Origin of the sequence: Helicobacter bilis ATCC 51630, assembly GCF_000686565.1 — a bacterium.
Lineage (GTDB): Bacteria > Campylobacterota > Campylobacteria > Campylobacterales > Helicobacteraceae > Helicobacter_A > Helicobacter_A bilis.
On record NZ_JMKW01000007.1, the window covers coordinates 1 to 57,671 of the forward strand.

Annotated in this window: 52 protein-coding genes and 1 pseudogene (1 of these 53 running past the window's edge); 23 read left to right on the forward strand and 30 right to left on the reverse strand. The window is 35.9% G+C overall.

The features are described 5' to 3' along the window. The 6 genes and pseudogenes from T368_RS13005 to T368_RS0102075 all read left to right on the forward strand — a co-directional run. Nucleotides 1–310: DegT/DnrJ/EryC1/StrS family aminotransferase (locus tag T368_RS13005; protein WP_211248554.1), on the forward strand; the 310-nt coding region annotated here is incomplete at its 5' end. A gap of 151 nt (nucleotides 311–461) precedes the next feature. Next, complete coding sequence (locus T368_RS0102055) at nucleotides 462–857, forward strand: sugar 3,4-ketoisomerase (RefSeq protein WP_004087212.1); 396 nt, start codon at nucleotides 462–464, stop codon at nucleotides 855–857. 2 nt (nucleotides 858–859) lie between these two features. Further along, a complete protein-coding gene (locus tag T368_RS0102060) occupies nucleotides 860–1,648 on the forward strand; it encodes a class I SAM-dependent methyltransferase (protein ID WP_004087210.1) in 789 nt (262 codons plus the stop codon). Next, complete coding sequence (locus tag T368_RS0102065) at nucleotides 1,645–2,604, forward strand: GNAT family N-acetyltransferase (RefSeq protein ID WP_027338262.1); 960 nt, start codon at nucleotides 1,645–1,647, stop codon at nucleotides 2,602–2,604. The genes T368_RS0102060 and T368_RS0102065 overlap by 4 nt, the downstream gene beginning before the upstream one ends. A gap of 114 nt (nucleotides 2,605–2,718) precedes the next feature. Next, nucleotides 2,719–3,129 (forward strand): annotated as a pseudogene (locus T368_RS13010) (acyltransferase); the annotation flags it as partial. Nucleotides 3,130–3,257: 128 nt separating this feature from the next. Further along, nucleotides 3,258–4,046 (forward strand): formyltransferase family protein, encoded by a 789-nt coding sequence (locus T368_RS0102075; protein WP_004087204.1) that lies wholly within the window; start codon nucleotides 3,258–3,260, stop codon nucleotides 4,044–4,046. Between the two features lie 158 nt (nucleotides 4,047–4,204). Here the strand turns inward: T368_RS0102075 and leuD are convergent, their stop codons facing one another. Beyond that, nucleotides 4,205–4,696, reverse strand: coding sequence for a 3-isopropylmalate dehydratase small subunit (gene leuD / locus T368_RS0102080; RefSeq protein WP_004087202.1), 492 nt, complete (start codon nucleotides 4,694–4,696; stop codon nucleotides 4,205–4,207). A gap of 231 nt (nucleotides 4,697–4,927) precedes the next feature. Here leuD and T368_RS0102085 point away from each other — a divergent pair, with 231 nt between their 5' ends. Together T368_RS0102085 and T368_RS0102090 are read left to right on the forward strand one after the other, a co-directional pair. Then, a complete protein-coding gene (locus tag T368_RS0102085; protein WP_004087200.1) occupies nucleotides 4,928–5,251 on the forward strand; it encodes an ATP-dependent Clp protease adaptor ClpS in 324 nt (107 codons plus the stop codon). 8 nt (nucleotides 5,252–5,259) lie between these two features. Next, nucleotides 5,260–7,551 (forward strand): AAA family ATPase, encoded by a 2,292-nt coding sequence (locus T368_RS0102090; RefSeq protein WP_004087198.1) that lies wholly within the window; start codon nucleotides 5,260–5,262, stop codon nucleotides 7,549–7,551. Nucleotides 7,552–7,777: 226 nt separating this feature from the next. On the opposite strand, the gene T368_RS0102095 is transcribed toward T368_RS0102090, so the two are convergent. Both T368_RS0102095 and T368_RS0102100 read right to left on the reverse strand, forming a co-directional pair. Continuing rightward, complete coding sequence (locus tag T368_RS0102095) at nucleotides 7,778–8,674, reverse strand: hypothetical protein (RefSeq protein ID WP_004087197.1); 897 nt, start codon at nucleotides 8,672–8,674, stop codon at nucleotides 7,778–7,780. Nucleotides 8,675–8,685: 11 nt separating this feature from the next. Next, on the reverse strand, nucleotides 8,686–10,581 hold the full coding sequence (locus tag T368_RS0102100) for an extracellular solute-binding protein (protein ID WP_004087196.1): 1,896 nt from the start codon (nucleotides 10,579–10,581) through the stop codon (nucleotides 8,686–8,688). A 205-nt stretch (nucleotides 10,582–10,786) separates the two neighbouring features. Here T368_RS0102100 and T368_RS0102105 point away from each other — a divergent pair, with 205 nt between their 5' ends. Together T368_RS0102105 and argJ are read left to right on the forward strand one after the other, a co-directional pair. Further along, on the forward strand, nucleotides 10,787–11,860 hold the full coding sequence (locus T368_RS0102105) for a glycosyl transferase family 90 (protein ID WP_004087195.1): 1,074 nt from the start codon (nucleotides 10,787–10,789) through the stop codon (nucleotides 11,858–11,860). Between the two features lie 133 nt (nucleotides 11,861–11,993). Further along, on the forward strand, nucleotides 11,994–13,430 hold the full coding sequence (gene argJ, locus T368_RS0102110; RefSeq protein WP_004087194.1) for a bifunctional ornithine acetyltransferase/N-acetylglutamate synthase: 1,437 nt from the start codon (nucleotides 11,994–11,996) through the stop codon (nucleotides 13,428–13,430). 183 nt (nucleotides 13,431–13,613) lie between these two features. On the opposite strand, the gene T368_RS0102115 is transcribed toward argJ, so the two are convergent. From T368_RS0102115 to dnaX, 4 genes are all read right to left on the reverse strand, one after another. Continuing rightward, the gene (locus tag T368_RS0102115; protein WP_004087193.1) at nucleotides 13,614–14,378 is read right to left on the reverse strand and encodes a hypothetical protein; all 765 of its coding nucleotides are present in this window, start codon (nucleotides 14,376–14,378) and stop codon (nucleotides 13,614–13,616) included. Nucleotides 14,379–14,496: 118 nt separating this feature from the next. Then, the gene (locus T368_RS0102120; RefSeq protein WP_004087192.1) at nucleotides 14,497–14,916 is read right to left on the reverse strand and encodes an RrF2 family transcriptional regulator; all 420 of its coding nucleotides are present in this window, start codon (nucleotides 14,914–14,916) and stop codon (nucleotides 14,497–14,499) included. A 279-nt stretch (nucleotides 14,917–15,195) separates the two neighbouring features. Next, entirely contained in the window at nucleotides 15,196–15,408 is a 213-nt protein-coding gene (locus T368_RS0102125) for a hypothetical protein (RefSeq protein ID WP_004087189.1), read from the reverse strand. A 42-nt stretch (nucleotides 15,409–15,450) separates the two neighbouring features. After that, the gene (dnaX, locus tag T368_RS14430) at nucleotides 15,451–18,129 is read right to left on the reverse strand and encodes a DNA polymerase III subunit gamma/tau (RefSeq protein ID WP_004087187.1); all 2,679 of its coding nucleotides are present in this window, start codon (nucleotides 18,127–18,129) and stop codon (nucleotides 15,451–15,453) included. A gap of 151 nt (nucleotides 18,130–18,280) precedes the next feature. Here dnaX and dapF point away from each other — a divergent pair, with 151 nt between their 5' ends. The 6 genes from dapF (at nucleotide 18,281) to acpS (ending at nucleotide 22,394) form a co-directional block, all read left to right on the forward strand. Continuing rightward, nucleotides 18,281–19,063: a diaminopimelate epimerase gene (dapF, locus tag T368_RS0102135; protein ID WP_020995706.1), complete on the forward strand. Its 783-nt coding sequence runs from the start codon at nucleotides 18,281–18,283 to the stop codon at nucleotides 19,061–19,063. A gap of 21 nt (nucleotides 19,064–19,084) precedes the next feature. Continuing rightward, complete coding sequence (locus T368_RS0102140) at nucleotides 19,085–19,771, forward strand: hypothetical protein (RefSeq protein ID WP_004087184.1); 687 nt, start codon at nucleotides 19,085–19,087, stop codon at nucleotides 19,769–19,771. A 308-nt stretch (nucleotides 19,772–20,079) separates the two neighbouring features. Further along, the gene (locus T368_RS0102145) at nucleotides 20,080–20,808 is read left to right on the forward strand and encodes an RsmD family RNA methyltransferase (RefSeq protein ID WP_004087178.1); all 729 of its coding nucleotides are present in this window, start codon (nucleotides 20,080–20,082) and stop codon (nucleotides 20,806–20,808) included. Between the two features lie 114 nt (nucleotides 20,809–20,922). Beyond that, on the forward strand, nucleotides 20,923–21,372 hold the full coding sequence (locus T368_RS13020) for a flagellar basal body-associated FliL family protein (RefSeq protein WP_237022132.1): 450 nt from the start codon (nucleotides 20,923–20,925) through the stop codon (nucleotides 21,370–21,372). Between the two features lie 62 nt (nucleotides 21,373–21,434). Beyond that, a complete protein-coding gene (locus tag T368_RS0102155) occupies nucleotides 21,435–21,848 on the forward strand; it encodes a flagellar basal body-associated FliL family protein (protein ID WP_004087175.1) in 414 nt (137 codons plus the stop codon). 12 nt (nucleotides 21,849–21,860) lie between these two features. Next, complete coding sequence (acpS, locus tag T368_RS13025; protein ID WP_004087171.1) at nucleotides 21,861–22,394, forward strand: holo-ACP synthase; 534 nt, start codon at nucleotides 21,861–21,863, stop codon at nucleotides 22,392–22,394. A gap of 245 nt (nucleotides 22,395–22,639) precedes the next feature. Here acpS and T368_RS0102165 read toward each other — a convergent pair whose 3' ends face one another. The 4 genes from T368_RS0102165 to T368_RS0102180 form a co-directional block, all read right to left on the reverse strand. Next, entirely contained in the window at nucleotides 22,640–23,659 is a 1,020-nt protein-coding gene (locus T368_RS0102165; protein ID WP_004087169.1) for an LLM class flavin-dependent oxidoreductase, read from the reverse strand. Then, on the reverse strand, nucleotides 23,656–24,744 hold the full coding sequence (locus tag T368_RS0102170) for an ATP-grasp domain-containing protein (RefSeq protein ID WP_004087163.1): 1,089 nt from the start codon (nucleotides 24,742–24,744) through the stop codon (nucleotides 23,656–23,658). The genes T368_RS0102165 and T368_RS0102170 overlap by 4 nt, the downstream gene beginning before the upstream one ends. 37 nt (nucleotides 24,745–24,781) lie before the next feature. After that, nucleotides 24,782–26,065, reverse strand: a complete 1,284-nt coding sequence (locus tag T368_RS0102175) for an MFS transporter (RefSeq protein ID WP_004087162.1) — start codon at nucleotides 26,063–26,065, stop codon at nucleotides 24,782–24,784. 147 nt (nucleotides 26,066–26,212) lie between these two features. Then, a complete protein-coding gene (locus T368_RS0102180; protein WP_004087161.1) occupies nucleotides 26,213–27,661 on the reverse strand; it encodes an LLM class flavin-dependent oxidoreductase in 1,449 nt (482 codons plus the stop codon). A gap of 342 nt (nucleotides 27,662–28,003) precedes the next feature. Here T368_RS0102180 and T368_RS0102185 point away from each other — a divergent pair, with 342 nt between their 5' ends. Then, on the forward strand, nucleotides 28,004–29,026 hold the full coding sequence (locus tag T368_RS0102185; RefSeq protein ID WP_004087160.1) for a glycosyltransferase family 9 protein: 1,023 nt from the start codon (nucleotides 28,004–28,006) through the stop codon (nucleotides 29,024–29,026). 267 nt (nucleotides 29,027–29,293) lie between these two features. On the opposite strand, the gene glmS is transcribed toward T368_RS0102185, so the two are convergent. The 4 genes from glmS to T368_RS0102205 all read right to left on the reverse strand — a co-directional run bounded on the left by glmS (nucleotide 29,294) and on the right by T368_RS0102205 (nucleotide 33,177). Then, nucleotides 29,294–31,090: a glutamine--fructose-6-phosphate transaminase (isomerizing) gene (gene glmS, locus T368_RS0102190; RefSeq protein WP_004087159.1), complete on the reverse strand. Its 1,797-nt coding sequence runs from the start codon at nucleotides 31,088–31,090 to the stop codon at nucleotides 29,294–29,296. A gap of 349 nt (nucleotides 31,091–31,439) precedes the next feature. Then, nucleotides 31,440–31,892, reverse strand: coding sequence for a hypothetical protein (locus tag T368_RS13030; protein WP_004087158.1), 453 nt, complete (start codon nucleotides 31,890–31,892; stop codon nucleotides 31,440–31,442). Next, the gene (locus T368_RS0102200; RefSeq protein ID WP_027338265.1) at nucleotides 31,874–32,119 is read right to left on the reverse strand and encodes a hypothetical protein; all 246 of its coding nucleotides are present in this window, start codon (nucleotides 32,117–32,119) and stop codon (nucleotides 31,874–31,876) included. The genes T368_RS13030 and T368_RS0102200 overlap by 19 nt, the downstream gene beginning before the upstream one ends. A 44-nt stretch (nucleotides 32,120–32,163) precedes the next feature. Further along, a complete protein-coding gene (locus T368_RS0102205) occupies nucleotides 32,164–33,177 on the reverse strand; it encodes a flagellar basal body P-ring protein FlgI (RefSeq protein ID WP_372446116.1) in 1,014 nt (337 codons plus the stop codon). Between the two features lie 192 nt (nucleotides 33,178–33,369). On the opposite strand from T368_RS0102205, the gene alaS reads away from it, so the two are divergent. Both alaS and T368_RS0102215 read left to right on the forward strand, forming a co-directional pair. Next, nucleotides 33,370–36,438: an alanine--tRNA ligase gene (gene alaS, locus T368_RS16485; protein ID WP_004087153.1), complete on the forward strand. Its 3,069-nt coding sequence runs from the start codon at nucleotides 33,370–33,372 to the stop codon at nucleotides 36,436–36,438. Nucleotides 36,439–36,472: 34 nt separating this feature from the next. After that, on the forward strand, nucleotides 36,473–36,727 hold the full coding sequence (locus T368_RS0102215) for a hypothetical protein (protein ID WP_004087151.1): 255 nt from the start codon (nucleotides 36,473–36,475) through the stop codon (nucleotides 36,725–36,727). 351 nt (nucleotides 36,728–37,078) lie between these two features. Here the strand turns inward: T368_RS0102215 and T368_RS0102225 are convergent, their stop codons facing one another. Beyond that, a complete protein-coding gene (locus tag T368_RS0102225) occupies nucleotides 37,079–37,948 on the reverse strand; it encodes a DUF268 domain-containing protein (protein ID WP_004087149.1) in 870 nt (289 codons plus the stop codon). A gap of 206 nt (nucleotides 37,949–38,154) precedes the next feature. On the opposite strand from T368_RS0102225, the gene T368_RS0102230 reads away from it, so the two are divergent. Next, the gene (locus T368_RS0102230; protein ID WP_004087146.1) at nucleotides 38,155–38,430 is read left to right on the forward strand and encodes a hypothetical protein; all 276 of its coding nucleotides are present in this window, start codon (nucleotides 38,155–38,157) and stop codon (nucleotides 38,428–38,430) included. A gap of 556 nt (nucleotides 38,431–38,986) precedes the next feature. On the opposite strand, the gene T368_RS0102235 is transcribed toward T368_RS0102230, so the two are convergent. The 7 genes from T368_RS0102235 to T368_RS0102265 all read right to left on the reverse strand — a co-directional run bounded on the left by T368_RS0102235 (nucleotide 38,987) and on the right by T368_RS0102265 (nucleotide 45,437). Further along, nucleotides 38,987–39,526, reverse strand: a complete 540-nt coding sequence (locus T368_RS0102235; RefSeq protein WP_004087144.1) for a HyaD/HybD family hydrogenase maturation endopeptidase — start codon at nucleotides 39,524–39,526, stop codon at nucleotides 38,987–38,989. 15 nt (nucleotides 39,527–39,541) lie between these two features. Then, a complete protein-coding gene (cybH, locus tag T368_RS0102240; RefSeq protein ID WP_004087142.1) occupies nucleotides 39,542–40,249 on the reverse strand; it encodes a Ni/Fe-hydrogenase, b-type cytochrome subunit in 708 nt (235 codons plus the stop codon). A gap of 27 nt (nucleotides 40,250–40,276) precedes the next feature. Next, nucleotides 40,277–42,040 (reverse strand): nickel-dependent hydrogenase large subunit, encoded by a 1,764-nt coding sequence (locus tag T368_RS0102245; protein WP_004087140.1) that lies wholly within the window; start codon nucleotides 42,038–42,040, stop codon nucleotides 40,277–40,279. A gap of 49 nt (nucleotides 42,041–42,089) precedes the next feature. Beyond that, on the reverse strand, nucleotides 42,090–43,367 hold the full coding sequence (locus T368_RS0102250) for a hydrogenase small subunit (protein WP_004087138.1): 1,278 nt from the start codon (nucleotides 43,365–43,367) through the stop codon (nucleotides 42,090–42,092). A gap of 188 nt (nucleotides 43,368–43,555) precedes the next feature. Next, entirely contained in the window at nucleotides 43,556–44,326 is a 771-nt protein-coding gene (locus T368_RS0102255) for a tetratricopeptide repeat protein (protein ID WP_004087136.1), read from the reverse strand. Continuing rightward, nucleotides 44,289–44,486, reverse strand: coding sequence for a hypothetical protein (locus T368_RS13035; protein ID WP_004087134.1), 198 nt, complete (start codon nucleotides 44,484–44,486; stop codon nucleotides 44,289–44,291). Before T368_RS13035 ends, T368_RS0102255 begins: the two co-directional genes overlap by 38 nt. A gap of 18 nt (nucleotides 44,487–44,504) precedes the next feature. Continuing rightward, the gene (locus tag T368_RS0102265; protein ID WP_004087132.1) at nucleotides 44,505–45,437 is read right to left on the reverse strand and encodes a hypothetical protein; all 933 of its coding nucleotides are present in this window, start codon (nucleotides 45,435–45,437) and stop codon (nucleotides 44,505–44,507) included. Nucleotides 45,438–45,548: 111 nt separating this feature from the next. Here T368_RS0102265 and T368_RS0102270 point away from each other — a divergent pair, with 111 nt between their 5' ends. Beyond that, nucleotides 45,549–46,049, forward strand: coding sequence for a peptidylprolyl isomerase (locus T368_RS0102270; RefSeq protein WP_004087131.1), 501 nt, complete (start codon nucleotides 45,549–45,551; stop codon nucleotides 46,047–46,049). A 72-nt stretch (nucleotides 46,050–46,121) separates the two neighbouring features. Here the strand turns inward: T368_RS0102270 and T368_RS0102275 are convergent, their stop codons facing one another. From T368_RS0102275 to serS, 4 genes are all read right to left on the reverse strand, one after another. After that, nucleotides 46,122–46,940: a hypothetical protein gene (locus tag T368_RS0102275; protein WP_004087130.1), complete on the reverse strand. Its 819-nt coding sequence runs from the start codon at nucleotides 46,938–46,940 to the stop codon at nucleotides 46,122–46,124. Between the two features lie 259 nt (nucleotides 46,941–47,199). After that, nucleotides 47,200–47,565, reverse strand: a complete 366-nt coding sequence (locus T368_RS0102280) for a methionine-R-sulfoxide reductase (RefSeq protein WP_004087129.1) — start codon at nucleotides 47,563–47,565, stop codon at nucleotides 47,200–47,202. A gap of 10 nt (nucleotides 47,566–47,575) precedes the next feature. Beyond that, entirely contained in the window at nucleotides 47,576–50,131 is a 2,556-nt protein-coding gene (locus T368_RS0102285; RefSeq protein WP_004087128.1) for a tetratricopeptide repeat protein, read from the reverse strand. 28 nt (nucleotides 50,132–50,159) lie between these two features. Further along, the gene (gene serS / locus T368_RS0102290; protein WP_004087126.1) at nucleotides 50,160–51,455 is read right to left on the reverse strand and encodes a serine--tRNA ligase; all 1,296 of its coding nucleotides are present in this window, start codon (nucleotides 51,453–51,455) and stop codon (nucleotides 50,160–50,162) included. Between the two features lie 138 nt (nucleotides 51,456–51,593). Between serS and T368_RS0102295 the strand changes: the two genes are divergently transcribed. Together T368_RS0102295 and T368_RS0102300 are read left to right on the forward strand one after the other, a co-directional pair. Further along, nucleotides 51,594–52,547: a chemotaxis protein gene (locus T368_RS0102295; protein ID WP_004087124.1), complete on the forward strand. Its 954-nt coding sequence runs from the start codon at nucleotides 51,594–51,596 to the stop codon at nucleotides 52,545–52,547. Between the two features lie 295 nt (nucleotides 52,548–52,842). Beyond that, entirely contained in the window at nucleotides 52,843–53,628 is a 786-nt protein-coding gene (locus tag T368_RS0102300; RefSeq protein WP_248646228.1) for a MotE family protein, read from the forward strand. Between the two features lie 474 nt (nucleotides 53,629–54,102). On the opposite strand, the gene T368_RS0102305 is transcribed toward T368_RS0102300, so the two are convergent. The 3 genes from T368_RS0102305 to T368_RS0102315 form a co-directional block, all read right to left on the reverse strand. Continuing rightward, the gene (locus T368_RS0102305) at nucleotides 54,103–54,573 is read right to left on the reverse strand and encodes a hypothetical protein (RefSeq protein ID WP_138160782.1); all 471 of its coding nucleotides are present in this window, start codon (nucleotides 54,571–54,573) and stop codon (nucleotides 54,103–54,105) included. 506 nt (nucleotides 54,574–55,079) lie between these two features. Then, nucleotides 55,080–55,841, reverse strand: coding sequence for a TSUP family transporter (locus T368_RS0102310; RefSeq protein WP_004087118.1), 762 nt, complete (start codon nucleotides 55,839–55,841; stop codon nucleotides 55,080–55,082). Between the two features lie 106 nt (nucleotides 55,842–55,947). Further along, on the reverse strand, nucleotides 55,948–57,671 hold the 3' portion of the coding sequence (locus T368_RS0102315) for a DEAD/DEAH box helicase family protein (RefSeq protein ID WP_004087116.1). Its footprint extends 823 nt past the window's final position; the window shows 1,724 of its 2,547 coding nt (coding positions 824–2,547); the start codon falls outside the window, past its right edge — the gene reads right to left on this strand; the stop codon is at nucleotides 55,948–55,950.

Below are 57,671 nucleotides of genomic sequence, written 5' to 3' on the forward strand. Positions count from 1 at the left end.
GTCTTTCTTGCCATCTGACATGGTAGCCGCATTTTTGTATTCTCAACTAGAGAATACAGACAAAATTAATGCTAAAAGATTAGATATTTGGAATCAGTATAATGACTTTTTTCGTGTGTTTAAAAGTGTAAAAACGCCGTATATCCCAGCAGAGTGCAAACATAATGCACATATGTATTATGTGTTATTTGAGAACTTACAGCAAAGAAGCGATTTTATAGAGTTTATGAAGCAGAATGAAATTTTTCCAGTATTTCATTATGTTCCTTTGCATTCGTCGCCTGCTGGACAAAAATTTGGACATACTTAGGGGGGGGGGGGGGAATGAAAGTAACTAATAAAGTTTCTAGAACCCTTGTTAGAATGCCCCTATATTTTGGAATAACACAAGAAGAAATGTGTAGAATTTTTGAGATTGCAGGTCAGTATATAAAGAGTTAGATAGGGAATATATAGTTAAAATGCATAACATTGTGAAATTAAAAGTTATGGGTGATGAGAGAGGGAAACTCATCGCTTTAGAATCTAATAAAAATCTCCCTTTTGCGATTAAAAGGGTGTATTACATTTATGATACATTGCCTGATGAAGAGAGGGGATTCCACGCGCATAAGCAGTTGGAGCAGCTTGTAGTGGCAATGGATGGTGCGTGTGAGTTTGTCCTAGATGATGGGCAAAAGCGAGAGTCTATATGGCTTAATCGTCCTGATGTGGGCTTATATATTGGCAAAAATATGTGGCGGGAAATGCGGAATTTCTCATATGGTTGTAAGCTAATGATTCTAGCTAGTGATTACTATGATGAAAGTGAGTATATCCGTGATTATGATGAATTTTTAAAAGCAGTCAAAGGGTAAAAATGCAACGAGATATAGATAAATATACGCAAGATTATCTAGCGAGTTCTTATGACTTTGAAAGCATTATGGTGTCTTTTCGCCGTAAAAAAGTCTTAGAGTTTTTAGAATCTTATAATGCTAAACATGTACTAGAAATTGGTTGTGGTAGTGATTCTATAGTAAATCATTATAAAGATTTTGAAACTTTTTGTATTGTTGAGCCTTCCAAAGTCTTTGCAGAGAAAACACAAAAAGATTCTAAAGGCAATAAAAACATTCAAGTGATAAATGACTTTGTAGAATCTAAACTTATAGAGTTAAAAACACAAAAATTTGATTTCATTATCCTTAGCTCTCTTTTGCACGAAGTGATAAATCCAGAATCTTTTTTAAGAGATATATTTAGCTTGTGTGATAGCGATACTTTACTTCATATTAATGTGCCTAATGCGTATTCATTCCATTTATTATGGGCGTATCAAAGTGGGCTTATTGAGACACTTGGCGGTTTAACACATACTGCTAAAAATCTCCAGCAACACACAACTTTTAGCCTTGCAAGTCTTATAGACTTTGTAAATAAAACTAATGGGGGGGGGGGGGTAAGCATTATGGATAAAGGCTCATATTTTATTAAACCCTTTAATCACAAGAAAATGCAAGAGTGTATGCAAAATGGAATTATTGATGAGAATCTGTTATTAGGACTAGATAAAATGACTGAATATCTACCAGAGTTTGGTGCAGAAATATTTCTAAATTGCAAAGTGAGTGCGTGTAAGGCAAGTATAGGCAAGGTGGATATATGAGAATCTGTCGATACGAGATGAAGCATTGTGCCGAATGGAATGCTTTCAATAAAGATTCTAAAAATGGAATCTTTATGTTTGATAGAAATTATATGGACTATCACGCCGATAGATTTATGGATCATTCATTAATGTTTTATGAAGATTCTAAGCTTATCGCCCTTTTGCCTTTAAATATCAAAGATTGCGTATTGTATTCTCATCAGGGGCTAACTTTTGGTGGATTTATTGTTGATTATTCTATGCGACAGCAAAAAATGCTTGAGTGTTTTTGCAAATTGCAAGAGTATATGCGAGAGATTAAATCTAATCGCTTGATTTATAAAAGCATACCGCATATATACCACAAGGTATCAGCTGAGGAAGATTTGTATGCGTTGTTTAGAAGTGGAGCTAAGATAATGCGGATAGATTGTTCCGCTACGATTTATTTACAAAATCCCATTAGATTCAGTGAGTTAAGAAAAAGGGGTGTAAAAAAGGCATTAAAAAATGAAGTGCAAATAGAATCTTCCACCAACTTCCCCGCTTTTATAACGCTATTAAATGAAGTCTTGCAAACAAAGCATAATACACAAGCCGTGCATTCAGCCAAAGAGTTAGAATTACTTCATAATAGATTTAAAGAAAATATTACTCTCTATATCGCAAAACAAAATAATGAGATTCTAGCAGCTACCCTGCTTTTTATCTATCCAAATCTCGTGCATACACAATATTTAGCAGCAAGTGAAAAGGGCAGGGCGATAGGTGCGCTAGATTTACTTATAAAAACATTGATAGATAAATATGCTACAACAAAACAATACTTTGACTTTGGAATCTCCACAGAGAATAATGGCTTATTCTTAAACGAAGGACTTATCTCACAAAAAGAGGGGTTTGGTGCAAGGACTATCGTGCATAGTTTTTATGAGCTGAATATTAACGGGGGGGGGGGGGGTAATAACCCTTAAGTGTTTTGCAACTAAAAGCCCTATATCTTGGCATACTCAATACAAAAGATTCAAATACTACTCTAGCACACCTATTACACATCGTGCTTTAAACCCCATTATAAAGGGGGCGGCGTGATACACCCACTCTCTGATGTGCAAAGCCAAAATATTGGCAAAGGGACTAGAATCTGGCAGTTTTGCGTGGTGCTACCCAATGCGATTATAGGGGAGAATTGCAATATTTGCTCTCACTGCTTCATTGAAAATGATGTTGTAATCGGCAATAATGTAACGATAAAATGTGGGGTGCAGGTGTGGGATGGATTAAGGATTGAAGATAATGTATTTATCGGTCCTAATGTGAGTTTTACTAATGATAAATATCCAAGATCAAAGCGATATCCTAGCGAATTTCTAAGAACAACGATTAAAAAAGGGGCTTCTATTGGAGCGGGTGCTGTGATTTTACCCGGGATTACTATCGGTGAAAATGCGCTTATTGGAGCAGGCAGCGTTGTAACAAAAGATGTTTGTGATAACGCTAAAGTAATAGGCAATAAAGTTATTATACGGGGGGGGGGGGTAACTAATCCCTATTTTACTGCTTTTTCTATCCTTTTAGATTCTGTGCTTCACTCTCTTATTTTAGCTACACATATAAGGCTGTATCGATGAAAATCTGTATAGCTGGAAAGAATAATATTGCAGTGTGGGCGTTAAGGTATTTATTACACATTGGGATTTGCAGGCAGGATATTTTCATTTTACCGAATGCAAGTGATTGTGGGTATGATACTTGGCAATATTCGCTTTTAAAATGTGCTAAAGATGAGAATCTTAAGGTTGTAACATTGCAAGACATATATGCAATGAGTGATTTATTGTTTATTTCATTAGAGTTTGACAAACTTATTGATATAGAAAAGTTTGCAAGTAAGAATCTTTTTAATATTCATTTCTCTAATCTTCCAAAATACAAGGGTGCTTATACCTCCATAATGCCGCTTTTATATGGGGAAAGTGAGGCTGGAGTTACGCTGCATAAAATAGATTCTGGTGTTGATACGGGTGATATTGTCGATCAAATGACTTTTGCTATTGGGCTTCAAGATAGTGCTAGAATGCTGTATGATAGCTATAACAAATACGCGTTTTTGCTCTTTAAACAGAATCTTTTTCATTTATTAAATGGCACTTATTCTGTAAAAAAGCAAGGCTATATGGGTGGGAGCTATTTTTCTAGAAAAGAGATTGATTTTAATAATATTGTAATAAATCTCAAAAAAACAAGCTTTGAGATACATAATCAACTGCGTGCTTTTATCTTTAGAGAATATCAACTACCCAGTATTTGTGGTGTAAGGATTATGGAATCTGTTTTAACACAGGAGTTTATAGGAAGCAATGTTTTAATTGATAGTAATGAGTATTTTATAATTTCTGGTGTTGATGGAATTTAGATTCTTGTCATTTTTGCAAGTGTGGGCAAAAGCTTGTTTCGTGCGAGCCATAGGCAAAAAATCTTTTTTAGATTCTAAAGTTTTAGATATTTCGCTACGCTCAATATGACAATTTGTTTGCAGAAACTAGATTCTAATTTACCCACAAAACCCAAACCCTACTCCTTATTTTTCGCTATCCAGTTCAAATACCCATTTGCATTGATAATCTCTTGTATAAAAGGCGGAAAGGGCGTTGTGCTAAAGCTTTTAGCACTTTTAGATTCTATAATCTCACCTTTATCAAAGTCAATGCTTACCTCATCGCCATCTTGTAAAAAGTCTGCTATCTCTTCAGATTCAATAATCGCTAAGCCGATATTAATCGCATTGCGATAAAAGATTCTAGCAAAGCTTTTTGCGATAATACAGCTTATCCCACTTGCTTTAATGGCAATAGGTGCGTGTTCTCGGCTACTTCCACAGCCAAAGTTCCACCCGCCAACCATAATATCGCCACTCTTTACCTTTTTCACAAAATCCTTATCAATATCTTCCATACAATGACTTGCAAGCTCCCTATGATCTGCGGTGTTTAGATACCTTGCGGGAATAATCACATCAGTATCTACATTATCGCCATATTTATGGATAAATCCCTGTGCCTTCATCGCTTTTCCTTTTAATGTGCGTATGTTTCATGTTTTATATTCTTTACATTTCTAACATTTTATCCTAAAATTTCAAAAAAGCATAAATTTATGTTTTACAATGTTATATAACTAGCATTTAATATCGCAATTTAAGTTCAATATAATCGTCTAAAATATAAAAATAATTGCAAAAACTAAGTGAATTTTTGATAAAATAAAGCTTTGTTGAATCAACAATTGGAGTTTATAATGCCAGATAATAAATATGAATATTCAGATTCTGCTAATTTTGAAACATTGCATGAGGTAGAGATAGCCCAGCCTAGAATGCAAGAGATTATCCTGCTGAATGATGATTATACAAGCGTTGATTTTGTTATTACCTTGCTTATGCGTGTGTTTAACAAAAGTATGCTTGATGCACAGACTATTACGCAGTTTGTGCATAACACAGGCGAGGGGAGTTGTGGCGTATATCCCTATGATATTGCGGAGCTAAAGTTTAGCATGGCGACAAATTTTATACGAGATAGCGGTATGCCATTGCGACTTGTTTTGCGTGATGTTATGTAGGGGTTAAAATGGGTGAGCTAAATTCGACTTTATCAAATATTTTTCAAAAAACACTTCATTTTGTAGAAGATATGCGACATAATGTCTTAACGATTGAGCATGCTTTTTATGTCATGCTTGAGAATCCTTTAGGTAGAGAACTCGTTGAAGCAACTGGGGCAAATACAAAGATTTTAATGGATTCTCTTAGTGCGTATTTAGAAAAACATATACCAAAGGGAAGAGCCCTAAAAGAATTAGAAGCACCACACCAAACACCAGCCTTTATGCGTGTATTTGATCACATGATTTCACATGCAAAAAACGCACAAAAGGCTAGTGTTGGAATTGGTGATTTTTTTGTGGCCCTTATGCAAGAAGAAGATTGCTATTGTGCAAGATTATTAAAAGCACAAGGCATTCAAATAGAAGATGTAATGCGTATTGTGGTAGATTTTGATGAGCATGTCTCTAGGGAAAAAACAAAAGATTCTCAAAGTCAGCTTGAAAAATACGCAAAAAATCTTAATCAATTAGCCATTGAGGGAAAAATTGACCCTCTTATAGGTAGAGATTTAGAAATCAATCAAATCGCACAAGTGCTATGTCGCCGCAAGAAAAATAATCCTATGTTAATAGGTGAGGCTGGAGTTGGCAAAAGTGCCATTGTAGAGGGCTTAGCACTGCGTATCGTAGAGGGAAGTGTGCCTGCAAAATTGCTTAACAATGTAATCTATGCGGTTGATGTAAGCTCTGTTGTGGCGGGGACAAAGTATCGCGGCGAGTTTGAAACGCGTATTAAAAAGATTCTAGCTGAAGTGGAGAAAGATAAAAATATCATTATTTTCTTTGATGAGATTCACATGATTGTTGGAGCGGGTCAGTCAAATAGCGGTGGCATGGATTTTTCAAATCTTTTAAAGCCTATGCTTGCTAGTGGGAGACTGCGTTGCATTGGTGCGACTACAAGTCATGATTATAAAAACTCATTTGATAAGGATAAGGCATTAGCACGCCGTTTTACGCAGATAAAAGTCGAAGAGCCAAGTGAGGAAGAATGCCTATTAATCCTTGAGAAAATCGCACCGCTTTATGAAAAGTTTCATAATGTAACCTATGAAAATGAAGCGATAAAAGCCTGTGTGAGCCTGTCAAGCAAGTATATCACAGAGAGACATTTGCCCGATAAAGCCATAGATTTAATGGATGAGGCTGGAGCAAAGGCACAATTAAATGAATTTTTATGCAATGATGAGAGAAAAAATGAGACTTTAGAGAAGCTAACAAAGACAAGGAAAACAAAAAAAGATTCTAAAACACAGCATAAGATCATCACCAAAGAGCATATTGAATCGCTTATGGCTTCAATTACAAACATTCCAAAATCAACGATTAATGCCGATGAAAGTATGCTATTAAAGAATCTAGAATCAAAGCTTAAAAAACGCATTTTTTCTCAAGATAAAGCAATTGAGAAAATCGTAGAAAAGATAAAAATTAATAAGGCTGGTTTGGGTGAATTGCACCGCCCAATTGCAAGTTTTCTCTTCACTGGTCCATCTGGTGTTGGCAAGACTGAGTTAAGCAAGGAATTAGCAAAAATACTTGGCATTAAGTTTGAGCGAATCGATATGAGTGAATATGCAGAATCTCATAGCATTAGTAAGCTGATTGGCTCTCCTGCTGGATATGTAGGCTATGAAGAAGGCGGGCTTTTAATCAATAAAATACGCATAAATCCGCATTGCGTGTTGCTACTTGATGAGATTGAAAAGGCACATAGCGATGTGTATAATATTTTGTTGCAAATCATGGATTCTGCGACATTAACGGATAATCAAAACAATAAAGCTGACTTTAAAAATGTGATTTTGATTATGACGAGTAATGCAGGGAGTAAAGAGGGCAACTCTGTGGGATTCCTTGATACAAGTGAGCATCGAGTTGGCATGGCGATTAAGGATACTTTTAGCCCAGAGTTTCGCAGTAGGCTTGATGCGATTATCCCCTTTATGCCACTTGGTGTGAATGAACTGCAAAAAATCGCACAAAAATATATCACTGATTTAAACGAAACACTGAAAGAAAAGCATATTATGCTAAAGCTTAGCACAAAATCCGCACAATTTATAGCGCAACAATCTATTGATAAAGCACTTGGGGCAAGGGAGATTAAAAAAACTATAGATTCTGCTATTAAGTTGCCTTTAAGCAATGCTATGCTGTTTGGAGAACTGCGTAAAGGCGGAGTAGCCCATATTAATGTAAAAAATAATACTCTTGTGTTTGATATACAAAAACAAAGGCAAGAGATTATCTAAAAAAGATTCTTAACATGCATTAAATAGTTTGTGTAGAGAAGCTAACTTATGGCTGTGTAATGCTAGAAAGTGGGAATATAACTTTGGATTTCGGCTCATTTTGGTGGGTCGGGGTTCAATATAAAAAGATATTCTGCGCTTACGCACTCAATATGACAAGATTTTAGAATCTACGCCTTTATGGGTGGTGCAGGGTTTAGGGTGCATTTTGGCAAGTTTTTAAAACTTAGAATCTATAAGTCGTGCCAACATAACCCCCAGCATTTAAGGCATGATAGCTTGAAGTATAAGTAACCAAAGCCATAGCATTAAAGCTTAAATGCTGTGTTGCAAAGTAGTCAATACTAGCATTTACATTAAATCTCAAAGCATTCGCACCCAAAAAAAGTGGTGTAGATTGTGGTAAGAGAGTAAAGACCCCAGCATTATTTTTTGAAAAAAGATTTGATAAAGCTATATTAATAGAGCCTAGCATATAATCCCCCCTATAAAAAGTCTTTAAGCCAATATCAACAAGCCCTGCGACACTCATTTCATACACACTGCTAAAAGGCGTAATAAGAGAAAAGCTAATAAATGGGCGAAATACATATTGATCATAGAAAAAATCAATGCCTAAAAAGCCTTGAAATAGCATGTTATTTACTTGACTACTTAAAGCCCCAAAGCCTATATCAATGCCAAATACCCCATGTGCTACGACATTTTGTATAGGCAAAGGCACAGAGGCATTAGCCCCAAGATTTGAGCCAAAAAAGAAAGAGCTAGTTTGTGTGGCTTGTGTCGTAAGCAAGGCATTCCCAAAAGCAATATTAGCAAACGAATCTAGCTGAATCTTTTTCCATACAAAAGGATGTCGATACTGCGTATTTAAGCCATTATACATTAAAGTTTGTGTATCGCTTAAGCCAAGTGTGCCTGTGTAGGCTAGACTAGCTTTTTTATATGTATTTGTAAAAAGCGGATTATGCTCCTTATACACATCTTCTTTAAAAATATGCGTTTGTTTAGAATCTTTATCTGCCTCTTCATTTGATTCTTCCTTATAGATTCCTTGTATATTTGCGGCAAATACTGATTGCATACATATACATAAACATGCACTTATAAACTTTAATCTCATATTACCCTCCATTACTCTATCCACCAATAATGATATATGCTAAAAGGTGAAGCATAAGGTGGAAAAATATCTGGCATTTGTATATCATGCCTTAAAGCGATACGAAAGCTAGGACTATAATAATGTGGCACAACATAGAATCCCCATAGTAAGATTCTATCCATCACATGTAAAATCGCTATGCGTTTATTATAGTCTGTCGTTTGATTAAGCAAAATAATAAGCTTATCAATCGCCCTATTTTTCACACCGGAAAAATTCCTTGAGCCTTCCATATCCGCACTCATTGATGAAAAGAAAAAGTCTTGTTCATTTCCCGGAAAAAGGCTTTGTGGTATCAAGCCCACAATTATATCATAATCAAATTGTTTTACTCTATTTTCATATTGTGCTGAGTCTATTAATCGTATATCAAGGCTAATGCCAAGTATTGCTAGATTTTTCTTAAAAGGCAGCACCATGCGTTCAAATAAAGGTGAGTTGAGTAAAAGTGTGAGTTTCACTGGCTTATTATTAGAATCTAGCAGCCTATTTTCTACTACTTTATATCCTGCTTCTTTTAAAAGCTTTTGTGCGTATATGAGATTTGCTCTTTTTGAATGTGGTGCTTTTGTGCTTGGATTCTTATAGACTTCATGTAGTAAGCGAGGATTTATAGAATCTTTATAATCTTTTGTTATTTCAAACTCTCTTGTGCTTTTATCATAGTTTAAGATTCCAAGTGATTGTAATATCTCTATTTCATCTTTAGAATCTTTTAAGAGACCGCTTGACGCATATATTGAGTTTTCATAATAGCTTTGTGTGCGTTTATATTGTGAGTAGAAAAGATATTCATTACTCCATTCAAAATCAAAGCATTGAAGTATCGCTTCCCTTACTCTTATATCATTTAAATGCGTCTTTCTTGCGTTAAGATAAAAGCCCTGCATACCCGCTGGTAAGCCATGCGTTAAAGTGATCTTTTTAAATCTTCCTGCATTAAGGCTACTTCCCTCATAGTCATTTGCCCATGCTTTTGCCTGTGGCTCAAAGCGATAGTCATAATTCCCCGCTAGAAATGCACGCAAAGCGACATTTGCGTCTTTGTAATATTCAATTGTGATTCTATCAAAGTTATATGCCCCAACATTTATCATTAAATCTTTCGCCCAATAATTCTTATTTCGTTTATAAGTAATGTATTTATTTATCTCAAAAGATTCTATTATGTAGGGACCACTGCCAAGCGGTATGCGTAAGGGCTTTTTACCATATAGATTCTCATTATTTTGTAAATAAAAGTGTTTTGGGATAATGTGTAGTTGTGTAAGAATAAAGGGTAATTCTTTATTTTCATTATGTTTAAAGATAAATTCAATAATATTCTCACTCACCACAACCGCTTCTTTCACATCAGCATAATAGCGAGATTGAGTTGGATCGCCCTTTTGCATAAGCATATCAAAGCTAAATTTTACATCACTAGCACTCACCTTGCTATTATCACTGAATCTTGCCTTTGGATTTATCATAAATCTCACACCGCTATTATCATTTGCAATGCTTACTTTTTCTGCTATAAGCGGATATATCGCATAAGGCTCATCATAGCTTTGTGCCATCAAAGTATCATATACTAAATCAAGCGAATCTGCCTTACTCCCCTTTAGCACAAATAAATCGAGACTATCAAAGCCACCAAGCCCCATAGTCTTAAAATCCCCACCCTTTTTTGCCTTTGGATTCGCATAGGGTAAAAATTTCGCATTTTCATGCTTTGGTGTCATATCCATAGCAATAGCACTATGCCATGTGGTATAAAGATTAGAGTGACTTTTCGCATAAACGCATACACTAAAAAGCATAATAAAAGAGAGAATAAATACAAAGAATCTAGCATATCGTATAAAAATATTTTGTAGCATTTTTTACCTAATAGTTTTTTTGTTTTGAATGTAAGTGTTTATTATAATGTTTTTCTGTGTATAACTTTATATATGAGAGTAAATAATATGATTGTAGTATGGAATCTTTTGCCTATAATTTTGTATTTGGCAATATGGCATATCATCTTCATAACTTTTCTATATAATACTCCGCTAGTTTTAAAAGCAAATGAAAGGGTATTTATTGCAGACAAGGGGTTCGCGTTTTATCTATAATCTCAAAGGTATTATACGCATGATAATACCACGCATAATAACGCAAAAGCAGCTTGAGACAAAGATACAAAAATTACTAAGAATCTATGAGAAAAACCTAGAAGACATAAGTAATCGCATAAATTATTACAATAAACTAAATAAGCCCTTTCATATCCCATTAACAAAAGATAAATTACCGCAAATAAGCCCACTAGACCTAGATTTACCCCCTTATCCTAGTCGATTAGCAAACTTGCAGCAACTTGTGCCAAATATAGATTTTTTGAAACATAATACTTATAAAGCCGGATCGGTGTATTATTATGATTCGTATGAATGGACGAGATATTTTAAGGATAATTTAGTCTGGGCGTATATGTTTTATGATGTGAGTGAGCTTTTAAGCTTTCCTGCGATTTGCAAGTCTCGTCCAATTATTGCTTGTAATAACAATTCAGTATTAATGCAGCTTGATAAATATCGTCATTTTCATTTCATAAACGACCCAATAAGATTTGAGGATAAAAAGGATATATTGCTATTTCGCGGTGCGGTATATCAAGACCATAGAATCCGCTTTTTTGAAAAGCATTTTAATAATCCAAATTGCGATATAGGACATGTTGGAAGAGCGGATTCTAATCCAGAATGGCTAAAAGATAAACTCTCAATACAAGAGCATTTGCCCTATAAATTTCTACTAAGCCTTGAGGGCTATGATGTAGCAAGCAATCTCAAATGGGTGCTAAGCTCAAACTCACTCTGCATTATGCCAGAGCCAGAGATAGAAACATGGTTTATGGAAGATAAGCTAGAAAAAGGTGTGCATTTTGCAGCTATTAAGCGTGATTATAGTGATGTAGATTCCGTGCTTGAATACTACAAAACACACACAAATGAAGCAAAGGAAATCATACAAAACGCACATGAATTTTGTGCTAGATTCTATGATAAAAGGCTTCAGGGCTTACTTAATCTCTTGGTATTACGCAAATATTTCTATCTCTCAGGACAGATTGATATAAGCCCATTAGAACAAACATTATTTAAACTTGATTAGATATTATGGTAAAAAATCGCTAAGTGTGAAGTTTTTACACATAGATTCTATAACATAGGTGCGAGTGTTAGAAATATGGAATCTTTATGTGTTTTTTCGCTAAAATCATTGCAGATTCTAAAAAAGGGATAGCATGGCGACACAAATAAAACTTAAGGCAAAAAGAAGCACAAAACTTCCAAAAGGATTCAAACTCTCTGGCGTAAAGGCAAATATAAAGTATAAAAATAGGCTAGACCTAGCCCTTATCTACTCACAAGAGCCTTGCCAAAGTGCTGGTGTATGGACGAAAAATAGCGTGCAGGCGGCTTGTATCACTCACAATAAAGCAAAGATACAAAATCATATCCATGCTGTTATGATAAATTCTGGTTGTGCGAATGCTTGCACAGGAAAGCAAGGTGAAGAAAATTGCGATAAAAGTGCGGAAGCCCTAGCAAAAGTGTTGCGTATAGATTCTAAGCATATTTTACTTGCTTCCACAGGCGTTATTGGAGCGCAATTGCCCATGCCTAGAATCTTGAAAGCTATCCCAAAGTTAGTAGCACAAAAAAATAGCAATAAAGATTCTATAAAATTAGCAAGTAAAGCCATTATGACAACAGATACTTTCCCAAAGACTTTTGGCATAACTTGTAAGTTACAAAGTCCAAATGATTTAGATTCTAAAAATACAGAATCTGGCAAAGAAAAAGCCGCTCGCAATGAAAAAACTAGCGATTCTAAAAATATTGTCATTAACACAGAATCTAAAGAAAATGCTAAAGATTCTATAAGCATAGAAAATAAGTTAGATTCTAAAACACAAGAAAAAGAAACATGCAATGAAAAGGCAAAAACAGAAAAGAAAAACAATAAATTTAGAATCTTTGGCATGGCAAAAGGTTCTGGCATGATTCACCCAAATATGGCGACCATGCTAGGCTTTATTTTGACTGATATAGCAATATCTAAAGAGTTATTGCAAGAAGCATTAAGTGAGATTAATACACAAACTTTCAATCAAATAAGCGTTGATGGCGACACTTCAACGAATGATATGGTTGTTGTTTTAGCAAATGGTGCGGCAAAAAATGAGATTATTTCAAGTAAAAGCACAGACTATGAGATATTCAAAAAAGCGTTAAAAAAAGTATGCGTCAATCTTGCCAAACAAATCGCTAAAGATGGCGAGGGTGCTACGCATTTGCTTGAAGTATCCATTAAAAACGCACAAAGTCTGCAACAAGCCCAAACCCTAAGCAAGGCTATCATTGGCTCAAATCTTGTAAAAACCGCAATCTTTGGTAAAGATGCAAACTGGGGACGAATTATATGTGCTATGGGGTATAGCAATGCGAGTTTTGACGCGAGTAAATTTAATCTTATTTTTGCAAGTAAAAAAGGGAAAATTATAATCGTGAAAGATGGCGTAGGAACAGCATTTAATGAAAATAAAGCAAAAAGTATTTTGAGTGCAGATGTCGTGCGTATTTTAATTGATTTGCAAGATGGCACACATAGTGCAAAAGCTTGGGGTTGTGACTTAAGTTATGATTATATAAAGATTAATGCAGATTATCGCTCATAGATTTCTAGATTGTATCATGGGATTTAGCTTTGTTTTCATCTCTTAAAACTTTAAAAATTTGTGTAGAAAGCTATACTGCTAAATTTTAGCATACAAAGCTTGGGATACAGCAATAAAAAGGTGTGTCTAAACATGCACTGAAACAATATGCTAATTAGCTTGATAAGATTTCAAAAATAGAATCTAACCCCTAAGATTAAGAATATATGAAGGCTCAAAAGATTCTAAATCCCATAAAGGTTCATTTTGACCCACATCAATTTGTATCTCATCAAACCCTTGCAAATCATTTAGCCTATTTTCAAGAATCTTTTTCACTTTTTCACTCATCACACAAAGCCGCAAACATACATTATTTTCATCATTTAGCGATACAATGCCGCTTATCTCACCCAAATGATGAAAAATGCTATAAAATTCTAAAAATTCCACTTGTTTTTTAAGCTGCACTAAACTTTCTTTGCCATTATCCTCTTTTATCACCATGCTAAATACGCCATTTTGCAAAGCAATAAGCAAGTTTGATAACTCTAAAAACTCCTGCTTACTTGTCGCAAGGGGCAATCTCTCTAGTAAAAACTCTTTAAAAACAGATTCTAGTGTGCTACCGCCCTTATGTGTTTCACTCAATAATTCTTTTAAGTCATTTGAGCTTAATTTAAGTTTTGCATGTGCTAGATTCTCCAGCATTTTTGGCTGCTTAATAAGATCTGAAATGAGTAAGCCATCTTTGCCTTGCTTGACATTTGCCCAATAATTTGTGCCAACTTGAAGTTCTTTGTTACTTTGTGTTTCAATGATGAGTTTTCCAAGCTGCACGAGATATTTATCAGCACCTTTCTTATCAAGTATGCGTAAAAGCATAGGCAAAGTAGCATTTATCTCTTTATTGCCTGTGGTTGTTGCCATTTGATTTAATAGGCTTTGAATGTGTGTTGGCTGTATCATACCTACCCTTTTTCACTGATAGTAACATATCGGCATACGCTTGTGGTTTGTAAAATGAAAGTAATGCTAGATAAGTCTCGCATTAAGTTGCTGTTTTAATAATTTTTATAAAATATAGTTACATATATTCATCTGTCTGCAATAAATCTTGTAAGCTATATTTTTGAAACTCTTGCATGAAGGCATCTTTTGCCTTATGAATGATTGATTTGAGATTGCAATTGATTTGATAGGGGCATTCCGTGTGTTTAGAATTATGCTTCAAACACTCAACAAAATCAGTATTTATCTCTGTATAAAGCAACACATCGGCTAACCCAATATCCTTTGGCTTTTTAGCAAGTTTTATGCCGCCTTCCCGCCCCCTAAAAGTCTTTATAAACTGACCTTTTGATAGTTTGTGGATAATTTTTTTGAGATGATTCTGTGAGATTTTAAGATCACTTGCCATATTTTCTATGGTGTTTAATGTGTTATTGTGCTGTGCGAGATAGATTAATGCCCGAAATGAATAATCGCTAAACTTTGATAACTGCATATTGCTTCCTTGTATGTATTTTGGTGTGTTGTTTAAGTATGAAATATTATCGTTTTATTTTGTGATTTTCAAACTTTAATAACGCTGTGTTATTATGCAGCATGAATTTTTTACATATATTTACATAATTTTATAGAATTAAAGATCTGTAATTTTGCCCTTGTGCTTAGAATAATAATCGTGGTATAAGAATAACAGGCATCACACATGCAATCTAAAAAAATGATAGTCTTTTTGCTTAATTTCTATTTTTTAAATTCTTTGAATTTTAATTCACCCTTATAATTTTGGCAGAATAAAGTTTATAAAAATACCCAATATAATTAGAAAAATCATCAACTTAAGGCTGATTTTTTTATCTTTTTTCTCTTTCCATAAATCTAGCCATTGTCCAATTGTCAAGTCATAATACAGCCATTTGATGACAAAAAATGCTACCACAACCACCAACAACAAAGCAGGGATAAAAAGTATTTGCATTAAAGATTCCATAATTTTATATCCATAGGTATAATGTGTTTAAAACTGCATTACTTATTGCAGTGTTGTTGATACAGGCAATGATATGACTTTCATATCTTTTATGCCGAGTTCATTTTGCATACTTTTTAGCATATCGCTATTTTGCGCGATAAACTGCATGGCGGGGTCTGTGCTCATTGCTTGATTATTATTTGTTTCTGTGTTTGGATTCTGCGATTCTGCTTGTTGTGTATGAGTGGGGTTATTATCTGTTGTTTCGTTTAGATTCTGTTTAGTTTGTGGTTTGTTATGTGTTATTTGAGTGGCTCTTGTGGTTGTGCTTTGCATAAGTTTTGTTAAGTCTTGTGGGCTTTGCTTTGCAACCTGCATTTTTATAGAATCTCCATAGACTTCTTTCATAACCTGCATAATACCGCTGTATGCCTGTCTCAATGTGCCTGTCTCTTCCTCTGTGGTGTAAAAGATAAGATGCAATACATTGTCTGTGAGTTTGTCAAATGCGATTTTATTCTCAAAGAGACTGCCTATATTATAATCCCTTTCATAAAGCTTTGTTATAAGCGTTGTAAAAAGTGGGTCATTTTTTGTAAGGCTAAAGGGTTGTTTGTTTGCTTCTTGCTGTGTGTTTATAGAATCTATTTGGCTTTGCTGTGTGAGGTTAGATTCTATTGAGTTATTAGATTCTGTTAGATTATTAGAATTTTGTGAAATATTAGAATCCAGTTTAGATTCTGTTTGAATGTTAGAATCTTGTGCGGTGTTAATATGTGTTGTAGAATCGTTATTGCTAGATTCTATTGTGAAATTAGGATTTACACTCGTTTGCGCTTGTGGCATGGAATCTTTATTTATAGAATCTTGTGTTATAGAATCTTTTATTAACTCTGCTTGTGTGCTGTTTTCTTGTATTGTATGTATGGTTTCATTTTGTAGGGTTTTTATATTAGATTCTATTGCGTTATTATATGTTTGCTGGTTGATATGGGCTTTGCTAGATTCTATCAAGCTATTAGAATCTATTGATAGATTAGAATTATTTAAAGTATTAGAATGCACTAGGTTATGAGTATTTAAAGAGAGATTAGAATCTTGTATAGAATCTTTATTGCTGGATTCTTGTGTATTGGTTTTAGATTCTATAAAAGCATTAGAATCTTGTGTTAGATTCTGTGTGCTTTGTTGAATTTGTGTAGTTTGTAGATTCTGTGTTGTTTGGTTGGATACTTCGGTTTGGGTTGTATTTGTAGTTATGGAATCTGTTATGGAATCTTTAGATTCTCTCGCTTCTATAGGTTGTGTAGAATCCAAAGAAGTAGAATTTGGGGAATTAGAATTTACATGATTTATAGAATCCACCTGCATGGCATTCTTAGATTCCATACTATTTTGTGTGGCTGTATAGTCGTTTGATAATTGCGTGATTTGTGCGTTTTGGGCTGGGGTCTGCATGCTTTCTAGCTGTTTTAGTGCGTTTGCTACCTCTCGTATTTTTTGGGCTTCAAGCATTTTTAGAATGGTTAATAATAAACAAAAATCACTATCGCAATCAAGCTGTAACATAGCCTTAGAATCATTAATAATATTTGCATAACGCATACCTAAAACAGGTGGGATTTGTGGTATCTCTTCTAGCATTTTATTCTTAATATAAAGGCTTAACTCATCTAATATCATCTCAATCTCATAGCCTTCCAGCGATTTAGCAAACTTTATACACTCTTGCATATCCTTTCGTAAAAGGGCTTGAAAAAGCGTGTCAAAGGCACTTGGGTCTAGTGCGCCTAGCATATCTGCTAACTTTTGCGTATTAAGGCTATTTTGACAAAAGACAATGGCTTGGTCTAGCAAGGTTAGGGTATCTCTAAGGCTTCCATGTCCATTTCGTATAAGCATATCTAAGCTTGCTTCATCACTACTTACATTTTCTTTTTGCAGGATATGTGCTAGGTGATTTTTTAATGCTGTTGTTGGAATCTTTTTAAAGCGAAAATGTTGTGTGCGACTTAGTATTGTCGCTGGGACTTTTAGCGGGTCTGTGGTCGCTAGGATAAATTTCACATAGTTTGGTGGCTCTTCTAGCGTTTTTAAAAGTGAGTTAAACGCCTCTTTTGTTAGCATATGGACTTCATCTATGATAAAGATTTTAAATCGTCCCATTGTAGGCTTGTATTTGGTCTGCTCGATTAAATCTCTCATATCATCAATCTTTCTATTACTTGCACCATCAAGCTCTGTAATGTCTAAATGTGCGCCTTTTAACGCAGCGATACAATTCGCACAAGTCCCGCAAGGACTGGAGGTAATGCCCCTTTCACACTGCAGGGATCTAGCTAAGATTCTAGCTGATGAGGTCTTACCACTCCCTCTTAAGCCGCTAAATAGATACGCATTAGCTATTTTTTTACTATCTAGGGCTAGGCACAATGTCCTTGCGACACTTTCCTGCCCCACGAGTTCAGCAAAGGTTTTTGGTCTGTATTTTAGGGCAAGGGCTATTGCCTCTATGCTTTCAATCGGTGTTTCTTTGGTTTTTGGTGTGTTGTCAGAATCTTGTTTTATTGGGGTTTGTGCAGGTTGCTTTATTGTAGGCTTTGTTTCACTTGAAGTCATTGAGAAAATATCAAGCGGCTTTGTAAATACAAGTTTATGGTCAATGGGATTTGGTGAGACTCTGTTTATATCCCATGGCGGCATATTTTCATCAGTTGTATGTGTAGTTGTATTATCCATTAAAAATCCCCTATTTATTCTACAAGTTAAAGAGTGAAATTATAACAAAATAGCTTAATATTGCGATAAAGCCTTACACTTTATTACAAAAGTTAAGGATTTTGGGTATAATAGGCGGGTTTCTTGTGGTTTGTGGCTTAAAGGATTAGATATGATTATAAGCAAATATTGTGCGAGTGGTAATGACTTTTTGATATTTCATAGCTTTTTAGAGCAAAATCGTGCGAAAATGGCAGTGGAGCTTTGCAATAGATTCTATGGGATTGGGGCTGATGGCATGGTTGTAGTTTTGCCTTATGAGAGTAAAGATTCTAATATCGCATATAAATGGGAGTTTTACAATGCTGATGGTAGTTTTGCTGGTATGTGTGGAAATGCAAGTAGAGCTGTAAGCCTATATGCTTTTCATAATAAACTTGCTACGCAAAATCATAGTTTTCTAAGTGGAGCGGGGATCATTGATACAAGCATTAAAGAAATTATAGATTCTAAACATGCTTATGTGCAAAGCAATCTTGGCGAATATGTCCTGCAAGGCAATATCGTTGAGAATAAAAAGGGGAGTGTCTATGAGTTTGAGCATATTATCATGCGTATCCCGCATTTAGTGTATTTTGCTACTTCTATGAAAGAGTTTAATTTGCTTAGCAATGATTTAGAGTTTCTCTCGCATTTAAGACATAAGTATGATGCAAATGTAAATATTGCTATAAGAGAGAATGATAAAATCTATTATGTAACCTTTGAAAGGGGAGTAGAAAATATCACACAAGCCTGTGGCACAGGTGCATGTGCGGTATATGTCAGCCTAAGAGATTTTAGCAAAACCTATACGCTTATACCACCAAGCAAAGAGAAACTGCAAGTATCTTATAATAACGGCTTAATCTATTTTTCTGGACTTGTAACAAAAGTATGCGATTGTGTTTTGTAATTTGTGTCAAAGGAATTATTAATGAAAGAGAATGTAAATAGTGAAGATACTAGTGTTTTTGCTGATATTTATGAAGATAAGCGAGTGTTTAATAAGGATTCCGAAACAGCATGTTTCACTGAGCAAGGCGGTATGTCGAAAGTAGATTCTAGCCCTTGTCATATTGAGCGTAGCGAAATATCCAGTATAGAATCTATGTTACATTTAAATAAACATAAAGCTTTATCCACAAAGCTATGGAATCTAGACTTTAAAATAGATTCTAGGCGGGATTTTTTATCTCATGCTGCAAATAAAGTTATTTTAGAAAATATCAACAAAAAGCCCCTTTATTCTCACAAAAAGCAAGGTAAAATACCTAAGAAGCTACACTTAATCTATTTATTTATAAATACTGATTTTAAAGCAACACCGTCTCTACACTATCTCTATAAATCTATATATAGAATCTTATCTATATTTTTATTTAGCCTTATATGCAGTATATATACAGCAAATGCCAACACAATCAAGGATAATAAAACCCACACAAACCCCACACAAAATAAAACAATACAATCACAAAAAGTGCAAATAAAAGGCGATACCCTAGTCATACAAGATGCCTCATGCCAATCGGGCAATAAATCGCTGCTTAAATCACTACAAACAAAAGATTCCAAAAACACAACGACATTACAAGAATGCGATGATATAAATCATAAATAGTTATGTCATATTAATATAAAGTCTCTCATAGTAACTAAGACTGAGTGAAATGTTACTAAAAAGCAGGGTTAAAGATTTGGGGTTTTGAGCATGTAAGTGGAGTGAATATTGTATTGTTTGCATGATTACTGATTTTTATATCCACAACTTGGATAGACAATGTTGTTTTAATGCCAAATATAACAATAGGCAATCTAATTATAGAATTGGTTGTTATGTGTCAATATCGGCTAAAATCTAAATTATGCTAAGATTACAAATTAAAATTCCATAAAAACCCCCCAAAACAAGTTACTACAAGGAAAAATATGCGTAAGCAAAACAAAGCAAAGCAAAATCGCACACAAAATAAAAAAGAAAAATTTATGATTAATAGGGGAAAATACAAAGGTTTAGGGCTTTTTTTAGAATCTAATAGCACGACACGACCTACAAAAGCCCTTGTGAAAAAGTCCTTTTTTGACACTATGCAACATAACCTTTATAATAAAGTCTTTGTTGAGTGTTTTGCAGGGAGTGGTCAAATGGGCTTTGAAGCCTTATCTCTTGGGGCTAGTTCGGCTGTATTTTTTGAGAAAAGTGCGGGGGCTTTTAAGAATCTATGTGAAAATATCAATCTATTTTGGCAGAAACATAAGAGCTATCATAGAGACACAAACGATTCTATAACCACGCCTTTTAGCATAAACGCACACTATAAAGATTGTCTGCAATCACAGGATTCTATAATGAATTTTGCAAAAAACACAGATTTTCAAGTAAAAAATGATATAATTCCAGCTTTAAATTCCACAATGCAAACAAATCAATTTGTATTATATATGGACCCACCCTTTGCATGTCGAGAAGGTTTTAGCGATATTTATACAAAGATTTGGCATTTTATAGAATCTTTTGATGAAAATTTTACGCAAAAAGTCGATATGATAGTCATTGAAAGTATGAGTAATATCCAGCTTGATACGCAAATAGGGATATTTCAGCTTGTGAAAAAAAGTAAGTTTGGACAGACGACTTTGATGTATTTTACAAAATAAAGGAGCAAACATGGCAGAAGAAGAAAAACCAGCCGCAGAAGAAAAAAAGGCAAAGGACTTATTTTTATCATTGTAGGTGTTGTTGTTGCGGTGCTTATACTTGTTGGTGTAGTTGTGTTTCTGTTTATGGGTGGCGATGAAGAGGGCGATCATGGTGGGGGCAATGCAGCTCCACCACCACAAATCGCAAATCTAACGCCAGAGCAGCAAGCATTACTGCAAAATGAAGCGTATAAAAATCCTGTTGCTATCATGCCTTTAGAGAAAGACTTTATCATTAATCTGAAGTCGCCAGATCCAGAAAATATGCGTGTTGCAGGCTTTGCTAAGTTTAGGGCTACACTTTTACTTGCGGATAAAAATGCGGTCAAAGAAGTCGATGCAAAGCTTGATATTGTAAGAGGTGTTATCGCTGATGCTACGAGTGCTTATCTTGCTACTGAATTACAAGGATCACAAGGTAGGCAAAAACTTGCTAATGCGATTGTAGTAAGCCTTAACTCTGTGCTTACAGATGGTAAGGTAGCAGCAGTTGTATTCCCAGACTTTATTATACAGCCTTAAGATTTCAAGGCTTTAATGCTAGATTATAAAGATTCTTAGAATCTTATAGTATAAGGAAAATTATGAAACACATATTATTGATATTATTGTGTATGTTTGGTTTTAGTGTTGTGCATGCTGATGAAAATGCCTATTATGGCGTATATCGCAATGCAAAGGATTTATATCCAATTGAAAAAGAGTTTGTCATGATGCTAAAACCATCAAATCCAGATGATTTACGCACTGCTGGCTATGCCAAGTTTAATGCGACAATTATTATGAGTGATAAGGCAGCAGCTAAAGAGCTTGATGCAAAGATTGATATTGTGCGTTCCGTTGTCGTTGATACTGTGAGTGGCTTTATGAAAACAGATTTGCAAGGCGCACAAGGCAAACAAAAACTTGCTGCAACACTTACTGCGAGTGTGAATGCAGTTTTGACAGATAGCAGTATAGTAGGCTTTGTCTTCCCAGACTTTGTAATCCAGCCTTAATATAGCTTCATTATGAATCTTGAAATTGGCACAGATATTATTGCCACATCACGCATAAAAAATGCCATTGCAAAGTTTGGCTTGGGCTTTTTAGAGCGTTTTTTACTACCAAGTGAGATATTACTTGCTTATAAAAATAAAGAGAAACTATTGCTATATAATAAAGATTCTAAAAGCTTGTCTCATGAATTTATATCCACTAAAACACATTTTTTCACACAAGAAAACCTAGATTTATATACCACGCAAATGCAGGATATTTTCAATGATTTACAAGCAAATTTCACAATAGAATCATATAAGATTGACACAATAGCAGGATTTTGGGCGATAAAAGAGGCATGTTCTAAAGCGCTTGGTGTTGGCATTGGTAAAGAGCTTGGATTTCATGATATATGTATATATAAGGATATGTATGGAAAGCCGCACTTAGCCCTACATGAAAATAAATATAATAATTTTAGAATACAAAAAATTGCAATTAGCATGAGTCATGACTGCTTAAATGCCATTGCTGTGTGTGTTATTACTTTTAATGAAGCATGATTTTTATAATTAAAAAGGATGCTTTAGGTGTTTTCCATATTTGTGAGTTTGCCAAGCCTTAGCTTTTTAGAATCTGTATTCTAACTTTTACAACCCAGATTTTAAAACAATACTTCAAGTGATTAGTAGCATTGATATACTTTAAAAAACACAGATACATAATAAGTCATAGCAAGAGAATCTAATCCTTTGCAGCGACTAAAGTGGTGATCATTCACGCATTTTCTATCAATATGCTTCCACTCTCACACAAGCGGCATAACCTTTTTAGCGATATATTCTAGCTCTTCTTGCATATTAGCACATTGGATTATAAGCAAATCTAGCCCTGCTTCTTTATAGGCTCTAATCTTTTGTGCCACGCTTGTCGGTGTGCCAACTAGATTTGGTCGCAAACCGCGATTAGACACGCTGTATTCCTGCTTACTAATCTCCACATCAAGCTGTGAATTGCCTGTGAAATTCTTATACGAGTTTTCATAATCGGCGTAATTTTTAATGGTAGTAATCCGCTTTAGCTCATTTTTCGCTTCTTCTTCGCTATCACGCACAATCATATACACCGCCATACCAAAGCCCTTAAATGGCGGCAATCCTGCCCTTTTCTTTCGCTCTTTCATATCAGTAATTTTTGCTCTCACTTCTTCAAGTGTGCCGCCGTGCAAGAGATAAAAATCTGCAAATTGTGTAATGGCATTCCTGCCTATTTCACTCTCTCCCCCGGCATACACAAGCGGAATCTTGGGCGGTTTAGGCTCGTTATAGGAATTTTCAAAGCTAAAATACTTACCGCTATGATGAAATGGACTTTTACTCCAAAATCCCCGCAAAACATCGGTGTATTCGTGTGTGAGCGTATATCTATCATCGTGTGCGTCAAAGTTTATGCCATACTGCCTAGCCTCCTCTTCCCACCACGCTGATACCATATTGATAGAAAATCGCCCATTACAAATCTGTGAAATGGTAGCAATCTGCTTGGCAGTGAGTGCTACTTGATGATACTGCGGACGCAAAGCGGCTAGAATCTCAATCTTTTTGGTAACCGCTGCCAAGCCATTAGCAATAGCCCACGCATCAAGGGCAGGGGCTTTCTCACCTTTAATGTCATTCAAATACAGCTCTGGCACAAGGGTGAGTGTATAGCCTAGATTCTCCGCTTTTACCGCTAAATCGCGGATATACTCCCAAGAACACTGCGTGCTATCATCATCTACATTCCTAAGCCAACTGCCAAATACCGGACTCCAATATCCAAATTTCATTTTCGCTCCTTTATTGCCCTAAATTGCTCACTTAAAAAGCTAACTAACCTATCCGCTGCTGCCACGCCGCCACTCTCTCTAATCTTAGATTCTAGTGTGGAGTTGTAGTTTGTGTTTGTGTTTATATCATAGACCACAATATCCCCACTCACACTCTCAATAAACTCAATCCCTGCCACAGCGATATTATGCAGTGCTAAAAACTGCTCTAAACATCGCACGATAGGACTTGTAGAATCTATCTCTTTGCGCAAACTAAACTTATCCCCAGCTCCCACTTCACACGCCGCCCCAGCAAGAGCAGGTCGCTTTGTAGATTCTGCTTTAGAATCTCCGCTAGAATCCACTTTAGAATCCACCAACTTAGAATCTAGAGAATCTATTTGACACGCATCAGCAGGGCATAGCTCAAACGCCCCATTACTCGTATCCACTCGCACCGCATAATGAAACTTCCCGCCGATAAACTCACACCGCGTGATAAACGCTTCCCTAGATTCTACATACTCTTGCAAAAGCGTAATGCCATCAATGGGTAGCTCAAATTCGCTAGATTCTACATAGCCCCTAAACTCATCTATATTTTCAAAAAACCGCACACCCAAGCCCTTGCCACCTTGATTATGCTTTGTGATAAAGGGCTTGTTACCTAGATTCTTAGCAAAGCTCCTTGCCGCATTGATTAAATCAGTTTTCCCAAATACCGCAAGTGTTTTTGGTGTTTTAAAATCCACGCCTTGAGACTTAAAAAAAGATTCTAAAAGCAAAGCCTGTTTAACCTTGCTGACTTCAAGCTCTAGCACAGAGCTGCCATTTATCACGCAACGCCCATAGCTTTCTAGCCACGCTAACAACGCACGACCATATTCCTTAGAAAAGGCATTATCACGCGTATGACTTGAGGCACTAAGCCTACTCCAAAACACACCGTTTGGCGGGATAGAATCTAGACTGATTCCTCCTTGAGTCAAAAAAATCTCACGAAATTCTACCCCAGCCCTATCAAATGCTTCTTTAAAAGGTGGTATCCACTCATTATTTTCATGGATAATATAAATTCCATCCTGTAGCGTGTTATATAACATAATATGTCTCCTTTTAGTTTGATTGGTTGCAACAGAGTTAATCTAGATTTCTATTTTTTGGAATCAAAATAACACATACGGTTGCTATGACCATTAACATGCCAAGATAAATAAAAAAACCTTGTTCAACTCCGTATTCCTTAAATTGTAAAGCTACATAATTTGCACTTCCTCCAAAAAGTGCTGCCGCAACTGCATAACTAAACCCAGTTCCAAGAGCACGAATATGTTGTGGAAAAAGTGTAGTCTTAAAAATACCTGCCACTGCACTATATAATCCAAGCATAAAACACATGGATCCGATTATAGCGAACAACGCAAAAGGGTTTGTAAATGTTTTCATTGCCATAAAAGCTGGATAGATACCAAAAATAGTAAAAATACAGAATGCAAGTAGACAAGTTTTTAATCCTATTTTATCAGACAATATTCCAAAAAATGGAACAGAGATAAATAGTATAAAAATTGCTCCAAGCATAATATTAGAGGCTATTTGTGGATCAATTCCATTATTTATCATATATATCTTGCTATATGTGGTAATAATATAGTAAGCTGGAGAGCATCCTGCGGTAATACCAAAAACAAGCAATACAGATTTATATGATTTTAATAAGGCTTTAAAGCTACCTCTATCTGCATGACATTTTAGTTCCTCTGCAGAATTGTCACTCATAAACGAACGTATAAGTAGACTAAATAAAGCAAACATACCACCAATGAAAAACAATACCCTCCATCCCCACTCAGACATTTCTTCGTGTGAGATAAATAAAAACATGCAACTAATACTTGCTATAGCAAGTAATTGACCACCAATAAGAGTAAAATACTGAAAACTTGAATAAAATCCTCTTTTACCATGCGGTGCCACCTCACTTAAATAAGCCGCTGCAATACCATATTCTCCACCAACAGCAAAGCCCTGCAAGAGTCTTGCCAAAAGTAAAAAGATAATTGCAGCATCTCCTATGATATTTTTGCCAGGCAAAAATGCTATCAAAAACGAACCTATAGCCATTAAAACAATAGAAAAAATCATCGAGCTTTTACGTCCTATTTTATCAGCGATAGACCCAAAAACCATACTGCCAATAGGTAGCATTAAAAAACCAATGGCAAACACACCAAAAACAGATATTTGTTGTATAACTGAGGATTGTGCATCAGAAAAGTTACTCGCAAAATAAGGTGTCGCAAATGCATAAATATAAAAATCAAACCATTCCACAAGATTGCCGCTACTTGCTGCAATGACAGAACGGATTGTCTTTGTTTTTGAAATGTCTAATTCAGACCTATTCCTCTTAAATAACACCATTGTCATAATCCTTGTCATAAAACTTAGCTGTATTGCAATAGACTACAAACATTACCTAACTGCCTTCTATATTTTATTAGCAACCACAAATCTCGCCAAATTAAGCGTACATATCTTTGTTTATAGAAAATATTTTATTGGCACAAACTATATAACATAGTCTTGCTCCTTATTGTGTTTAAATCGCCCTGTGTTCGCATAATCATTGATCGTGCTTTTTGCCCCGCCCACACGATAGCGTGAAGCGATATGACTAGAATCTAGCCTATCGCCCTTGCCAAAAAGTTTATGCCGCAGTGAGCCTTGTGCGTATTCTCTTTTATACACGCCGCGATTTTGAAGCTCTGGCACGATAAATCGCACGACATCTTCAAAGCTCCCGGGCGTTGTCGCATAGGCTAGATTAAAGCCATCAGCATCGCTATATGCGATCACTTCTTGTAAAATATCACAGACTTGCGTAGGTGAGCCTACAAACTTTGGTCCTTGACAGCCTAGCCCTGTGAGTTTTAGCAAATCTTTTAGTCGCCACTCTTTGCCAGATTCTGTTGTGGAGTTACTCAAGGCTTCTACTTGTGCGACTATGGCGTTTGATTTAATGTTGCTTAATGGATCTTCTAAGTCATAGCGGCTTAAATCCACGCCCAGCCAACCAGAATTGATAACCAAAGAGCCTTCCCTGCTAGAGTAAGATAACAAATCGTTATATTTAGCCTGTGCTAGATTCTCATTCTCATCAGTGATTATGGTGGCTAGAATGTAGATTTTGGCACTATATGGGTCGCGTCCGGCTTGTATCAAAGCATCTCGCACTTGTTTGACGGCGATTTTAGCGTATTCCTTTGTGGGCGGGGCGATGAAAATAGCCTCTGCGTGAGTAGCGGCAAACTGCCTACCACGCGTAGAATTCCCCGCTTGAAATAGCACCGGTGTGCGTTGGATACTTGGCTCACACAGATGAATACCCGGCACATCAAAATATTTGCCGTGATGCCCTATGTGATGGATTTTATTTGGATCGGCAAAGTCCCCACTCTCCCTATCTAAAATCACCGCAGAATCTTCCCAACTGCCTTCTAGTAGCTTATAAATCACTTCCATATATTCATCAGCCACATCGTAGCGTTCATTGTGCGGCAGCTCACTTGAGCCCATATTTTTATTGGCACTTGGCAGATAGCCCGTAACGATATTCCAGCCGACCCGCCCCTTTGTGAGATGATCTAGAGTGCTAAGGCGTCTAGCAAAGGGATAGGGATGTTCAAAAGGCACACCAGCGGTTACCCCAAAGCCTATGTGTTTAGTAACTGCCGCACCGATAACGGCAAGTTGAGTAGGGTCATTTACCGGCACTTGCAACGCCGTCTTTAACGCCCCACAATCATTGCCCCCATAAATATCATACACGCCCAAAACATCAGCGATAAACACCGCGTCAAACAGCCCCTTTTCAGCGATTTGTGCGATATTCTGCCAATATTCAATGTCTTTATATTTTAGGGCTTGGTCGTTTGGATACCGCCACAGCCCCGGACTTAAATGCGAAATACAATTCATCTCAAAGGCATTAAAGCTAATTTGTTTTGCTAGTCCCATATTTTTCTCCATATTTAGAATCTTGTGTTGTGATTTATAAATCGCATTATATCAGTAAATTTTTAAAAATACAATATGTAATTTTATTTTTTTTATATTTTTTAAACTTTTTTATAGATAAACTATAATATATAATTATTAAATAGCCATTTTTATAATTAAAATTACATAAAATATACTTTTATACTTATTTTATTGTAATAAATAGTAGGCTATAAAACTCTGCTGATAATACAAAGACATAGAATCTAAATCGATATAAGAGATTCCAGAAACTCGTAACTATGCTATAATCTTGCTTTTAAAAATATGATACGAAAAGTTTAAGTGCAGGGAAATTACATGAAGGTTGGCTATATACATTTTTATGGTTTAGGTGATAATATTTTCGCACTTGAGCCACTTTTTGCATTAAAAGCAATATTTAATTGCGAAGTAATTGTCTTTGGTAATGCGATTATGAAAAATTTATTACTACATTGTGATTTTGTGGATTTCGTGCATGATATACAAGGTGATATTGCAAGTCATATTGATTTATTTAACTCATATAATCTTGATTATGCAATTCTTACAAATTGTAAGCGGTGTTATCTCTATCCCCTGCAAGCAAGCAATGTTAAAACAATTATTACAACTACAAAGATACCAAGTCTCTTTTCCATGCGTTGCAAGACTATCCCAATACATCTTTTACCAAAATATCGCAATATGACACGATATGAGCAGGGTCTAAGCTATGTGCGAAAAATTAATCCAAAGTTATTTGACACAAAAATAAAGACAATCTGTCTTAATAATGCGAAAGTAAAAACTACACAGGAACAAAAAGAAAAGGTAAAATCTTTTATTGCTAACCATGCAAAAACGAGGGGGGGGGGGGGTAATTCTAAACTCATTTTAATTAATCCCTTTAGTCATACAGCCACACATACGCTTCCTTTAGAATCTTACATAGAGATTATAGCCCATATTAGCAATATGCAAAATTGTATCCCGATAGTTGCCACCTATCCACAAATACATGACTATTTTTTAGAAGCACTATCTACATGGAAAAATGAAACTAAGCAAGAAATTTCAAATCTTATTATCTTTCAAAATGATGATGACATATTAAATCTTGCTGCATTGATAGAACAAATGGATTATGTCATTAGCCCAAGCACAGGCACAATACATCTTGCTTCAAATCTAGGTGTGCCAACAATAGGATTATTTTCAGCGTATGATACAAAGAAATGGGGGACAAAGAGTAAGCAATATGTGATTTTACCTTATGAAAAAACGCAAATGAATGAAAATGATATACAACAAGCTATAACACAAACATTGCATATATTGCAAGAAAATATTAAGAATTAATAATAAAATGCAGTTATAGTCTTATTAAAAAAGTTTTAGCATAGAATATACGAGAGAAGGCATAAATTTTTCTAGATTCTTTAAGTCTTTATGCAATTCTACATACAAAAAAGCTTAATAGCAGAATCTAAAATATAGCTTTAATAGCCAAAACAGATTCAATATAAAATAAGATTCAAAGCGACAATAAATCTTTAAAAACTACAAAACAAACCTTAACAACCACACCAAAACACCACAAAATCTCCATAAAGATTCCATATAAAATCATTCAACCGTAACGCTTTTAGCTAGATTTCGTGGCATATCCACATCATTATTAAGCCGCACTGCTATCTCTAATGCTAAAAGCTGCAATACAACCATCATGGAGAAAAACTCTTCCATATAGCTTTCAAATTGCGGAATCTTTACGATATCATCAGCGAGTTCAAAATCAATGGGACTAATCGCACAGATTGTAGAATCTCTTGCAATGAGTTCCTCTACATTGCTTTTATTTTTTTCATATAGTAAATTCTTAGGCATAAGTGCAAGAGTAAATAACTCACTATCAGCAAGGGCTATAGGACCATGCTTCATCTCCCCGCTAGGATAGCCCTCTGCGTGTAGATAGCTAATCTCTTTTAGCTTCAAAGCCCCCTCTAATGCGAGTGGATAGAAAATATCTCTACCGATAAAGAAAAAGCCATGTCCATGCAAATATCGCTTTGATAATCGCTTGATTTTTTCATGTAGATTTTGATTTATATGTGTAGCACTTCTTGCATGTAGCATTGCGCGTGTCTCACTCTTTAAGCCAACAGAATCTATACAGCCCCTTTTGTATCCAAGCAACACTGAAAAGATCCATAGCACCATAACTTGTGTTGCAAACGCCTTTGTGCTTGCCACGCCTTTTTCTGTCCCAGCTCTTGTAAGCAGACAATAATCAGCTAAACGCACCATTGAGCTATTATCCACATTACATATTACAAGCGTTTTTAATCCTTTTTCTTTCGCAAGTTTTAGGGCTTGAAGTGTATCAGCAGTCTCACCACTTTGTGAGATAACGATAAAAAGTTCATCAGATTCTAACATAGGCTTTGCATAGCGAAACTCACTTGCAATATGCGTTGTCGTGCGGACTCTTGCTTTTCTCTCTAAGAGATACTTGCCGACTAATGCACTATGATAGCTTGTCCCACACGCACAAATCGCAATGCTTTTAAAGGCATTAAAAAAGTTAGAATCTAGCTCTTCAAAACACACGCTCCCCTCACTCACTCGCCCCACCATTGTCTCAAGCAAAACGCTTTCTTGCTCATATATCTCTTTTTCCATAAAATAGCGATAGCCATCTTTTTGTGCCTTCTCTTTACTCGCATTAAAGGGCTTTATCTCATATTTTAGCCCCCCTATCTCATCTATACTAATACTTCCAAAGTCCCCATCATCAAGGTAAATCACGCTATCTATAAGCCCTATAAGTGCTGCATCACTACTTGCAAAAAAGACTTCATTAGGATTATTTTTATTAAAGCCGATTAAAAGTGGGGAGTGCTTTTTTGCATAAAAGATTCTATTAGAATCTAGTTTTGTGATAAGCAGAATCGCAAAAGAGCCTTGTAGTCGCTTAATCGTTGCTTCAAAGGCTTCTTGTGGCGAGAGAGTTTGCGTATAAGATTCAAATAAATGCACGATTACTTCTGTATCTGTTTGACTTTGAAAGCACACGCCTTTTGCTTGCAACTCTTCTTTTAATTCCTTATAATTTTCAATGATTCCATTATGGATAATCGCACTTTGTGTGCCACTATGCGGGTGTGCGTTACATTCTGTTGGCTTCCCATGTGTAGCCCAACGCGTATGCCCTATGGCTAGTCCATAGCCATCAAACGACATGCTTTGTAATTTTTCACTCAAATTCTCTAACTTACCCACCGCACGAAAGGACTGAATCTTTTCATTTTGCAAAACCGCCATACCAGCACTATCATACCCACGATACTCTAACTCTTTTAAACCATTTAAAATCACACTTTTTTTATCTCTATCACCGATATATCCAACGATACCACACATTGCTAACTCCCTATAATAATTATTTTTATAATACTACCCAATCTATTTCAACTCTGTTTTAATAGGCTATTGGTTTTAAATGCTTGTGCTGTATGTAATGCAACAATGCCATAAAATCTGGATTTTGCAGAAATTGCAGGTGTTATTATGGTTGTATTTCCAACTCGTTTGATTTTTAGCAACCTTGTTCACAAAGGTTAAACTATCGCGCTTAAGTTTGTATAAAAAACTTATGAAAATAGATCGGTTTTTTGATTATGATAATATGTATATATCATAATTTATACAATCATCAACTACGTCTTGGTTGCTTATTCTGTATTTAACATAATTTTGTCTTTGTGCCAACTTACTCATAATCATACCTTGATTTGTCATACATTGCAAGTAATCTTTGCGGGTCAATATTCTCTTTTATTTTAAATTCTGCAAGAGTATCACAAGTATCCACAAAATCTAAAAATTCCACAACTTTGTGATAGTGTGGGCGATTATTAAAATCATGCACCAAGATTCTTGTATTTGCTTTACAATATATAATACTTGCAAGTATGCAGGCTACTCTAAATCTGCCATCAACAAACACCATACTAAAATCATTGCGATGGGTAAAAATCTGTTTAGAATAGTTAGGGAAACTCTCTCTTTTGTTTAACTCCAAAGGTACACCCCATGCACCAGTTTTACCTATATCAACATGAAAAAATGATAGTCTTTGCGTAGATAAATTTTGTTTTATCATATCCCATTCACTTAAATGTGCCAACCATTTCTTATCAGACTCTACACTTGTAATACGCATATTAGAATGCAAAAGAGCCAAAAAGGTTGAGCCACCGGAACCAAACTCAAGGTATTCACCCCCCCCCCCACGATTTGATTATGCGTTTTAAAAGCGTTTTCTAAATATTCTCGTTCCATAGCAGACATTACTAAAGGAAAGTGCGTGGGGTGCATACTGCCTTTATCCTTTTCTATCATTTGCCTTTGTTTATACGCCTTTCTCTTCTTTCTAAAATAGCTCAACATGGTATCCCTTTTTTCTAAATTTATCAAATCAACCTAAAACTTTTTTACAACACCTCAATATCCGCAGCGATAGCCCCGCTTCGCTTCATAGTTTCTAAGATAGACACAATGCTTTGTGGGCTTGCCCCAAGTCGCTGCAATGCCCTTACTACACTTGCAACAGTTGGTGTTTGCCCGTTGCTACTTAGTGTGTTTGTCTGTGGGTCAAGTGTCATAGAATCTACTTTTGTGCTTTTATCATTTGTATCAAATTCATTAGTAATCTTTAGGGTTAAATCCCCATGAGTAAGCACGATAGGCTGCACGCTGATACCTAAGCCAGATACGATTGTGCCAGACTTCTCATCTATTACTATTTTCTCTCTAGCGGAGTAGGGGATATCTACTTCTTGGACTAAGGCTAGAAACTCAATCATGCTTAAATTATTTGGCTTATTAATCTTAATCGTTCTAGAATCTAGAGCGGTAGCGGAGTTATCCCCAAAGACTTCATTGATCTTATTTTGCACTTTTATAGCGTTTTGAAAGTCTGATTTCTTAAGGCTTAGAGTCGTGCTTGACTGATTTGCAAGATTATAGATAACTTCCTTTTCAATCGTTGCCCCACCATTAATAGTCCCGCTCACAAGGCTATCACCCTTACCCACGCTAATCGCACCTTGTGCTACTGCATAAATCTGCCCATCAACTGCATTTAGCGGTGTCATCACAAGTGTGCCACCTTGCAAGGACTTTGCATCCCCAATGCTAGAAATCTTTATATCGATTCTATCGCCCTGTCTTGCAAATGGCGGTAGGGAAGCGGTTACCATGACTGCCGCGACATTTTTAGACTTAATATCATCGGCAGTAACCTTTACATTCATCGTCTCTAGCATGTTTGCCATAGATTGTGCAGTAAATTTCGACCCGCCCTTATCGCCTGTGCCATTTAGCCCGATAACAATACCATAGCCCATAAGCTGGTTATCCCTCACACCAGCGATATTTGTGAGATCGCCAATCTTTTCAGCCTGCAGCGCCGCAACAAAACATAATGCTAAGATAAGACTTCTAATCATATAAATCCTTTTAATGTAAAAAATCCTTTTGTCATTGTAGCACAAACCTATCCACAATAAACACACTCAAAGCAAAAGCAATACCATAGCTAATAACATTTTACATTAAGCGTATTTTTTGTAAATAAAGCACACATAAAAATAATGTATAATGCAAAGCAAAATACCCAAAAATCAAGGAATACATATATGGATATACGAGCAAAATATATAGAGTTTTTTAAAAGCAAAGGGCATAAGGTTTATGATTCTATGCCTTTAGTGCCAGATGATGCGAGCTTGCTTTTTACCAATGCGGGAATGGTGCAGTTTAAGGATATTTTTACAGGTAAGATTCCAATCCCAAGTCCCAATATCGCTACAAGCTCACAGCTTTGTATCCGTGCGGGTGGGAAGCACAATGACTTAGAGAATGTCGGCTACACAGCGCGTCATCACACGCTTTTTGAAATGCTTGGCAACTTTAGCTTTGGGGCGTATTTTAAAAAAGAAGCTATTGCGTATGCGTGGGAGTTTGTAACTGAAATTTTGGGCTTTGATAAGAGCCTTTTATATGTAACGATTCACGAAAGCGATGATGAAGCTTTTGAGCTGTGGCAGGAGCATATAGAATCTAGTCGCATTAAACGAATGGGCGATAAGGATAACTTCTGGCAAATGGGTGATACAGGACCTTGCGGACCTTGTAGTGAGATATATGTGGATCAAGGGGCAGAGTTTTTTCATAGCGAAGAAGACTATTTTGGCGGTGAGGGGGATAGGTTTTTAGAGATATGGAATCTTGTGTTTATGCAGTATGAGCGTGATTCTAGTGGGGCGTTGAAGCCGCTGCCTAAGCCTAGCATTGATACAGGTATGGGGCTAGAGAGAGTAATAGCACTCAAAGAGGGTGAGATAAATAATTTTGATTCTAGTCTTTTTGCACCCATAATGCAGTGTATTAAGGAGCTTACAGGTAAGAGCTATTACCGCGATAGTGTGTTGCTTAAAAACACGATGGGTTTTGCAAAAGATATAATAGATTCTTGTAAGAAAGACATTGCAAGCTTTAGAGTCATTGCCGACCACGCGCGAGCTGTGGCGTTTCTACTCGCACAAGGGGTAAATTTTGACAAAGAGGGTAGGGGCTATGTGCTTCGTAGAATCTTACGCAGGGCAGTTAGGCACGGCTATTTGTTAGGCTTAAGAAAGGCATTTTTATATGAAGTCGTAGGGGTAGTGTGTGATTCTATGGGCGGACATTATAGCTATTTAAAAGAGCGTAAAAATGCCCTGCAAGAGCAGTGCAAAGCAGAAGAAGAAAGGTTTTTTGAGACGATAGAATCGGGAATGGCGTTGTTTCAAACCGAGCTAGATTCTATGCGGCAAAAGAATGAAAAAAGTTTTAATGGTGAAATAGCCTTTAAACTCTACGACACTTACGGCTTTCCACTTGACTTAACGCAAGATATGCTAAGGGAGCTTGGCTTAAGCATAGATTTGCAGGGCTTTGAAAAATGTATGCAAGAGCAAAAGGATAGAAGCAAAGCACACTGGAGGGGCAGTGGCGATAGTGTCAAGGATGGCGATTTTAACGCACTGTTGAGTGAGTATGGTGAGAATGAGTTTGTAGGCTATGAGTGCATAAGCACAGAATCTAAGATTCTAGCCCTTTTAGATTCTAGCTTTAAAAGAGTGGAATCTTTACAGGCAGGGCAAGAGGGCTGGGTGATGTTGGAATCTACGCCATTCTACCCAGAGTCAGGAGGACCGATTGGGGATAAGGGAGTTTTGCTTGAAAGCAATTCGTCTTTGGGTAATCATTGCACCGATTTCACAAATTTTGAGAGAACCGCAGACCTTATGTCTAGCTCCCCCTCAAAATTTGTGAAAAACAGCACAAGCACCACCGCAAATACTAGAATTGTGGATTCTACCCCTTGTGAGCGTGAGCTAAAATCCACAAGCCTAAAATGCCAAGATTCTAGCGATACAGAATCCCAAGTCGATTCCACAATGGCAGAATCTCGTCCCTCTCGTGGTGCGGAGCTTTGGGAACAAGGTGGCAGTAGTGCCACCGCCAAAGCGGAGCTAGAGAGGGAAGAGCGAGGCACTCCCCTTGATTGCCGAAAAAGCGGAGACTTTTTCGGGGCTAAGGGGAGCGGGGAGGGGATAAACCCCTTTTTGCGACAAGAAAATAATGAAAAAGCTGAATTGCAAAAAGAGACAACGCAGACAGCACAAGTCCTTGATACTCAAAAATACTTTGGGCTAAATCTCTCTAAAGTCGTTGCCACAAGTATGCTAAAAGTGGGGGATCTAGTAAAAGCACAAGTAGATTCTAGTCGCTTTGAAATCATTAAACACCACTCCGCCACGCATTTACTGCATTACGCCTTAAGGCAGATTCTAGGTAGCCATATCGCTCAAGCTGGAAGCCTTGTAGAATCTAATCGCCTGCGTTTTGACTTCTCTCACCCAAAGGCGTTAAGCGTCAATGAGCTAGAGCAAATAGAAGCCCTAGTAAATGAAAAAATCACAGAATCTACCCCACAGATTTGCGAGACTATGGGGATTGCAGAAGCTAAGACAAAGGGGGCTATGGCACTCTTTGGCGAGAAGTATGGGGAGAGCGTGCGTGTGATAACCCTTGGGGATTCTATTGAGCTATGCGGGGGGATTCATATCCAAAATACCGCAGAGATTGGGAGCTTTTATATCGTGCGTGAGAGTAGCGTGAGTAGCGGGGTTAGGCGTATTGAGGCGGTGTGTGGCAAAGCGGCGTATCACTATGGCAAAGCAGCACTAGAATCCATAAAGACTCTAAAAGAGCAGCTAAAAGCCCAAGATGTCTTGCAGGGTGTGGCAAAGCTGCAAAACGCTTTGAAAGAGGCAAGAGATAACGCAAACAAGGCAAAGCAGAGTGTCAAAAGCCTAGATTATGAGGAAGTAAATGGCGTGAAACTCATCGTCCTAAAGCTAGATTCAGTGGAAGCAAAAGAGGCAAAGGACATTATCGATAGGGCGAAAAATGAGAATGAAAAAGTAGCGATTTTGCTTGTAACAGAATCTGGCGGCAAAGTCTCTCTAACCGCTGGAGTAAAGGGCATATCTAGTCTCAAAGCTGGAGTGTGGGTAAAGCAAGTCGCACAAATCTTAGGGGGCAATGGTGGGGGCAGAGATGACTTTGCCACCGCTGGAGGTAAGGTTACAGAATCTAGCAAAGTCCAAGAAGCTCTAGATCTAGCAAAAAACATTGCAAGAGAAAATCTAGGCTAAAGGCAAATGGAGAAGTGGAAAAGCTAGACAAGAAATGAGATTAAAGCAAATTATTTTAATTAAATCACATTATAAAGATAAATGGCAAAGTATAGAAGAGCGTATAGAAGATAGAATAAAAGCAGTAGCTAAGAGCGTTTGGCTACCCTACTACACAAAGACAGAAACTATCAATAGTGGCATAGATCTGCCCTTGCTAAATACCTTAGCAAAAGTGGCGTTAGTGGGAAAAATTACCCAGATATTAAACTTTTTTCTTGCCACAGAAGCACGGCGAAAATCCCCATGATAATATAGAAAATAAAGCACAAAAGGCAAATTAGAAAAGCTTTAACCGCCGACATTGCGGACAGACTTTTTTTAACTTCACTGAAGACCCATCTCCGCTATGAATGCGATAATGAAAGATGCAAGCACCTTGCAAAGTCCAAAAGAGATAAAAAAACTAAAGTTTGGTTCTATAGAAATGTATCTATCAATGCTGTATTTAGATTCTACAAATCTATGATACAGCATTTCTTCTTTAAATGAAAATCGTAAGTAAATACAAGCGGGTATTAAGCATTAACATTCCATTCAGTAGGATGCTTTTAGAATCCGCGGTGTATCATTAAGAATATTTGCTATATTTTTAGCTGAATTATTTTTTAATAAATTCAAACAATCCCGTATTCCCATTATTTTGATATTCTGGTATGGAATCAAGGCAGCTTTGATAAATCTCTAAATGATCTTTTTGCCATTTCATACATTCTATAACATCGAGTGTGCTAATGTAACCCATTTCAAGAATTTGCATTTCATCTAATACATCAATAATGGTTTGCGGTCGATACACTCTGTGTGCGTTAAAACACACTTTATCAATCTGCCCCACAGGCACACTAAAATATAGCTTACCACCGGGTTTTAATACCCTTTGAAAAGCCCTCAAAGCCTTTTCCCAAGCATCTGGTTCGATAGGATCACCATATCGCCCTAATCCAAAATGCTCCACACTACACAATGCAGAAATTGATTCTAAAGAGTTATCAGCAATATTTTCTAAGAGTGTAGCGTTGGCTTGAATATATGAAATGCCGCCTTTTTGATTCAAAAAGTTTGTGTCAAAGTTATTGTCCATCGGTCTAATGTCAATGAGAGTGATTTTCTGTCCTTGTGCAAGCAAATGCGCGATAAAACCAACCACAGACGAGCCAACATCATAGTGCATACTCGGCTTATTTTCTAACACTTTTCGTGCTCCCCAAATATCTTGGATAAAATATGATGAATCCCCTATATCACCATTTTTAGCATACTTGTCATGTCGGCAAATATAATCATGTTTCGGATCGAGTATAAAGCGAGAATCTTTATTTAGTTTGGTGTATAGCTGTTTGTCTCGAGTGATTTCCTCATCGCTCATAAAGGGGTGGTTACCCCCCCCCCCCCATTCTTTGTCAATCATTCTGCGGAAGGGTCGTAATATCTCGCGTTTTATCCTTTGTGGAATTGTTTTTCGTTTCATATGAGAATCTCCAAATTAAATTTGTGCTATTGTAGTAAAATTGTCTAAATGGTGATAGTCTGAGTATAAAATATTTCTTGGATTACCTATTTTTCCAAGCATGTTTAAATTCTCATTTTGATAAAACCATAAAATAAAAAATATTTTAAAATTTCTTAGAATCTATGCTATAATGTGTCTCACATTTTTATTCTAGGAGTTTCATTATGAAAAAGTTTTTAGCAATGGCAGTTATCACAGGTTTAGCAACATTATTTGTTGCATGCGATGACAAAAAGGAAGAAAAAGCACCTGCACAAGCACCAGCAGCACAAGAAGAAGCAAAACCAGCGGAAGCACCAGCTGCTACTGATAATGCAACAGAAGCACAAAATGAGTCTAAAGAAGCTGCAGATGCTACTAGCACAGAAGAAGCAAAACCAGCGGAAGCACCAGCTGCTACTGATAATGCAACAGAAGCACAGGATAAAGCTTCTAAGTAATCTTTCCCATTTTTTTTTGCAACATGATATAAAACGGCATAGGATATTATGCCGTATTTCTCAATACATACTATTTTCTTATCTCTCTCTCTTGATACATTTTTATATTTGTTCTTAGCGTGATTTACATAACCTAGATTGTATTCTATTTTGAGTATTTCGCAATATATGCTTGTAATTACGAAATGTATTGTATGCTTATTTCTGTTTTATTGGTAGAAGCTATGCTTGTTGTGGGTGAGATTTAGATGAAGTCTGCTTTCTAACAATGGTCTAGAATTAATATGGTATCTATATTTTTAATATATTTTTAATTAAATACAAAAATTTCACTTTCAACTATTATGAAACCTTATGAAGTATTAGGGGAGTTTAAAGTAAGAAAATAGGGATATTTTTTAACAAGTTACTTTAAATATTGCTATCAAAGCATATAAAAATTCAAGCATAGCGTAAAAATATAAAGTGGGATATAAAAATATTGAGACACAATTGCGAGTTATGAAATTAAAATCACCAACAATTTCTCAAATTAGCATACAATGGGATTTATTTCTTAAAAACCTTTATATGAATTATTAGCTATCTCTTGCAATGGTATATTCTTAGTTTTGCTAATATGAAAGCCTAAATTTTCCAGATATGAAATAGCATTTTGCTCCATAGTTAATGCACCCCTTAAAAGAGATTCACTAAGACTAAAGGCGGTGTCTTCACCAATTACTTCCGGCACAATACCAATGACATGTACTTGCGGCAAATCACCCATCATTTTTGTTAAATGAAGTGTTTGCAGCATCTCAATTTCATGGGCACTCCCAGCCCAAGTAATACATGATGGAATATTATCAAAACTAAAGCTATATACATCACCAATTTGTGCATTTTCAACGCTCACACAATCAAGTAATAATACATGATCATATTCCACAATGAGTGGAATCAGCATATTTGCTAATGTGCCACCATCAACAAATGTGATAGTATGCTCTTTGCTATCAAAAGTATAATTTACTTTTAAATAGTTGCATAAATGAACGCCAATCCCCTCATCTCCAAAGAGAATATTGCCAATACCAAGCACTAAAACATTCAAAACAAAAATCTCTCTTTATACTCTTTGTTCTTCTGAATAACGGATACCGCTCACCATCGCATCAGCACCGCCGTTTGGATAACGCACGGAATTCCAAATTACAAGATAAATATGCACTGGCACAAATACAATAAATACCCATGTAGCAATATGATGTATCGCTCTAACATTTGCTAATCCACCACATACAGAATCTACCCAGCTAAAACATGCACCCATAATGCCACCCAAACCATCATGATAGACATTTGCATAAAGATTCACACCTGTCAAACAAATAATTAAGGTTACTAATCCTAATACAAAGTATGTAGTAAATTGTAAGGGATTGTATGCGCCTTTAATGTGCGGATGCTTTGCAATAAAAAGGTATGCCCCAACAGTCTTCGCCCAAACAAGTGGATTTAGTAATTGCCAAAACGATGTGCGTTCTGGCTTACTTGATGGTGCAAAAAAGAATAGATACACTCGAAAAATAGAAGCCGCAATCAATACAAATCCAGCCATACAATGAAAAGCTCTGTTGTATGCTTGTAAGAAAATAACTGGCTCACCACTTGCATCAGGCTGTAAGAAAGGATATGCAATATAAAATCCACTTGCTACCAAAAAAACAATCATAAATGCACGCACCCAATGTAAGAATCTAGTCATTGCACCAAATTCTAAATGCTGTTGGATTTCTTTTGCAATACCCGTATCAATCTCTGTTCGTGTTACCATAAAAGCTCCTTAATCCAACTATGCTTTTTAGAATCTTGCAAATGCCGGTTCTACTTTATATTCCCCAAGATCATTACCTTTTGTATCCATTACATGCACAGCACAAGCAATACATGGGTCAAATGAGTGAATATGTCGTATAATCTCTAAAGGCTGTGTTAAGTCTGCAATCTTTGTCCCAATAAGACTCATCTCATAAGGTCCTTTTTGTCCTTTAGAATCTCTTGGTCCTGCATTCCATGTCGAAGGCACAACTGCTTGATAATTTGCTACTTTGCCCTCTTCAATACGCACCCAATGGCTCAACATTCCTCTTGGCACATTACCGATATAGCAACCCTTATAGGACTTGCTATTATCAATAATATAAGGCGCACAAGTCGTAGTATCTACTTTAAGATTCCTTACTAATTCATCAAATGCTTTTAGTCCCTCATCTGCTAATACTTTTGCTTCTAGCCCTCTAGCTGCTGTGCGACCTAGCGTGCTGAATAAATGACTTGTGCTTAAGCCAGTGCGTTTTAAAAACGCATCTACCGCGTTATGCAAGGCTTCATTTTTACCTTTTGCATAGCCTACAATAACCGCTGCTAATGGTCCAACTTCCATAGGCTTACCATCATATCTTGGCGATTTAATCCATGAATATTTAGAATCTGTTTGTAAAAGTTTTGTGCGTTCATTCTTACCACTTAAACCTATGCTTTCACCATCTTTAAAGCCGGTGTAATCCGGTGTTGTTTGTCCATCATAAGGGTGAAGTGCATCTGTTGGCTTGATTGGCTCTCCATTGCTATGCTTACCTTCATATTTATACCAAGAGTTTGTTACTTCCTCTGCGATTAAGTCAAGATTCACATCATGCACTTTGCTTAAATCGCCATCAAGCACATAACCACTATCAAGCAGGTATTCATTATGTCCCACCTGCATTTCTTGGAAACTTAGGAAATTCTTTAGATTACAACCTGCTAAAACACTTGCCTCAGTTGAATACGCCATTCCCGCCATAATTAAATCTGGATAATAAGCACGATTGATAAAGTCTGCTACCATTTCATACTTCGCTTTATATTCAGCAAGTCTTGATGGATCTAAAATATCCATAATGGAAGTAACACCACCAACGGTTAAGCTTTGTGGGTGCGGTTGTTTTGCACCAAAGATAGCCATCATTTTTGCCGCTTCTCTTTGAATTTCAAGCAGTTTTAGATAATGTGATAATACAATAAGGTTTTGTTCTGGACTTAGATGATAGGTTTTATGTCCCCAATATCCATTTGCAAAAGGTCCAAGGGAGCCTTTAGCTGCAAAATCTTTTACCCTTTTTTGCACCATTCTTAATTCATCTTCACCTGCTGAAATTGGAGAATCTGTATATTCAAATGCAAGTTTCGCAGCCTTAGCAGGATCAGCACTTAAAGCACTGATAATATCGCACCAATCAAGCCCATGCAATGTATAAAAATGCACGATATGATCGTGGAAAAATAAGGCTAGATTCATAAGTGTGCGAACAAGCTTTGCATTATATGGAATCTCAATGCCTAAAGCATTCTCAACCGCAGTAATACCTGCCTTATAGTGAGAATAGGTGCAAACACCACAGATTCTTCCTGCAATAAAACCCGCATCTCGCGGATCTCTACCTTTAATAATAGTCTCTAAACCACGCCATAGCGTAGAGCTAGAAAATGCGTCTGTAATCACATTATTATCATCAACAATAACTTCAATCCGCAAATGCCCTTCAATTCTAGTGATAGGATCAACAACAATTCTTTTTGACATATTCTTTCCTTTCGGTGATATTTATAAGATTCTATGATTACAAAACAACTTACTTTGGCTTGATAGCACCAGATAGCATTGCATGTGCGGCGATACCAATAGCTGTTGCACCCAAAATGACCATACCAACCCTATCTGCAGTGTGATCGGCACCAGCACCTCTAAAGGCTGTTTGATAGCGATTCCCAATCGGCACTTCAAATGGCGACATCGTATCCCAGAAATGTGGCTCACTACAGCCTATGCAACCATGTCCTGCACCAATAGGCCAATTTGTATGCGAGTTAAATCGTAATTTTGAGCAGTTATTGAAAGTATAAGGACCTTTACAACCAACCTTATACAAGCAGTAACCATTCTTTGCATTTTCATCGCCAAAGTGTTGCACAAACTCACCTGCATCAAAGCGACCCCTTCTCTCACATAAATCATGGATTCTATGTCCATACGCCCATTTTGGTCTATGGAATGCATCGAGTGCCATATCACCAAACAAAATATGCTGCATAAGTGTGCCTACAATATTTTTTTCATTCGGCGGACAACCCGGAACATTAATAACTTTTTTGTCAATAATATCACTCAAAGGATGCGCATTTGTAGGATTTGGTGCAGCCGCTTGCACTCCACCAAAGCTAGAGCATGTTCCAATGGCAAAAATTGCTGCTGCATGTTTTGCTACATGTCTGCATTCTTCAGCACCAGTCCTGCCAGATGCACCAATGGTAAGGAAATATTCGGTATCTTTTGGAATCCCACCTTCTACCATCACAACATAGCGACCATCATATTTTTTTACCGCATCTTCTAAACTTTTTTCCGCTTGATACCCAGATGCCGCCATGATAGTCTCATGGTATTCCATGCTTACATAATCAAAAATGATAGAATCAATACCCGGATCTTCACTTCTTAATAAACTTTCACTGCAACCTGTGCATTCTGCCATGTGTAACCATATAATAGGCACTCTATCAGCAAGCTCTGCGGCACGAGCTGTAAGAGGTGCAAAAGTAGCAGGCAGCCCAATTGATGCAGTAACAACTGCTGCCCATTTCATAAAATCCCTTCTTTGAATACCTTTTTCTTGTAAGACTTCTTTTAAATCTTTACCGCTTTTTTCTTCTCTTAATGAAGGGAGTTTCGCTAACTTATCTAGTCGTTTTTTAACCTTTTTAAAAAGCGATTGTTTTGTATGGAATGTGAGATTATCACCTTTTGGGTTTTGACTATAATCTAATGCGATATTTGCGGTGTCGTGTGGCATGGAATCTGAGAGCATAGTATCAGTATGCAACATTCCCTGCGTAGTTTCATGTTTGCTCATCATTGTATCCTTAATGAAAAGTTTTGGGAGTTATAGTGTCGTTATTTTACAATAAAATACATATTTTCCTAGATTATGTGCGTATTTATTCCAAAATCAATACATTTATGTAACTGAATGTAACTAAAACTTTGAAAGGCTGTGTTCTGTGTGTATCAATCTGCTTGCATTATGAATTATGAATAGTTTTATTGCTTTTGTTTAGAATCTAGCCTAACATACAAACCGCGTTTTTTTTGCAATGGTGGTAATGTAATGCCAGAATCTTTTAATAAACGCATATTTCTACAAGATTCTATCACGCCATAATCACATGCGATATGAAAAAAATATAGTGCATTTGCAAAATCTTTTTTATAGTTAGCATAGACTACGGCAAGATTAAAACAAGCTTGTGGATACTGCATAGAACACGCTCTAGTAAAAGATTGTAAAGCCGCATGTCCGCCCACATTAGATGATGATCGCATAGACTGCAATACGCCCATATTATAGCAACCTATCACATCAGCATTATTACAAGCAGCATTGTATGCAATTTCTGCTTCATCTATATTGCCACTCATTTGATAAAGTAATCCAAGTAGAGAACAACCCAGCTTTTCATTCGATTGACAAGACTTTTGTAGATAAGGTATTGCTTCTCTATCACTTCCATTTGCACTCAGCGTAGCACCTATAATATGACATACATGTATTTCACATTCATTCACGCTTGGCACACCTTGCTTAAGCAATAGCGAACATGAATCTTTTATCCCATTAGAGCATTGTTGCAATAAAGGCATAATATCTTGTTGCACCCTTTGTGTGTTGTTAGCTTTATATGGCATATACGGGTTTGCAAATGCAACAAATACATTGCAAAAAAATACCACCAAATACCGATACAGCACAGAATCTACCTTTATATACTTAAACTTATTGCGATAGGCACTCATGGCAATAGCATTTACCATTCTTTTTTTTCATATCTACTTGTGTGATATATACGCCACATTTTACACATTGCATGAGATTTATTTCTTTATTTTTACTTGATTTTTTATTGTTCTGCTGCATGTTAAGTAGCACAAGAACAAGCACTGCAATGACAACAATAAGCAATAAATACAGCACAATCTCTCCCTTGAAATACTATTTTATCGCAGTATTATTTTTCATACATGCACGCGTTAGATCGCTAGTAGGCAATAATCTTCTTTTTGCTACATCGCAGACAAAATCTCTTACTTCATCACTTGAGACAACCACATTTCGCCGTTTAGGCTCATTCACACTATATAAAAAGCCCACAAAATGCCCACCTGAATTAAAAAGTGGTAGTCCATGTATGGCGCTATGTTTTTGGATATTCGCAATACTTGCAGATTTGTAAAATAAGGCATTGTTCTCTGTTACAAATGGAAACAATACATTATCCTTACGGCTAAGCACCGTGCTTTTTAGCATTCCCTTATAAATTGGAGTGAAATGATGTAAATTAATTCTTTGATGATAAAAGCTTTCTTCGCGAGTGTTACAATAAATATCTGTGTAGTTTTCAGCCCTAAGTAATGAAAGCTTAGAATCTGTTGCGCGCAAACGAAGCATGGCAAAGCACATAAGCGATTTACTAGAATCATCTTGCATTTTTGCCATAACACTGCGTAAATACGCCCCATCTTCATTCATCAAATCAGCAGCAGCAAGGATATATCCATCTTTTAGTAAGATTCCATAACCCTGCTTTTGCACTCCATTGTCAAATAATGCAGTAAGCAATGCAATAGAATATAAAAAGCTACCTTTTCTAGCCCCAAGTGTAGGCATAGCCCCACTTGCAAGGAAGCCGCCTTGATAGCCTTGTGTGCCTTGCTTATTCTGTGTGACTTTATTTGAATTGCTACTTTTATTCCCACTTTTATTTTGACCGCCTGATTGTGGAATCTTTGTCGTGCCACCATCTATGCAGCCATACAAATCATTGCAATCTCCAAATCCATCAGCATAAAGCGGCGAAACTAACACGCAACAAGACAATACAAAAAACAACATAAAAGACTTAACATGTGAAAAAAGAAGCGACATATCTACTCCAAATTTACTTTTAATCCTAAATTATAACATTAAATCTTGAAATTTACCGGCAAAGTTGCTAGAATCTCAACTTTTGAATCACTGAAATTTAAGGATTTTACAATGGGATTAAAAGAATATAAACTTTTGGCAGACGAGTTACAAACATTGCAATATGCTATCGTTGAAACAAATAAGGGTGTTATGTATATAAAGCTTTTTCCAGAACATGCACCACAAGCAGTAAGTAACTTTGCTACACTTGCTAATAGTGGCTTTTATGATGATTTGAATTTTCATCGCGTGATAGCTGGTTTTATGGCTCAAGGTGGCTGTCCAAAGGGCGATGGCACAGGTGGTCCGGGCTATACTATAAAATGTGAGCTTGAAAATAACCCAACAAAGCATAATCGTGGCACTTTATCTATGGCTCACGCTGGGAGAAATACGGGTGGTAGTCAGTTTTTTATCTGTTTTGCGCCACAACCGCATTTAGATGGCGAACACACCGCCTTTGGTCGTATCCCAGTAAATGAAAAGGTAAGCTATGAAGTTTTAGATTCTCTAAAACAAGGAGATATTATTAAGAGTATCCGCGTAGTTGCTGAATTGCCAAAGGTTTAAACTCTCTTAAACCGCATAAAAGATTCTATCTATTTTTGCTTTTATAGAATCTTGTGAAATAGATATACTTCATTATTGACTTACAATAAGAATATCGACAAGATTCTCTATTCCGATATTCCTATCTACAAATGCAATACTCTCTTTGGGTAATGCGTCTATAGTCTCATTTGTCGCATAGAAGCAATGAAAAAGATTCTCAAATTGCTGAAATATCTCTAAATCATTTGTATCCATAACACGCAAAATAGGGATAATCCCAAGATTATATGCAAAGGCTATGAGTTTATTTATATGTGTTTGTATGCTATGTGTGAGAGAATGATTTCTTATAGAATCTTGTGTGTTCAGGGCTATTTCAGAAGCAATATCATCAATATTAGAATCTAGTAGCATAGGATTAGATTCCAAAGCATGTAAAATCTCACAATATATTTGTAAATGCTTGATATTGAGTATAATCATATCTGCCCCGCTAATAGTAGATTCTAGAATCTGATATTCATCAATAAATACACTTTCATGGACAACAAAAGCAGGGGATAATCGCCGTATCATACTTAAATAGTCCATACTATCCGCACTCTCATTATTTGCGAGTTTATCCAAATCGCTAAATATCACGCAAAAAATCTCTTTATCAAACTCTACGCTATGGTCTAAACGGCTTGTTTGTATGAGTTTAGATAGCTTTTCTGTGTTGGTATATAGGGCTTTTTTGGGTGTATTTGTCTTTAACTTTTCATAGAGATAAGATTTATCTGATAAACGCGGTAAAAAGCAAGTATATGCAAGAGAGCGACCAAGCATATCCTTTGGCATGATTTGTTTTTTATTTGATAAATACTGCATAATATACAGCATTTGCTGATAAGAAATCTCTTGTTTCATACTTTTCCCTTAAGGTTTTATATAAAAGTTTAGAATCTAGTTTTATGATTTTTACATAATTTTAGAAGGTTTAAGATTCTAAAATACGGCTTCTATATCACTTGCACTCACCCATTTGAATTGGATTCTAAAGATTTATAAAAATATTTAATGTGTTATTCTTTTGTTTTTTAAGGCTTTGCTAGATTCTAAAGCCCTTTTTTACGCCCCAGCCTTACCACCTATTCAAAGAGCGGATTCTAAAAAATCTTAGTTTTTGTTATTTAACTCTCTCTTTTGGGATAAATATAAGCGATATAGAATTAACACAATGGCGGGTGTTTTTAGCGGTGAAGCCCTCACCTCTAAAAACATGTCCTAAATGTGCGTTACAATGATTGCATATAATCTCTGTTCGCACTCCATCTCCATCTAGCACTTCTTTTACATTATTTTCAATACTAGAATCAAAGCTAGGCCAACCACAATGTCCGCTAAATTTTGAATCTGAAGTAAATAAAGGCATCTCACACACTTTGCATACATAGATTCCATCTTCAAAAAAGTCATTATACTCCCCGCTAAATGGGGCTTCTGTGCCTTTCTCTAAAAGCACATATTTTTCAAACTCACTTAATGTTTTCATATTTAGCCCTTTATTTTGGGGTATTCACCTTTGAATCATCAATGGTGAAGTCAATAAATTCTGATTTAAATCCATGATTTGCAATGCTATTATAATGCTGTGCTGCGGCGTTGTAATTCTCTGCTTCTTGATATAGCACACCTAAGGCATAGCGACTTTCATAATTCACACTAGAATCCATTTTTGATAATTGTAATAAAAGACTTGCGGCATTCTTGTGTCCAGCCCCAATTGCTGCCACAGCACCTAAATAACGCGTATAGCTATCATCTTCTTTCAAGCCATTAATTAATCTGTCATAAATCGCATAGCTTTCTTCAAAGTTTTGCTGATAGATATTTAAAAGTCCTAAGGCTTGTAGTAAGCCATTTGGATTTTTTGTCTGTGTGCTTAGCTTGTAGTTTAAAAGCTTTTTTTCTCGCTCAAGATTCCCAGTTATAAAGCCCACATAGATATATAGCTCTCGTGCTAGATTTGGTCCATAGAAAACATTGTCTAGATTCATATTATCTTCTCTAAAGAGATACTGCATATTAAGCGATGAATTCTTCACATTTGTGCCATAGTTTCTTGCTAAATCAAGCAGGATATTTGACACAATATCATTTGATTGATAGTATTTTAGCCGCTCAAAACCAGCGACAATATTTTTCGTATCTCTCATGTGTATCGCACTGATTGACTGAAAGGCTAGTGCCATTGCCCTTTTTTCATTCGCTTCAGGGATATATACGCCCATATCAGTTGGGTTATTTACCCATTCTTTGATTTTACTAAATAATACGAGTTGCTCTCTTGGCATTTTGCTATCTGCTATGCTTTGCCCTAGATTCACATTCAAAGTGCTTATATCTTTATAGACAAGTTTGCCTGTAACCATAGCAAAAGCACCTGCTTGCACATCTGTCATATCAAGGTGATAGGCACGCAAAAAGTGCTTATAAGCATTCGCAAAATCGCCAACTTGTGCGTAAATTAGCCCCGCATTATAATGTAATACAGCATGATTTGGATTCTCATCGACATCATGTTTAATCATTGCTAAAGCCCCGCGTAAATCATTCTCATTAATCTTACGCAAGGATTGGGCTATGCTTGTATTAATGTTTGAGATAGTAGCACCTTTGATTAATATCGCATGGCTTTCTTCAAGATTCCCTAAATTGATTTTAGAATCTAGCACACCATCTGAAATAATGCTTAAAGCTTCATTCACATTAAACACACGATAAGGGGCATAATAGAATAGAATCTTACTTGTCAAAAGGTTTGAATGCTCAAAAGTCCTATTCCAAAACTCTTCTTGGGCTAACTGCACATTAAAAACATTTGGAGCAACTCTAGCTTGTATAGGATAGGGGTTTATAATATCATTTTCTTTTTTTTCGCCACCAAACTCATCAATAATCCTTGCTGCTTCGATAAAATCGCCTAATTTTAGATTAATAAGCTGCATAGTCATTTTCGCATGCCAATCATTTGGATATTGTATGAGATAGTTATGCACATGAGCCCTTGCTGCATTGAGACTGCCCTGCCTTGCTAATAGCTGACCTAGTGCAAGTTCATCTTGCTTTTCTGCGACAGCCTTTAAGTTATTATAGGCTTGGACATTGTCGTTAAAAAGGGTATAAAGCTTTGCTGCTAGCCTCTTGCTATCTTTGTCAAAATGCGTATTTGTATCGTGATTAAGCGGTGATAGTGCCTCAAAATACTGCCCTTGATAGTATTGATTGAGAGCATAGGAATAGGCGTATGGCGGGAGATTGCTGATTTGATTAGCATAGGTATTTGCGATATTGATATAGTATTGATACTTATCCATATCGCCTAATCTAAAGGCACTCACTGCTGCATTAATCGCACTTAGTGCTACATCTTCCCCTGCTGAAATAGCCTTATCATAGTATTCTATACTTTTTTGATAGTCTTTTGATTTTGCATTAATCACACCTAAGTTATAGTTTGCAATAGCCTTTGCGTAAGTAGCGATTTGATTAAAAAGCATTAAAGCTTCTTGCTTATCGCCTGTTTTATAGAGCATATCTGCTTTTTGAATCATATTTTCAAGATTCTTATTATCTACAACTGGGGGCTTTGTGGTAACTTCTGGAATGCTTGGTAACACAACGCCACCTTGACTTTCAGCATTACTTCCTTCTTGTATATTAGCCCCACCACTACTGCCGCCTTGATTATTTGCGTTTGTTTGCTGTGTGCTTTGAGTAGCACTCTGCTCTGTTTCAGAATCTTGCTTTGGTTTAAAGGCACTTACAAGTAGCATAACAAGCAATAGCACAAAAAGTAGCAACAGCACTACAAGCAAAATGCGTCTAGTTTTTACCCCTAGCTTCTCATCAATGTTGCGTATAAGCGGAATATCTTTAGCATTATCTCTAGCAAAGTTTTCTAATGGCGTGAAAAATGCCATAATGCCACTTGGCTTTTTCTTCTTTTCTTCAGGTTTAGATTCTGTATTTTCATCAGTGTTATTAGAATCTTTTACTTCATCTGTTGCTAGATCTTCTGCTGCTATATCTTCTGGTTTTTTTTGCTCTTCTGCCATTCCCTAATCCCCAAATAAACTATAGAATCTAAAGATACTTTTCTAATACTTTAGGTATTTGAATGCTACCATCAGCTTGTTGAAAATTCTCCATAATAGCAACAAGAGTCCTACCTACTGCTAAGCTTGAGCCATTTAGCGTATGTGTGAGTGTATTTTTACCTGCCCTTTTGTATCTTATCTTAGCCCTACGCGCTTGAAAATCCGCACAATTTGACACAGAGCTAATCTCACGATAGCAGTTCTGCCCGGGTAGCCATACCTCTAAATCAATGGTATTTGTCGCAGAAAAGCCTATATCGCCACTGCAAAGCTGCACTAGCCTATGTGGTAACTCTAAAGATTCTAAAAGCTTTGATACATTATCTACCATTCTTTGCTGCATAGATTCACTTTGTTCTGGTGTGGTGATTGCCACAAGCTCGACTTTGTCAAACTGATGCTGCCTTATAATGCCACGCGTATCCCTTCCTGCACTACCTGCCTCTTTTCTAAAGCAAGGTGTATATGCCGTCATCATAATGGGTAGCTCACTCTCTGTTAGAATCATATCTTGATAAAGATTAGTGAGAGAAATCTCTGAAGTAGAAATAAGATAGAGATTATGCCCTTTATTAGAATCTTCACTCTCATTTATATCATCATTCATAGATTCTATATGAAACATATCATCAGCAAATTTTGGCAGCTGCCCCGTCCCAAACATAGCCCTTTCATTTACAATAACTGGCACACTGCATACCTCAAAGCCATTTTTATAGTTAAAATCAAGCATATAAGATATTAAAGCATGATTTAGTCTCGCAGCTTCTCCACGCAAAACAGAAAAACGACTTTTAGCAAGTTTTACCCCCGCTTCAAAGTCAATCCATTTATTTTTCTCTGCAAGTTCCCAATGCTCTTTTGGTGTGAAGCTAAACTTTTTTGGCTCTAAAACATGCTTAATCACAACATTATCGTTTTCATCTGTGCCTATGGGCGTATTTTTATCTAAAAGGTTTGGAATCTTAAGTAAAATCTCTTGCAATGCTACTTCTGCTTTGGCTACCTTTGCAACCTCTTCTTGCACCTTTCTTTTTAATGTATCAAGGTTTTCTTTATGACTTTGCAAAAGATTAGAATCTGCCCTCTTTCGCATGAGTTCGCCATATTCTTTTGAGAGTTTATTTTGTTCTGCCTGCATAGATTCTGCTATGTTTTTTTGTTGCTTTAACTTATTTGCATTCTCTTTCAATACATCAAGCATGGCTTTTTCTACATTCCTATTGGCAAGATTCTGTGCTACATAGTCAAAATCTTGTAATAAAAGTTTAACATCAATCATTGAGAAATACCTTTTAGCAACTATGAATATTTATGTATAAAAGAAGCAATTATAACAAAATAATGATATAAAATGTATTGATAAAAGATTTTTTTTGTTAAAATAACAGCAATAAAATAAAAGTTTAGGAGCTTTGTTTTGATAAGCAATATTGATAAAACGACTTCACTCCATTTAAATAATGAAGCACAATTTCTCTGTTTTACCCTAGAAGATACTGAAAATGAGCAAGACATTCAGCTTTATGCGATGAATGTTTTTAAGATACGCGAGATAATCTATTATGATGGGGAGCTAACAGAAACTGCGGGGGAAAATGAGGGCATCGTGCTTGGATTCCTAACTGTTAGAGGGGAGAGCATACCGCTTGTTGATATGCGTAGATGGCTTTACTTTAACGCACAAGACCCAAAGCGAGACTTAAAAGAATACTCTATCCAAAGTCAAAAAAATCTTGTGATTCTATGTAATTTTTCACAATGCACCGTTGGACTTAGAATCTTAAGTGTAAAACGCATTATCCAGCGAAGCTGGGATTCTGTAATTGTAGGTAGTGAATACGGCTTTGATGGGAATAATAAGATTACTGCTACTACAAAATTTGATGATGGTGCGGTAGTGCAAATCATGGATGTTGAACGCATGGTGGTAGATGCTTTCCCATCAGTAGAAATGTCGCATGAATTGCAGCTTGAGGGCTTAAGGGCTATTGAGAGTGATAAGGTTGTATTGTTAGCAGAAGATTCTAAACCTGCACAAAAATCACTTCAAATCATTATGGAGAAACTACAACTTCGCTATTTTACCTTTCCAAATGGCAAAGCATTGCTTGAGTATCTCTACACACCGGGTGTTGCTAAAACCGTTGGGGCAGTCATCACTGACCTTGAAATGCCACTCATTTCAGGCTTTGAAGTCTTAAAGCATATACGTGAGCATGAAGATACAAAGACTATGCCTGTAATTGTGAATTCATCAATGAGTAATGATTCTAATATTGAAAAAGCACAAAGCCTAAAAGCAAACGCCTTTATTACAAAATCAAATCCTGCAGAGATAGAAGACGCCCTGCGTGAAGCCCTTGAGATGTAGATTTGACTATAATTTGAGATAGAAGCATTATGTGTAAAATCTAGATTCTAAAAATCTATTTGTCGTTTTTAGCAAAGCAAAATTTCTCAAAGTTAGTGTTTGTAAAATGTTGCACTTTTTAAGGTTTAAAATGACAATCATAATAGAATCAGAAAGGTTTCAAGTAATGCTTAAAAAGCTTTGCATTCATATATTTATATTTTTGTGAGTGTTTTAGATCGCTTAGAGTATAAATTTATAGAATCTAGCTTTGCATTATTGTATAATATTACGCAAGATTCTGTTACATAAGGATATGGTAGTGAAAAAGGTTTTTTTAGGAAGTCTTATTGTTGGTTGTTTATGTGTCAGTGCGTTTGCCGATGACGAGACAGAAAAAAAAGCAGTCAAAACGCAATCTTTAACAACTAGTGCGAGTTTTGATCCAGAGGCAGCACAACAGCTAGCAAAACAATGTGATGCAATCTTTGAGGCAAGAAAGCAAGAGCTTGCAACAAGTCTATTGCAGCTACAACAGCAACAAAGCACTTTGCAAATTCTAACCACAGAAAACACAAAGCTATTAAAAGAAAAAGAAGAGCAGATGAAGCTAAAAGAGAGTGCGTTAAAGAAAATGTATGCTGATATGCGAGATGAAGAAGCAAAAAAATCAGCAGAAAGTGAAGCAAAACTCAATGAAGCAAAGAAGCTATTAGCACAGAACGAAGAGATTCTAAAGCAAATCACAGGCACAAAAGACACAAAACTAGCTGAAAGCTATGCGAAAATGAAAGATAGCAAAGCCGCACCGATTTTAGCAGCTATGCCAGAAGATGATGCGGTTATGATTCTATTGAGCCTAAAACCGAATCAAATGGGAAGCATTCTAGCACAAATGCAGCCAGATAAAGCCGCAGAACTTACAAAACTTATAAAATATTTCCCTAGTAAAAAGCCAGTCCCACCAAATGCACCACCACCAGCCACACCAGATGGAATCAATGTAGAAGATAATATGCTGCAAAACGCTAGAGAGGCAAACACAAATCAGCAAAATAACGCAGTGCCACAAAGCTTTGATGGTAATATGAGGGTGTATTAGAATCCATAATAATAGCCTTGTATTGCAATGAAATCATATGATTAACTTTATTAAACACCATTAAGTAGAGAATACAAGATATAAGGCATTATTTGTTTATATTGTTTTATTCATTATATTAGTTTTGTAAGCCGCGTAAGTATTATTATGAAAACATGCGTAAAGAGATAATTTTGTTGCATGATTATATGTTTTTTAATATAGTGGTGTAGGGTTGATATAAAATATTAAAGCCCAATATTTTCTAAGCTTTATAACGGCTTTTAATACTTGATTCTTAGTTAAGATAGGTAAAAACATGTAATATTGTGCGGGGAACAAAATGATTATACTAAAGTCATAGATAAAATATCTTTCTGAAATGCTATTTTTTTCACTTTGCTATGTATATAATAATGTAATCAAATTTTATCATTTTCACTCATAGCGAAAGTGAAATTCCCTATTCTATCTTATATCCACAAACTTTTCATATCAATCACTATATTTTTTCCAAGTTTTTATGGACTTGATTTGCATTAAACCCCATAAGATTCTACTAGATTCTGTCTTATAGAGTGAAAAAATATCAGTAACTTCTTGTTGTTCTTTGAGATGAGATAAAGGCACAAAAGTAACCTTGAGTTTAAAAAATTGATTTGAGTGATAAGATTCTAAAAGGTGAGTGATTGCTTTAAGGTGTTCTGGTGTCCAATGGTAGTAATTCTCATTTGGATTTCTTACTTCATAGAGCCTACTTATAAAATCACTGGCATTTTGTATAGGAAGCGTTGTAAATCCCAACTTCTTATCATCAAATGAAAAATTATGCCAATAATCTGGTGTTTCTGTATAGAAATATAATCCAATGTCTATATGTTGGTTATTCTTATCCCACACCCTCCATAAATCTAAAGGTATTCTAAAGGTTATCTCACAGATATTGCCCTTTTTTAGTAATATCACATTCTTTGCTTTTTTCAAAAAAAGAAGCTTTAATTGGATTGAGTATTAATGAATTAGAATCTGCAAGAAGTGGTGTAGAAAAACATAAAAAGATGGCAATACAATAGAAGTAAAACATTGCTAGAAAATTTTGGATTTTATATTTGTGATTGAGAAAAGCAATAGAGAGATTCTTTGCATTACTTATATTTAACGCATTTGCACAGATTAACCTAACTTCCCCAGCAAGATTAAAAGCTTGTGGCTTATAGCTGCTATCATTAACAAATTCTGTCTTAAAGAAACCTCCCCTTTGCTTAGAATCTATACTAAAGCTTACATACCCTCTAGAATCTGTTGTTTGTGTATAGGTTTGCTTAGAATCTATATTTGTAATTTGGATTTGTTTATTACTTAGGGTGTGAAGGTATTGTAGTCTTTGATGTGAGGGGAGAAAGTCATAGGGTTTCCTTGTAAATGGCGTTATTGTTATTTAATATTGTTTTTAGGACTGCTAGAACTTTTTATTACAATATGTCATTATATATCAGCCTTATAGACATAATAAAGCATAGGCAAATCACCACAGGGCGGATAATTTTCGCTCCGTGTTTTATGGCAAGTTTCGCCCCCAGACTCGCCCCTATCATCTGCCCTACACACATTAATATGCCTAGAATCCACAGCACATTCCCACCTGCAATAAAAAGCAATGCCGAAGAGAGATTGATACTAAAAACAAGAACGCGAGAGTGTGCTAGGGCTTTACTCAAGCCGTAACCTGCTATACTAACAAATATCATCAGCACAAAAGAGCCTATCCCCACGCCTAAAAGCCCACCATACACACTTGCCACCGCACAAGAAGCGTATAAAAGCAAGGGATATTTTGTCCTTGCCCTATCCTCATCACTTAGCTTTGGTGAAAACAAAAAATACATTCCTACAAGAATCATCACAAAAGGCAGGATTTTAGATAGAATCTCAAGCGATACAAACTGCACAGCAAAAGCCCCCAAGCCAGAAAATATCACCGCTATGGCAATGCAAATGCGACTTTGCTGAAAGTCCATTAGTCCATTTTTATAGTAATGAGCCGCCCCGGTGAATGAACCCACACAGGCTTGAAGCTTGTTTGTCGCTAGGGCTTGAAGGGGATTTAGCCCACTCAACAAAAGCAGGGGCATAGTTATCATTCCAGCCCCGCCAGAGAGTGAGCCTACAAACCCACCAAAGATAGATGCCACAAACAGCACAATATACCAAACTACTTCAATACTGCCAAACATACCACAACCTTTATTTTGCCTTGTATAATCATAGTTCGCAAAGCTTAATGTTTTTTCACAAAGTTGTTTGAATCTGCCATTAATAAATTACCAAGCTTTCTATCTCTTATTTCTGCTTATTTAAAAACCCATCAAATTCATCAATAAATGTTTGATTTTTGCTTATATCTTTATTTATAAAAAATGGTAAAGATTCTAATGTCAATATTTGATTTGTATCTGTGTCAAGCTTTTTGCCCTTTAGCATTGCTAGAAAATCCTCTTTCCAACTATCTTTAGGGGCTAAATGCTCTCCCTTTGTCTCCATAAAACATTGAATACTTAAAAACTTATCATTCCTTTCACTCAATTTTTTGCCAAAGAAAATAAAATCAGGCTCAAAGCCCATTCCATAAGTTACTTCATTTGCGCGATTATCATAAATTTTAAATTCTTTAAATCCCTCATTTCTTATAATAAACCATTGAGAAAACATCTTATCAATATCATCTTTTCTGCTCTCTATAAATTCCAAAAATTCTCTTTCTAGCTTACTATCATAACAAAATGTCTTATGATATAGCCAAGTGAATCTAGAATCTTCAAAATTATCATCATTTTTAAAGATTATTCTATCGCCTATATTAAATTTATGAGACTGAAACTCACTTACTTCATATTCTTGCTTGATACTTTGCTTTAAGGATTTAAAATTTTCCAAAATATACTTTGCTATTTCAAGTTTATTTTCCATATTAAATGTTTGTTTTTTTGAAAAGCATACATATATTTTTTTTAAATAATTTTCTATAAAATCCCTTTTGCTTTTAAAGTCAAGATTCTTATTAATTTCTTTAAAACTAAGCCCTAACATATTCATTGCTTTAAGAAAATATTTAGTATCTATAATAGATTCAAGCGTTGAAGAGTTTTGTAAATCATATTCTTCTTTCACAATCTCAAATTTCTCTTCACTTTCTTTTATAGAGTTTGAAAAAAGTGGAATTTGCAGTCCCTTTATTTTCTGCTCTATTTCAGCTCTTGTCATAGAGAAAAGTTGTAAATCCCCTCTTCTAATCCTTTTATTATTGGCATAATAAATTTTGTTATCATCAATAATAGGCTTTATCTTTTCATTGACAATTAAATCTACACGCCTTTTTTCTTCTTCAAATAACAAGCCTTGCTTATTCATACTTTCATTAAGATTTTTAATAAATGCGACATCATTAATGGTATGATAGCTTAGTCTCTCTAGGGCGTTTAGCTCATTATCTAAGTCATTATCATATTTTCTTATATAAATAGAATCACTATCAAACATAAATGATGGGTCTTTAAAAGGATAATATCTAGCACCTCTTCCTATAAGCTGAACTTCCTTAGTCGTAATAGCCTTACTAGCTTTATTACTACCAAGTCTTACTATATCAAAAAGGTTTAGCACATCCCAACCCTCATTGAGTTTATCTACTGAAAAAATCACTCTTATTTCATTGCTTGTATCCTCCAAAGTATTTAATAATACTTGATTTTTTTCAAGCTCTTTTTCATCATTTGTATTTAATATATACAATGATTTAAAATTATTCTTTAAAAAGTTGATAATGCTATTTGCATACGACAAACCATATTCTCTTTTAAAAAATTCTAAGCTTTTATGTAAAAGATCACTCTCTTTATCAATATTTTCATAAAAGCTACTTATTTGAGAAGCTTCTAAATTTTCTAAAAAATTTATAAAAAACTTTTCATTTTGCTTTGATTCATTTATAGATTCACTTTTATACATTATTACAGGTTTTAGTATGATATTATGCTTTTGTGCGAGTAGCTCTCTATAAAGGCTTG

Bases quoted from the DNA above. Each gene is read 5' to 3' on its own strand.
- T368_RS0102055 (WP_004087212.1), top strand. From the start codon at position 462: ATGCATAACATTGTGAAATTAAAAGTTATGGGTGATGAGAGAGGGAAA.
- T368_RS0102060 (WP_004087210.1), top strand. From the start codon at position 860: ATGCAACGAGATATAGATAAATATACGCAAGATTATCTAGCGAGTTCT.
- T368_RS0102065 (WP_027338262.1), top strand. From the start codon at position 1,645: ATGAGAATCTGTCGATACGAGATGAAGCATTGTGCCGAATGGAATGCT.
- T368_RS0102075 (WP_004087204.1), top strand. From the start codon at position 3,258: ATGAAAATCTGTATAGCTGGAAAGAATAATATTGCAGTGTGGGCGTTA.
- leuD (WP_004087202.1), bottom strand. From the start codon at position 4,696: ATGAAGGCACAGGGATTTATCCATAAATATGGCGATAATGTAGATACT.
- T368_RS0102085 (WP_004087200.1), top strand. From the start codon at position 4,928: ATGCCAGATAATAAATATGAATATTCAGATTCTGCTAATTTTGAAACA.
- T368_RS0102090 (WP_004087198.1), top strand. From the start codon at position 5,260: ATGGGTGAGCTAAATTCGACTTTATCAAATATTTTTCAAAAAACACTT.
- T368_RS0102095 (WP_004087197.1), bottom strand. From the start codon at position 8,674: ATGAGATTAAAGTTTATAAGTGCATGTTTATGTATATGTATGCAATCA.
- T368_RS0102100 (WP_004087196.1), bottom strand. From the start codon at position 10,581: ATGCTACAAAATATTTTTATACGATATGCTAGATTCTTTGTATTTATT.
- argJ (WP_004087194.1), top strand. From the start codon at position 11,994: ATGGCGACACAAATAAAACTTAAGGCAAAAAGAAGCACAAAACTTCCA.
- T368_RS0102115 (WP_004087193.1), bottom strand. From the start codon at position 14,378: ATGATACAGCCAACACACATTCAAAGCCTATTAAATCAAATGGCAACA.
- T368_RS0102120 (WP_004087192.1), bottom strand. From the start codon at position 14,916: ATGCAGTTATCAAAGTTTAGCGATTATTCATTTCGGGCATTAATCTAT.
- T368_RS0102125 (WP_004087189.1), bottom strand. From the start codon at position 15,408: ATGGAATCTTTAATGCAAATACTTTTTATCCCTGCTTTGTTGTTGGTG.
- dnaX (WP_004087187.1), bottom strand. From the start codon at position 18,129: ATGGATAATACAACTACACATACAACTGATGAAAATATGCCGCCATGG.
- dapF (WP_020995706.1), top strand. From the start codon at position 18,281: ATGATTATAAGCAAATATTGTGCGAGTGGTAATGACTTTTTGATATTT.
- T368_RS0102140 (WP_004087184.1), top strand. From the start codon at position 19,085: ATGAAAGAGAATGTAAATAGTGAAGATACTAGTGTTTTTGCTGATATT.
- T368_RS0102145 (WP_004087178.1), top strand. From the start codon at position 20,080: ATGCGTAAGCAAAACAAAGCAAAGCAAAATCGCACACAAAATAAAAAA.
- T368_RS0102155 (WP_004087175.1), top strand. From the start codon at position 21,435: ATGAAACACATATTATTGATATTATTGTGTATGTTTGGTTTTAGTGTT.
- acpS (WP_004087171.1), top strand. From the start codon at position 21,861: ATGAATCTTGAAATTGGCACAGATATTATTGCCACATCACGCATAAAA.
- T368_RS0102165 (WP_004087169.1), bottom strand. From the start codon at position 23,659: ATGAAATTTGGATATTGGAGTCCGGTATTTGGCAGTTGGCTTAGGAAT.
- T368_RS0102170 (WP_004087163.1), bottom strand. From the start codon at position 24,744: ATGTTATATAACACGCTACAGGATGGAATTTATATTATCCATGAAAAT.
- T368_RS0102175 (WP_004087162.1), bottom strand. From the start codon at position 26,065: ATGGTGTTATTTAAGAGGAATAGGTCTGAATTAGACATTTCAAAAACA.
- T368_RS0102180 (WP_004087161.1), bottom strand. From the start codon at position 27,661: ATGGGACTAGCAAAACAAATTAGCTTTAATGCCTTTGAGATGAATTGT.
- T368_RS0102185 (WP_004087160.1), top strand. From the start codon at position 28,004: ATGAAGGTTGGCTATATACATTTTTATGGTTTAGGTGATAATATTTTC.
- glmS (WP_004087159.1), bottom strand. From the start codon at position 31,090: ATGTGTGGTATCGTTGGATATATCGGTGATAGAGATAAAAAAAGTGTG.
- T368_RS13030 (WP_004087158.1), bottom strand. From the start codon at position 31,892: ATGCGTATTACAAGTGTAGAGTCTGATAAGAAATGGTTGGCACATTTA.
- T368_RS0102200 (WP_027338265.1), bottom strand. From the start codon at position 32,119: ATGTTGAGCTATTTTAGAAAGAAGAGAAAGGCGTATAAACAAAGGCAA.
- alaS (WP_004087153.1), top strand. From the start codon at position 33,370: ATGGATATACGAGCAAAATATATAGAGTTTTTTAAAAGCAAAGGGCAT.
- T368_RS0102215 (WP_004087151.1), top strand. From the start codon at position 36,473: ATGAGATTAAAGCAAATTATTTTAATTAAATCACATTATAAAGATAAA.
- T368_RS0102225 (WP_004087149.1), bottom strand. From the start codon at position 37,948: ATGAAACGAAAAACAATTCCACAAAGGATAAAACGCGAGATATTACGA.
- T368_RS0102230 (WP_004087146.1), top strand. From the start codon at position 38,155: ATGAAAAAGTTTTTAGCAATGGCAGTTATCACAGGTTTAGCAACATTA.
- cybH (WP_004087142.1), bottom strand. From the start codon at position 40,249: ATGGTAACACGAACAGAGATTGATACGGGTATTGCAAAAGAAATCCAA.
- T368_RS0102245 (WP_004087140.1), bottom strand. From the start codon at position 42,040: ATGTCAAAAAGAATTGTTGTTGATCCTATCACTAGAATTGAAGGGCAT.
- T368_RS0102250 (WP_004087138.1), bottom strand. From the start codon at position 43,367: ATGAGCAAACATGAAACTACGCAGGGAATGTTGCATACTGATACTATG.
- T368_RS0102255 (WP_004087136.1), bottom strand. From the start codon at position 44,326: ATGGTAAATGCTATTGCCATGAGTGCCTATCGCAATAAGTTTAAGTAT.
- T368_RS0102265 (WP_004087132.1), bottom strand. From the start codon at position 45,437: ATGTCGCTTCTTTTTTCACATGTTAAGTCTTTTATGTTGTTTTTTGTA.
- T368_RS0102270 (WP_004087131.1), top strand. From the start codon at position 45,549: ATGGGATTAAAAGAATATAAACTTTTGGCAGACGAGTTACAAACATTG.
- T368_RS0102275 (WP_004087130.1), bottom strand. From the start codon at position 46,940: ATGAAACAAGAGATTTCTTATCAGCAAATGCTGTATATTATGCAGTAT.
- T368_RS0102280 (WP_004087129.1), bottom strand. From the start codon at position 47,565: ATGAAAACATTAAGTGAGTTTGAAAAATATGTGCTTTTAGAGAAAGGC.
- T368_RS0102285 (WP_004087128.1), bottom strand. From the start codon at position 50,131: ATGGCAGAAGAGCAAAAAAAACCAGAAGATATAGCAGCAGAAGATCTA.
- serS (WP_004087126.1), bottom strand. From the start codon at position 51,455: ATGATTGATGTTAAACTTTTATTACAAGATTTTGACTATGTAGCACAG.
- T368_RS0102300 (WP_248646228.1), top strand. From the start codon at position 52,843: ATGGTAGTGAAAAAGGTTTTTTTAGGAAGTCTTATTGTTGGTTGTTTA.
- T368_RS0102310 (WP_004087118.1), bottom strand. From the start codon at position 55,841: ATGTTTGGCAGTATTGAAGTAGTTTGGTATATTGTGCTGTTTGTGGCA.